The sequence below is a fragment of the Flavobacterium aquidurense genome, from assembly GCF_001404985.1.
GTDB lineage: Bacteria > Bacteroidota > Bacteroidia > Flavobacteriales > Flavobacteriaceae > Flavobacterium > Flavobacterium aquidurense_B.
Window position 1 is genome coordinate 346029 of the sequence record NZ_JRLF01000014.1, and the last position, 57671, is coordinate 403699.

The 57671-nt window shown below is 34.1% G+C and carries 47 protein-coding genes and 2 tRNA genes (2 of these 49 cut by a window edge); 25 read left to right on the forward strand and 24 right to left on the reverse strand.

What is annotated here, in order from left to right; all coding sequences use genetic code 11:
• The 9 genes from RC62_RS17035 to RC62_RS17075 form a co-directional block, all read right to left on the reverse strand.
• Positions 1-418, reverse strand: partial view of an HlyD family secretion protein gene (locus tag RC62_RS17035; RefSeq protein WP_055097358.1) — the 5' end (the start) only. 635 nt of this gene lie to the left of the window's left edge; the window shows 418 of its 1053 coding nt (coding positions 1-418); it begins with the start codon at positions 416-418; its stop codon lies off the left edge, out of view.
• An 89-nt stretch (positions 419-507) separates the two neighbouring features.
• Positions 508-1866 carry a TolC family protein gene (locus RC62_RS17040; protein ID WP_055097359.1) on the reverse strand — a complete coding sequence of 453 codons (1359 nt, stop codon included), beginning with the start codon at positions 1864-1866 and terminating at the stop codon, positions 508-510.
• 277 nt (positions 1867-2143) lie between these two features.
• On the reverse strand, positions 2144-2965 hold the full coding sequence (locus RC62_RS17045; protein ID WP_055097360.1) for an AraC family transcriptional regulator: 822 nt from the start codon (positions 2963-2965) through the stop codon (positions 2144-2146).
• 193 nt (positions 2966-3158) lie between these two features.
• Positions 3159-3232: transfer RNA gene (locus RC62_RS17050), tRNA-Asp, on the reverse strand.
• Between the two features lie 523 nt (positions 3233-3755).
• Positions 3756-3829 (reverse strand) — tRNA-Asp (locus RC62_RS17055).
• Between the two features lie 86 nt (positions 3830-3915).
• Positions 3916-4842 carry a DUF58 domain-containing protein gene (locus RC62_RS17060; protein ID WP_055097361.1) on the reverse strand — a complete coding sequence of 309 codons (927 nt, stop codon included), beginning with the start codon at positions 4840-4842 and terminating at the stop codon, positions 3916-3918.
• A complete protein-coding gene (locus tag RC62_RS17065) occupies positions 4839-7415 on the reverse strand; it encodes a M1 family metallopeptidase (protein WP_055097363.1) in 2577 nt (858 codons plus the stop codon). Before RC62_RS17065 ends, RC62_RS17060 begins: the two co-directional genes overlap by 4 nt.
• A 243-nt stretch (positions 7416-7658) precedes the next feature.
• A complete protein-coding gene (locus RC62_RS17070; RefSeq protein ID WP_055097364.1) occupies positions 7659-8258 on the reverse strand; it encodes a DUF4082 domain-containing protein in 600 nt (199 codons plus the stop codon).
• Between the two features lie 69 nt (positions 8259-8327).
• A complete protein-coding gene (locus RC62_RS17075; RefSeq protein ID WP_055097365.1) occupies positions 8328-8918 on the reverse strand; it encodes a hypothetical protein in 591 nt (196 codons plus the stop codon).
• A 204-nt stretch (positions 8919-9122) separates the two neighbouring features.
• Here RC62_RS17075 and RC62_RS17080 point away from each other — a divergent pair, with 204 nt between their 5' ends.
• Positions 9123-9830 carry a LytR/AlgR family response regulator transcription factor gene (locus RC62_RS17080; RefSeq protein WP_055097366.1) on the forward strand — a complete coding sequence of 236 codons (708 nt, stop codon included), beginning with the start codon at positions 9123-9125 and terminating at the stop codon, positions 9828-9830.
• The gene (locus RC62_RS17085) at positions 9827-11908 is read left to right on the forward strand and encodes an ATP-binding protein (RefSeq protein ID WP_055097367.1); all 2082 of its coding nucleotides are present in this window, start codon (positions 9827-9829) and stop codon (positions 11906-11908) included. The genes RC62_RS17080 and RC62_RS17085 overlap by 4 nt, the downstream gene beginning before the upstream one ends.
• 318 nt (positions 11909-12226) lie before the next feature.
• Here the strand turns inward: RC62_RS17085 and trxA are convergent, their stop codons facing one another.
• Positions 12227-12544: a thioredoxin gene (trxA, locus tag RC62_RS17090; protein ID WP_041516662.1), complete on the reverse strand. Its 318-nt coding sequence runs from the start codon at positions 12542-12544 to the stop codon at positions 12227-12229.
• 244 nt (positions 12545-12788) lie between these two features.
• On the opposite strand from trxA, the gene RC62_RS17095 reads away from it, so the two are divergent.
• Entirely contained in the window at positions 12789-15251 is a 2463-nt protein-coding gene (locus RC62_RS17095; RefSeq protein WP_055097369.1) for an AsmA-like C-terminal region-containing protein, read from the forward strand.
• A gap of 306 nt (positions 15252-15557) precedes the next feature.
• Positions 15558-16343, forward strand: coding sequence for an HNH endonuclease (locus RC62_RS17100; protein WP_055097371.1), 786 nt, complete (start codon positions 15558-15560; stop codon positions 16341-16343).
• A gap of 41 nt (positions 16344-16384) precedes the next feature.
• Here RC62_RS17100 and RC62_RS17105 read toward each other — a convergent pair whose 3' ends face one another.
• Positions 16385-16618, reverse strand: a complete 234-nt coding sequence (locus RC62_RS17105; RefSeq protein WP_055097373.1) for a hypothetical protein — start codon at positions 16616-16618, stop codon at positions 16385-16387.
• 498 nt (positions 16619-17116) lie between these two features.
• Here RC62_RS17105 and RC62_RS17115 point away from each other — a divergent pair, with 498 nt between their 5' ends.
• Positions 17117-17431: an HPF/RaiA family ribosome-associated protein gene (locus RC62_RS17115; RefSeq protein ID WP_055097376.1), complete on the forward strand. Its 315-nt coding sequence runs from the start codon at positions 17117-17119 to the stop codon at positions 17429-17431.
• 56 nt (positions 17432-17487) lie between these two features.
• On the opposite strand, the gene RC62_RS17120 is transcribed toward RC62_RS17115, so the two are convergent.
• Complete coding sequence (locus RC62_RS17120; protein ID WP_055097377.1) at positions 17488-18144, reverse strand: oxidoreductase; 657 nt, start codon at positions 18142-18144, stop codon at positions 17488-17490.
• Between the two features lie 669 nt (positions 18145-18813).
• Between RC62_RS17120 and wrbA the strand changes: the two genes are divergently transcribed.
• Complete coding sequence (gene wrbA, locus RC62_RS17125; protein ID WP_055097378.1) at positions 18814-19974, forward strand: NAD(P)H:quinone oxidoreductase; 1161 nt, start codon at positions 18814-18816, stop codon at positions 19972-19974.
• Positions 19975-20312: 338 nt separating this feature from the next.
• On the opposite strand, the gene RC62_RS17130 is transcribed toward wrbA, so the two are convergent.
• The gene (locus RC62_RS17130; protein WP_055097380.1) at positions 20313-20963 is read right to left on the reverse strand and encodes a hypothetical protein; all 651 of its coding nucleotides are present in this window, start codon (positions 20961-20963) and stop codon (positions 20313-20315) included.
• Positions 20964-21236: 273 nt separating this feature from the next.
• Here RC62_RS17130 and RC62_RS17135 point away from each other — a divergent pair, with 273 nt between their 5' ends.
• The 5 genes from RC62_RS17135 (at position 21237) to RC62_RS17155 (ending at position 25611) form a co-directional block, all read left to right on the forward strand.
• Positions 21237-21728 (forward strand): nuclear transport factor 2 family protein, encoded by a 492-nt coding sequence (locus tag RC62_RS17135; protein WP_055097381.1) that lies wholly within the window; start codon positions 21237-21239, stop codon positions 21726-21728.
• A 262-nt stretch (positions 21729-21990) separates the two neighbouring features.
• On the forward strand, positions 21991-23373 hold the full coding sequence (locus RC62_RS17140) for an ammonium transporter (RefSeq protein WP_055097383.1): 1383 nt from the start codon (positions 21991-21993) through the stop codon (positions 23371-23373).
• Between the two features lie 366 nt (positions 23374-23739).
• The gene (gene trmB, locus RC62_RS17145) at positions 23740-24417 is read left to right on the forward strand and encodes a tRNA (guanosine(46)-N7)-methyltransferase TrmB (protein ID WP_055097760.1); all 678 of its coding nucleotides are present in this window, start codon (positions 23740-23742) and stop codon (positions 24415-24417) included.
• A 42-nt stretch (positions 24418-24459) separates the two neighbouring features.
• The gene (locus RC62_RS17150; protein ID WP_055097384.1) at positions 24460-25095 is read left to right on the forward strand and encodes a LysE family transporter; all 636 of its coding nucleotides are present in this window, start codon (positions 24460-24462) and stop codon (positions 25093-25095) included.
• A 189-nt stretch (positions 25096-25284) separates the two neighbouring features.
• Positions 25285-25611, forward strand: coding sequence for an MGMT family protein (locus RC62_RS17155; RefSeq protein ID WP_055097386.1), 327 nt, complete (start codon positions 25285-25287; stop codon positions 25609-25611).
• A 253-nt stretch (positions 25612-25864) separates the two neighbouring features.
• Here the strand turns inward: RC62_RS17155 and RC62_RS17160 are convergent, their stop codons facing one another.
• Positions 25865-27190 (reverse strand): sensor histidine kinase, encoded by a 1326-nt coding sequence (locus tag RC62_RS17160; protein WP_055097387.1) that lies wholly within the window; start codon positions 27188-27190, stop codon positions 25865-25867.
• Between the two features lie 191 nt (positions 27191-27381).
• On the reverse strand, positions 27382-28740 hold the full coding sequence (locus tag RC62_RS17165) for a sigma-54-dependent transcriptional regulator (RefSeq protein WP_055097389.1): 1359 nt from the start codon (positions 28738-28740) through the stop codon (positions 27382-27384).
• A gap of 158 nt (positions 28741-28898) precedes the next feature.
• On the opposite strand from RC62_RS17165, the gene RC62_RS17170 reads away from it, so the two are divergent.
• The 3 genes from RC62_RS17170 to RC62_RS17180 all read left to right on the forward strand — a co-directional run bounded on the left by RC62_RS17170 (position 28899) and on the right by RC62_RS17180 (position 33540).
• Entirely contained in the window at positions 28899-30146 is a 1248-nt protein-coding gene (locus RC62_RS17170; RefSeq protein WP_082421311.1) for an efflux RND transporter periplasmic adaptor subunit, read from the forward strand.
• A gap of 113 nt (positions 30147-30259) precedes the next feature.
• Positions 30260-30967: an ABC transporter ATP-binding protein gene (locus tag RC62_RS17175; protein ID WP_055097392.1), complete on the forward strand. Its 708-nt coding sequence runs from the start codon at positions 30260-30262 to the stop codon at positions 30965-30967.
• A gap of 146 nt (positions 30968-31113) precedes the next feature.
• A complete protein-coding gene (locus RC62_RS17180; protein WP_055097394.1) occupies positions 31114-33540 on the forward strand; it encodes an ABC transporter permease in 2427 nt (808 codons plus the stop codon).
• A gap of 61 nt (positions 33541-33601) precedes the next feature.
• Here RC62_RS17180 and RC62_RS22905 read toward each other — a convergent pair whose 3' ends face one another.
• A complete protein-coding gene (locus RC62_RS22905) occupies positions 33602-33757 on the reverse strand; it encodes a hypothetical protein (RefSeq protein ID WP_157472555.1) in 156 nt (51 codons plus the stop codon).
• Positions 33758-33935: 178 nt separating this feature from the next.
• Between RC62_RS22905 and RC62_RS17185 the strand changes: the two genes are divergently transcribed.
• From RC62_RS17185 to RC62_RS17200, 4 genes are all read left to right on the forward strand, one after another.
• Entirely contained in the window at positions 33936-35066 is a 1131-nt protein-coding gene (locus RC62_RS17185; RefSeq protein ID WP_055097395.1) for an Mrp/NBP35 family ATP-binding protein, read from the forward strand.
• A 106-nt stretch (positions 35067-35172) separates the two neighbouring features.
• On the forward strand, positions 35173-35412 hold the full coding sequence (locus tag RC62_RS17190) for a NifU family protein (protein WP_055097397.1): 240 nt from the start codon (positions 35173-35175) through the stop codon (positions 35410-35412).
• A gap of 212 nt (positions 35413-35624) precedes the next feature.
• A complete protein-coding gene (locus RC62_RS17195) occupies positions 35625-36107 on the forward strand; it encodes a hypothetical protein (protein ID WP_055097398.1) in 483 nt (160 codons plus the stop codon).
• A gap of 59 nt (positions 36108-36166) precedes the next feature.
• On the forward strand, positions 36167-36484 hold the full coding sequence (locus RC62_RS17200) for a 2Fe-2S iron-sulfur cluster-binding protein (RefSeq protein WP_026982672.1): 318 nt from the start codon (positions 36167-36169) through the stop codon (positions 36482-36484).
• Positions 36485-36533: 49 nt separating this feature from the next.
• On the opposite strand, the gene RC62_RS17205 is transcribed toward RC62_RS17200, so the two are convergent.
• The 5 genes from RC62_RS17205 to RC62_RS17225 all read right to left on the reverse strand — a co-directional run bounded on the left by RC62_RS17205 (position 36534) and on the right by RC62_RS17225 (position 42005).
• Entirely contained in the window at positions 36534-37211 is a 678-nt protein-coding gene (locus tag RC62_RS17205) for a DUF6058 family natural product biosynthesis protein (protein WP_157472557.1), read from the reverse strand.
• An 86-nt stretch (positions 37212-37297) separates the two neighbouring features.
• Positions 37298-37813 (reverse strand): SMI1/KNR4 family protein, encoded by a 516-nt coding sequence (locus RC62_RS17210; protein WP_055097400.1) that lies wholly within the window; start codon positions 37811-37813, stop codon positions 37298-37300.
• Between the two features lie 116 nt (positions 37814-37929).
• Complete coding sequence (locus tag RC62_RS17215) at positions 37930-38919, reverse strand: aspartate-semialdehyde dehydrogenase (protein WP_055097402.1); 990 nt, start codon at positions 38917-38919, stop codon at positions 37930-37932.
• Positions 38920-39086: 167 nt separating this feature from the next.
• The gene (mscL, locus tag RC62_RS17220; RefSeq protein ID WP_055097403.1) at positions 39087-39467 is read right to left on the reverse strand and encodes a large conductance mechanosensitive channel protein MscL; all 381 of its coding nucleotides are present in this window, start codon (positions 39465-39467) and stop codon (positions 39087-39089) included.
• A 66-nt stretch (positions 39468-39533) separates the two neighbouring features.
• On the reverse strand, positions 39534-42005 hold the full coding sequence (locus RC62_RS17225; protein WP_055097404.1) for a bifunctional UDP-N-acetylmuramoyl-tripeptide:D-alanyl-D-alanine ligase/alanine racemase: 2472 nt from the start codon (positions 42003-42005) through the stop codon (positions 39534-39536).
• 195 nt (positions 42006-42200) lie between these two features.
• Between RC62_RS17225 and RC62_RS17230 the strand changes: the two genes are divergently transcribed.
• Positions 42201-42806, forward strand: a complete 606-nt coding sequence (locus RC62_RS17230; protein WP_055097762.1) for a hypothetical protein — start codon at positions 42201-42203, stop codon at positions 42804-42806.
• Here RC62_RS17230 and RC62_RS17235 read toward each other — a convergent pair.
• On the reverse strand, positions 42801-43535 hold the full coding sequence (locus tag RC62_RS17235) for a porin family protein (protein WP_316932862.1): 735 nt from the start codon (positions 43533-43535) through the stop codon (positions 42801-42803). The two genes, RC62_RS17230 and RC62_RS17235, sit on opposite strands and share 6 nt — an antisense overlap.
• Before the next feature lie 191 nt (positions 43536-43726).
• Between RC62_RS17235 and RC62_RS17240 the strand changes: the two genes are divergently transcribed.
• The 4 genes from RC62_RS17240 (at position 43727) to RC62_RS17255 (ending at position 50019) form a co-directional block, all read left to right on the forward strand.
• Entirely contained in the window at positions 43727-44080 is a 354-nt protein-coding gene (locus RC62_RS17240) for a hypothetical protein (RefSeq protein ID WP_055097406.1), read from the forward strand.
• 161 nt (positions 44081-44241) lie between these two features.
• Complete coding sequence (locus RC62_RS17245; RefSeq protein WP_055097407.1) at positions 44242-46449, forward strand: TonB-dependent receptor; 2208 nt, start codon at positions 44242-44244, stop codon at positions 46447-46449.
• Positions 46450-46587: 138 nt separating this feature from the next.
• Positions 46588-48696, forward strand: coding sequence for a prolyl oligopeptidase family serine peptidase (locus tag RC62_RS17250; protein ID WP_055097408.1), 2109 nt, complete (start codon positions 46588-46590; stop codon positions 48694-48696).
• A gap of 330 nt (positions 48697-49026) precedes the next feature.
• The gene (locus RC62_RS17255; RefSeq protein WP_055097410.1) at positions 49027-50019 is read left to right on the forward strand and encodes a Gfo/Idh/MocA family protein; all 993 of its coding nucleotides are present in this window, start codon (positions 49027-49029) and stop codon (positions 50017-50019) included.
• A 311-nt stretch (positions 50020-50330) separates the two neighbouring features.
• Here RC62_RS17255 and RC62_RS17260 read toward each other — a convergent pair whose 3' ends face one another.
• Both RC62_RS17260 and dnaE read right to left on the reverse strand, forming a co-directional pair.
• On the reverse strand, positions 50331-51302 hold the full coding sequence (locus RC62_RS17260; RefSeq protein ID WP_055097412.1) for an outer membrane beta-barrel protein: 972 nt from the start codon (positions 51300-51302) through the stop codon (positions 50331-50333).
• A gap of 178 nt (positions 51303-51480) precedes the next feature.
• On the reverse strand, positions 51481-56016 hold the full coding sequence (gene dnaE, locus RC62_RS17265; protein ID WP_055097765.1) for a DNA polymerase III subunit alpha: 4536 nt from the start codon (positions 56014-56016) through the stop codon (positions 51481-51483).
• 327 nt (positions 56017-56343) lie between these two features.
• Here dnaE and RC62_RS17270 point away from each other — a divergent pair, with 327 nt between their 5' ends.
• Both RC62_RS17270 and RC62_RS17275 read left to right on the forward strand, forming a co-directional pair.
• The gene (locus RC62_RS17270) at positions 56344-57147 is read left to right on the forward strand and encodes an SDR family oxidoreductase (RefSeq protein ID WP_055097413.1); all 804 of its coding nucleotides are present in this window, start codon (positions 56344-56346) and stop codon (positions 57145-57147) included.
• A 293-nt stretch (positions 57148-57440) separates the two neighbouring features.
• Positions 57441-57671, forward strand: partial view of a helix-turn-helix domain-containing protein gene (locus tag RC62_RS17275; RefSeq protein ID WP_055097415.1) — the start only. The gene runs 690 nt beyond the window's last position; 231 of the gene's 921 nt are visible here — the first part of the coding sequence; it begins with the start codon at positions 57441-57443; the stop codon falls past the right edge of the window.

The following is a 57671-nucleotide window of genomic DNA, read 5'->3' on the forward strand; positions in this document are numbered from 1 at the left end:
TTTTCCAAAGATTAGTTTTGGCTGCAGCCAATTGCGATTCTCCAATTGCAGTTGAACTTGCCGTTGTCGCCACATTTTTCTCGGCCACAACACTACTTTGTTTCGCGTTTTGAACATCGGCAAGAGCCACATTCAATTTCGATTTATATTCTCTGTTATCTATAATTACCAAAGTATCACCTTTATGCACAAACTGATTTTCATCAAAACGAACTTCCTGCACATAACCTGTAATTCTGGACATAATTGGCGTTACATATTGCTCAACCTGAGCGTCATTGGTTTCTTCGTGGTTTCTATTAAACACATAAAACCAAATCCCTAAAATGATTCCGCTTGCCACCAAAACGCAAGCTATAATTGTTATTAATATATGAAACGTTCTGTTTCTTCGAGTTTCATTTTTTATCTTGACCATAAACTATATATCTATTTTCTTTATTCTATTCTCTATTCTCTTCCTTCTAAAATCTTGCTTCTTGCGTCTAACTTCTTGCCTCTAAAAATCTAAATCTGCTCTGGCATTATTCCAGCCGTATGAAGCAATTCGTAGTGTTTTAAAATCGCATCTAATCGCGTAGAAATCTTATTGTATTTCGCTTGTAATAAAGCGTTATCTGCATCGACCATTTCGGTTATTAAAACCAATTGATTTAGGTATTTCAGCTTTACAATTCGGTAGTTTTCATTGGCCAAATCCAAAGCTTTATCAACAACCACAAACTTCTCTAGGATTTCCTGATATTGTGTATGTTCTTTAAACAGCTTATCCTGAATCTCATCTTTTGTAATTTCCGTTTGCATTTTTTGCCATTCGATTTTTGTATTCGCCTGATCTACTTTGGTTTTATTTTTATACAATGCCGAAAGATCAAAATGCGCTTCAATACCAACTTGACCTAAAGTGTACAAATACGGATTTGGCGGAAAGAATTTGTAATTTGGATAGTAAAAACCATAATTTCCAAAGAAGTTTACAGTTGGCAAATAATTTGCTTTAACCAACTTCATTTCCGTTTTTTTGATGTTTAATTCCTGACTTGCCATTCGCATTTCTTCGTTCTGAAAAGCTTTCTCCAAATAAAAATCATACGGATCTAAACCTTTCATTTCATCCATATTCGCCGTTGTATCAATTGCCACTTCTTCGCTTTCCGGAATCTGAATCAAAGTTTTTAAATCATGCAATGCAATCTTTATATTCTTAGAATTTGTCAACGCGCTTAATTCACGATCCGAAAGTTGTAATTCGGCTCTAATAACCTCGTTTTTGGTTACCGTTCCGTGTTTTTGCAAAGACTGTACTTCTTTCAATCGGCTTTTTTCTTCTTTGATGTTTTCTTCGAATATCTTTTGAAGTTCTATCATTTTATAAATCGCCAGATAATTGGCCACAACTTCAAGCTCGATATCATTTTGAGTCTTTTCGTTTTTTATTTTAGCAATTTCGTTTTCCTGATTGGCAATTTTTATGGCATTGTTAATCTTGTTTCCTGCGTAAATTGGCATTTTAAAAGTCGAATTAACCTGATAGATTTCAGGAATTGCTTTTGTTACTTCTTTACCGTTTAAAAAACCGCTTCCTTTGAATTCCGTAATATTGGTAATTCTCGAATATTCGCCATTTAATTCGATATCCGGCAAACGAAGTTCTTTTCTTTCTTTGATGTTTTGCTCTGAAAGCGTAGTCTCTAATTGAGATCTAAGGATTTTTTTATTGTTTTCTTTAGCTAGTTTCACTGCTTCATTCAAAGAAACGGAATGAATTTCCTGAGCTTGTAAACCATTAAATGTCAATACAATTAGAAATATCAACACGATTTTGAGAAAACAATCTTCTGTAGAATTTGTTGTTTTAAGGAACATGAATATTTTAAGATTTTAATACTGCAAAGTTCCTACATTTTTCTGATGACTGATAATTATAAAAAGTCAATAACATATTCATTTCGGACAAATGTTAAAATTTTATTTCCCGAAAACGTTATATTAAAATACTGAAGAACAATACGTTGTAAAAAGCTATATAAATTAGGGTTTCACGCAGATTTAAAAGGATTTTAGGAGATATGCGCAAATTTTATTTTAAAAAAAGATCTGCAAAATCTGCTTTAATCTTTTTTAAATCTGCGTGAAATAATCCTTATCTGTCTTTTAAAATATTCTCGCCATTCAGGTAATCAGAAGGTCTTTGTCCGAGGAATTTAAAGAAAGTATTACTGAATGTCGGTACACTACTATATCCTACTTCCAGAGCGACTTCTTTGACCGAAAGTTTTCTGTCAAGCAAAAGTTCGATCGCTTTCAAGATTCTTCGAATAGTATAATATTGAATGAATGACATATTAAGATCTTTCTGGAACAAGCGATACAAAGAACGCTCACTATACCCAAATTGATGTGCAACCTCAGCAAATAAAATTGTTTCGCCTAGATTATTCTCAATATGTCTTAAAATTTTACCTAATCGCGGATCTTTCGGTTGTGGTAATTCTAAAGGTAAATTGGTTAAACAAATTTGAGGTAATATCGCCTTGATCGCTTTGGCAATCGCAAAATTCGGACTTCCTTTTTTAAGATCGCCATTCCACCTATTCGTAAAAAGCATCATTTGTAATAATAAATTATTGACCGGATAAATACCTTCACTTTTATAAAAAACATCTTCGTCTTTTTCAACCGGAAAATATAAATTCCGCATGGTCACACTTTCAGATTTGGGCTCAATACTGTGCGCAACACCACTTGGGATCCAGATAAAATGTCTTGCCGGCAAAAAGTAGGTTTTTGTTTCTGTCGTTACAAAAACCACATCGCCTTCAGCATATAGTAATTGCGCTTTGTCGTGTTTATGGGTAGGCACAAACAATTCACCCATCAAATCGTGGTGACAATAAATGCTTTTTTTATCAGCATCTACTTTTTTGATGTAATACTTATCTAGTTTTTGACCGGAATGTTCCATTGAAGTTTAATACGACGGTTTTTGCGATATTAAATATAAGAAGAAATAGAATTGAAATTCCAATTCCCGCAACGTTTGTCATTTCGAGTAATACAAAACCCTTCTCGTAATATTTACCTATTAGGTTTCAGATAAACCTTAAATCATAAAAACAAAAAAGCCTTTCCGTTAAGAAAGGCTTCTTCCAATATTGCGGTCTGGACGGGACTCGAACCCGCGACCCCATGCGTGACAGGCATGTATTCTAACCAACTGAACTACCAAACCAACTGCGTTATTGTGAGTGCAAAAATACAACAGAACTTGGATTATACAAGGGTTTTTGCGAATAAAATTTGATAAATTTTTAATGTCCTGATTTTAAATAAATTCCAAACCTTTATACCGAAGCATTGAGACCAAATTCCAATTGAATGTATTTGGATTTGCCAAAACCCTGAATTTTTATACCGGTTTTTTCTTATGAAATTTTATCTTCCTTGTTAAACATAGCCAATAGTTTCAAGCGTTGACCATACTTGAAACAATGCGTACAAAACCAAAAAGTCCCCAAAGTTTAAAATTAAACTTTGGGGACTTTGCGTAAATCTTAGCGTTTTTTTTGCGGTTAAACAAAATCTCGATATGTCTTAAATCAAAAAAGCCATCCACAAAAGTGGAAAGCTTTTCATTGGTCTAACTACTAAACCAGCTACGAGTTACAAAGTCGTAGCAAAACAACACAACTAATCTTAGATACCGTATTTGGGCAAAAAAGCCTTTCCGTTAAGAAAGGCTTTTCCCAATATTGCGGTCTGGACGGGACTCGAACCCGCGACCCCATGCGTGACAGGCATGTATTCTAACCAACTGAACTACCAAACCTCTGCGTTATTGCGGTTGCAAAGATAGTACAGAATTTCATTTCTGCAAGCGTTTTGCGAAAAAAAATTAAATATATTTTTAAAATATTAGCCAAAGTTTTGTTTTTCAACTAAATATGTAGTCAATATTTTTTCAAAATTATCGCCAACATTCACCGGAACGTACTTAATTTGGTTCTTTGCGCAGGTCAAAGCCAGATTTTTAAAGTAGGCTTCTGCCCTTTTTTCATATTCTGCTTTTACATTATCGGCAAAAATCGATACTTCTTCTCCTGATTCTAAGTCAATAAACTTTCTTGGCGTATTGTCGAAGTCAAATTTAAGCTCGGTTTCATTGTCTACCACATGAAACAAAACTACTTTATGTTTATTGTGTTTAAGATGCTGCAAAGCATTAAAAAGCTTTTCATCATCTTCTGACTGAAACATATCTGTAAATAAGATAATCATAGAACGGCGATGCATTTTCTCTGCGATCTGATGCAAATACGTAATCGTGTCCGTTGTTTTTTTGACTTTTGGCTGTTCTAATAATTGTTCTAATTTATTGAGCAGCATTCTATGATGGCGATCACTTCCTTTTTCGGGAGCATAATATTCGTAAGTATCTGAGAAAACGCTTAAACCAACAGCATCGCGTTGTTTTTTTAGGATATTCATTAAAACTGCCGAAGCCAAAACCGCAAAACCAATCTTCTTTTCATAAAAAGGCTGACCTGATTTTAATTCCGGATAATGCATCGACGACGAATTATCGACAATAAGATGACAACGCAAATTGGTTTCTTCCTCAAAACGTTTGGTGTATAAACGATCTGTCTTCGCAAATAATTTCCAATCGATGTGTTTCGTACTTTCTCCAGCATTATAAACTTTATGCTCGGCAAATTCAGCCGAAAACCCATGAAACGGACTCTTGTGCATTCCGGATATAAAACCTTCTACAACCTGATTTGCCAGCATTTCCAGATGCTGAAAACTGGATACTTTCTCTATTTCCGATTCGATTTTCATTCACTTTCTTTTTTAATATTCTGTGCGCGGTATAAACCATCTGTCGCCTGCAATAATTTCCTTTTTAGAATTGGACTAAAATTAGGGTTTTCTTTTAAGAATCGCTGTACTTCATCAAAAGCATATTTCGATGAGTATTTTCCAATGGTATTATTCAACCAGTCTTTGGGGAAGAAAATATCTCCCGTTCGCTGAATTTCTTCAACCAAATCCAGCGAAAACCTAATATACTTTTGAGCACTTTCCTGACGTAACGGATGATGAATATTCGCCAAACCTACGGAAACCCAGGATTCTTTTTCTCTGTTTTCATCATCTTTCAATGATTTTACAAATGCATCACGCACTAATTCATCTTTTGATAAAGACGGAAGTAAAAACTCAAATCGCTTTTGTTTGTCCGGATTTGTGATCGTTGTTCTGGCTTTATTCAGGATTTCATCTGCTTTAGTATGTTTAAATATAGCCAAATTCATTGCCATATTCGTGTAATCGTCTTCGTTTAATTTTAAACCAGAAATTACTTTTTCTTTATTCCATAACGAATATAATTTGGCTTTCGCCGAATCTGAATATGCAATCGAACTGAATAAATTAAATAATGTCTTTTTTATATTACTAGGCAAATTAGCCTGCAAACGTTCGTATAGAATATTCTCTAATTGTTTCTGTGCTTTGTTTTGTTGTTTTTCTGTTAGAAATTTCCAAAAGACATTGCTGGTCTGATTGGTAATTATCTTTAAAACCAACTCGTTTTGTTCCTGCTGAATTCCTTTTACAAAACAATCAAAAGCTTTTGATGGAGCAGCATTTCCATTTAGCGTATTTTCATAAATATTGATATACGTTGACGCTCTCGCAACCTCATCGTTCAAAGTCAAAACAGATTTTATAGTATTCCCGTCAAGCGGAAAAACACCGTAACCAAAACCATTATAATTGTAAATAATGGCAATAGGTTTCGCAAGTCCAATGGCTTCTTTTACTACTAGATTTTTGTCTTTTATATTGACATTAATCACTTTCACCTGATCCGGATATACCAAACCAATATCAAAAATTTGAGGCCACACATTAGCTGATTTATCTTCGGCTTGTTGGCTTATTTCAAAATTCTTTATTTGTTTTTTAGCATCATATTCAATCTTATCTGTAAAAATGGCCCTTCCGGATTTGTTTACCCAAACCTCACTCCATTTTTGCATATCAAGTGGCGTTTCGGCATCGAGGATTTCTACCAGATTATTCCAGTCCGCATTATCGTTGGCGTATTTTTTAATGTATTTTTCTATTCCTTTTTGGAAAGCTTCTTTTCCCATCGAAGCTTCTAACTGGCGCATCATTATTGGTGCTTTATTGTAAATAATGGCTCCGTAAAGCGAACCTGCATCTTTTAAATTTGCTAAATGTTGTTTTATAGGATGTGTCCCTAACGAACGATCTTCTGCATAAGCGCTAGAATAATGCGCTGTTAAAAACTGTAGATTATGATTGACTTTCGGGAAAATAGGATTCATGATTTTGTCTGCCATAAAATTCGCAAACACTTCTTTCATCCAGACATCATCAAACCATTTCATTGTCACGAGATCGCCAAACCACATATGCGAAGTTTCGTGCGCAATCAGTTTTGCACGATCTAATTTTTCACTATCTGTTGAACTATTATCCAAAAACAAAGTCGATTCTCGATACTGAATCGCACCTACATGTTCCATTCCGCCATATTGAAAAACCGGAATCGAAGCAAAATCCAATTTCTGAAACGGAAACGGATAATTGGTATATTTTTCTAAAAAGTCTAAGGATTGTTGGTGTAAACTAAAAATTGTATCGGTACTTATGCGTAATTTTTCGGCATTGTTTTCACGATACAACATCGTCATTTCTCTATTACCTGGTTTCTGCGCTACTGTTTTAAATTTTCCGGCAACGAATGAAAACAAATACGTGCTCATTTTATCTGATTCACCAAAAGTATAACTTGTAAAATCGCCTTTTTCTACTTTCTCTTTTACATCGGCTCCAGCCAAAACTGTCCAGTCTTTTGGGACCGTTAAACTCAATTTATAAGTCGCTTTAATATCCGGCTGATCAAAACACGGGAACAAAGTACTCGCGCGATCGGGAACTAATAAGGTATAAAGAAAATCGTCGTTTCTGTTTAAGGATAAATTTCCTGCTATAAACGAAATCGCAACTGTATTTTTTCCTGAAATCAAATCTTTGGCAGCAATAACAATATGCCCTTTCTCATGCACAATAGCAATACTTTTATTATTAACCTGAATTGATTTTATATTTGAAGTTTTCTCTTTAAAATCTAAATACAAAGGTTCGCTCAAATCTGAAATTGTGAGATTTAAAGTCAGATTGGAAATGATTTCCTGCTGTTTTTGTTGCGGAATTTCAAAAGAAAGTCCATAAACAATATCTGAAATTTGTTTTTTTCGAAAGTGCGCCATTTGCTCTGAAACGCCGTTTTCTAAAATAAGATTCTCTTTTTGTTTCGATTGAGAAAAACCAATTGCAGTAAATACAAAGACACAGAGAAAGCTGTAGAAAATTTTCATTTTTAAAGGAATGTTAGATTTGTAAAAATAAAAAAAAGGATTGGCTTTATTGAAAGTTTGCCACGAATTTCACGAATTAGAACGAATCCCTTTATGTTTAAAATTGAATTTCATGAATTTATATTCCTTATTTAAACAAAAGACCTAACAGTTTTTAAAAACCCGTTAGGTCTGAACACAAAAAAAGTCTGACTATTGCCAGACCTTTTCGAAACATACTAATTCTCACTATCCAAAATAAAATTATTCAGTTCGTTGAAATTTAAAACTAATATCTCCTGCATAATACGTATTACGTGCATTGGTTGGAAAAATGGTTTCTGCAGCTGTACTTGAAATATATGCATATCCTGTAATGATGATATTTCCGGCTACTATTGGGTAAGTTGCTGCTGATCCGTCAGTTTTTGTTCTGTTAATCCAATCGTCGCTGTTTACGGTAAAAAAGTATTCTTTGTCTTTTGTAAGTGCAATTGAAGTAATTGTTTTTTCTACGGTAACATTTGCCGTTGCCACATTTACAGTTTCAGATTTTATGACTGTTTTTGTTGCTGCATCCCATAAAGTGATTCTTAGAGCAGCATTTACATCCGGAATTTTTACCACTAAAGCATTTATTTTTCCGGTTACGGTTGGTTTAAAGCTAAAACCGTATTCATAAATTCCTGAGTTTTTTACATCGACTGCTTTTTGGCTAAATCCGGAACCTGCCATATAAGCATCAAGAGGATTTTCTTCATTATATTTAACAGCATCTTTGTCGTCGTCATTGCTGCATGAAATGGCTAATAATGCAACTGATAAAATGGTGAAAATGGTGAAAATGGTTTTTAAAGTTTTCATAATATGTAATTTAACTAATTCTATATCTGGTTTCGTAAATTCAACTTGTATTATTTTTTTCTCAAAAAACTATTGCGCGATATTAAAATGGGCACAAACTTCTTCATAACTCATTTTAGCATAATCAGCTTTTGCGCCTTTTCCTGTCGCAGCTGCAACTCCTCCGGGAATCAAGATATAACGCCAGCTTAGTGATACCGGAAGATTGACCGTTCCTCCTGCATCATGTCTGAATCTGAACAGTTTGATTTTCTTTGCTGTAGAAATAGCCGTAATCGTATTAACAAATCCTCCGGCTGTTGATGTGTAAGGCAGCGTATAAGTACCTGTGCCAAAAGACACATAAACCAATATGGTCCCTTTCGCCAGGATATCTTCTGATAATTCAGGTGCATTAATAGTAGTCGACATTCCGGAAGTCCCGTCTATTGTTTCTGCCGCAGCCGCAGGTGCATTCAACCAGGCGCTGTAAATAACATTTGCTGTTCCTGTTGCTCCCGTTGCCCCTATTGCTCCGGCTGCTCCTGTTTTTCCGTCTATACCGTCTTTTCCATTAAGTCCGTCTTTTCCGTTTATTCCATCTGTTCCGTCATCGCTGCTGCATGAAATCGTAGAAATGGCAACTAATAAAATTGTAAAAATGATTTTTGAAAATTTCATAATAATTTTGGTTTTAAATTTGGCTAAATGATTCTTATTTAATTCAATAACATTATTTTTGCAAAAGTCAACTGATAGCGAAAGAACGTTTCATTTTATCTGGTGACTTAATTACGAGACAAATTTGCAGGATTAAAATCGGTTGAAAAACCACCAATAGACAGACGACATTTTAAATAGACAGACGACATAAATTCTAGTTAAATGACAAAAAAATACACGTGCATTATTATTGACGATGACGAAATAGACAGACTTACGGTATTATCGTTTGCCAAAAAATTTACGATTCTGGATATTCTGGGTGTTTTTGAATCGGCAGAAGATGCGCTTCCGTTTATCGAAAAACAAAAAGTCGACATTTTATTTCTGGATATTGATATGCCGGGTTTAAATGGAATCGAATTCAGAAAAAAAGCTTTAGAAATTCCGGTTTGTATTTTTATAACCGCACATCCTGAACATGCCGTAGAAAGTTTTGAAATCGAAACTCTGGACTTTATCGTAAAACCATTGAAACTGGATCGTTTTGCACAAACTGTAAGCCGAATCGAAGAGTTTATGGAGATTAAACTCAAAGTCTCTCTTTTTGAAGCCAGCATTGGCGGCGACACGATTTATATAAAAGAAGGTCACGAACAGACAAAAGTCAAACTGCACGAAATTTTATATCTCGAAGCGCTAAAAGATTACACGTTAATTATAACCGATAAAAAAAGACATTGTGTTTTATCGAGTATTGGCAATCTATTGAAAGAAGATCATTTCAGGTCCTTCATCAGGATTCATAGAAGTTACGCGGTTCAGAAACAGTTCATTCAGAAGATTAATTCAACAGAAATTATTCTGAATAACAATATTACAATTCCCGTAGGAAGAAGTTATAAAGAAAACCTAAACCTTTTTTCATGAGAAAAATGCGGTTTTTGTTTTTGTTATTCATCAATCTAACTGTTTTTGCGCAGCAGGAACCTATTTTATCACGATATAAAACCCAACCAGAAAAACTAAAAGCCTGGCTAAAATACGCCAACGAAATATTAGATGCCGAAGATTATCCCAAACTAATCGTTGCCGCACAAAAAGGAATCGAACTTTCTAAAGATCATCTGGCCTACAAATCAAGGTTTTATTTTTTAAAAGGAAACGCATACGAATTCAATAATAATCAGACCAAAGAGGCATCTATTAATTATGAGTTTGCCTTAAAATTTGCGCAAAAAGCCAGACATCTTAAAAACGAAACTTCGGCTTTGATGCGCCTTAGTTATGCCTATTATGCGCTGAACGAAACTTTAAAAAGAAAAAAATTAATAGCATATGTAAAACAGGTTCTTGACACTACAAAAAGTACCTACACTAAATCTGTTCTTTACGGAAGTCTTGGCGAATATTATCTCGATAATGCGCAATATGAAACCTTTATTAGTTATCAGCTAAAAGCTATTAACTATAAAAAACTGCTTAAAAAAACCGTAGCAAACGACGAAACCATTGGTGTATCTTATAGTCAGATTGCGGCGGCGTACACTAAAATGAAACAATACAATAAAGCCCTTGAATATCTTAATTATGCCCAACCTTATATCAAAACTTCGCCTTATATCAGTGCTTTTTCATGCAATTATTATTTACAATGCTTTGTTCCTTTAAAGAATCTTGACAGCATTCAAAAATATTACAATCTGGCTTATACCTTTCCGTCTAAAAAAGATTCTCTCTTTCTAAATTTAAGTTTCGCCAACAGAAGCGTATCTGAATATTATGCCAATGAAGGTCAGATAAACACCGCCTTTAGTTATGCTAAAAAAGCAGTTTTATTAGGACAAAAATCAAATGATCAGGATATAATTATGGAAGCCAATGCCGTAATGGGAAGGGTTTTATATGAAAAAGGAGATTACAAAAAAGCCATCGAAACCTTAAAGAAAGCTTCAATAAATGCCCTAAACTATGACAAAGAATCGTTTGTAAGCATCAATAAAGAACTATCTCAAAGTTATGCCGCATTAGGATTATGGAAAGAAGCTCTTTATTATAACGAAATCTATAGCAAATACAACGACGAAATGATGCAGGAATCGGCGAAACAAAATATTGCCAATGCCGAGGCACGTTACCAAAACAAAACGAAAGGACAGGAAATAAAGAATCTTTCGACTCAGAACACGCTTAAAAATATTCAGATTGACGAAGCCAAAAAGCAACGTATTTTTCTAATTTCGGGATTAATTCTCGTGGGCATTATTGGGTTATTATTGTTCAAACAAAACCAAAACCGAAAGAAAACCAATCAGAAATTACAGCTTTTGAATCAGGAACTCGACGAAGCCAATAAAATAAAAGCGCGATTCTTTAGTATTTTGAACCATGATTTACGAAGTCCCGTTTCGAATTTAATTCACTTTTTACATCTTCAAAAAGAAAACCCTGAATTGATTGATGAAGCCACCGCTTTACGAATGCAGACCAAAGTAATTACCGGAGCTGAGAATTTATTATCGTCTATGGAAGATATTTTGTTGTGGAGCAAAGGGCAAATGGAAAACTTTAAACCTCATTTTAAAGAAATTGAAATAGCTGTTTTATTTGATGAAACGAAGAAACATTTTTCAGGTATCGAAAATATTCAGATTTCATTCGTAGATACTGAAAACATTATCCTGAATACCGATGAAAATTATTTAAAAACGATCATTAGAAACCTTACCGGAAACGCCATAAAAGCACTCGACAAAACCCTAAACGGAAAAATAATCTGGGAAGCCTGGCACGAAAACAACCAAGTTTATCTCTCAATTACGGATAATGGTCCAGGCGGAACTCAGGAACAATTTAAAGCTTTATACGACGACTCCGAAGTTATTGGTATCAAATCAGGCCTAGGATTGCACTTGATTCGTGATTTGGCTACAGCCATAAATTGCAAAATCGAAGTCAACTCCCAGCAAGATTCAGGAACTACTTTTACGATAAAAGTTTGCCACTAATTGCACGAATTTCCGCGAATTATTTATTTTGATACTGCTTAAAAAGTTAGCCACAGATTAAAGGATTGAAATGATGATTCTTTGCTTTACTTTATATTATATACTCACGCAGATTTTGCAGATTAATTTAAAATCACTTTTATCTGCTTGATCTGCAAAATCTGCGTGAGAAAAATAATTAGTGAAAATTAGAGAGATTCGTGGCAAAAAAAATCATTTGAATCTGTGCAATCTGTGGCAAAAAAACCTTTAAAATCAAGCAAATAAAAAAGGCTTGACTTTCGCCAAACCTCTTTTATATAGATCATAATCTTACGATTACAACAAAGCGTCTAAACTATCTGCGTAGGTTTGTTTAGGAGCAACTCCTACTTGTTTTCCTACTACTTCACCGTTATGAAAAACCAAAACGGTAGGTATGTTACGCACACCATATTTTGCAGCGAATTCCTGATTAGCGTCTACATCGACTTTACCAACAACTACCTTACCAGCGTATTCTTCGCTGATTTGATCAATGATTGGACCAACCATTCTACAAGGACCGCACCATGCTGCCCAAAAATCTACCATTACTGGTTTATCTGATTTCAAAACTACTTCATCAAAAGTAGCATCTGTTATTGCTAATGCCATAATTTCTTGTCTTTTAAAATTATTGTTTGAATTTGTTCGTTCAAACTAGACTACAAATTTAAAAATTAAATACTAATCAAACACCATTCTTAAATTAGTTTTAGTTATAAATGCATTGTCATTTATTATATCATTCCCATGTTGCAAAATAGTAGGTTTAAACTTACTAATTATTGAGTGTCATCTTTTTAAAAATAACGTCGGTTTTTTACCTTATCTTTAATGATCCAGAAAATTCTTCGAGATGACAGCAACTTTACACGATATAAAAAACTTTTTTCAATCGGTACGTTTTAGAAAATATGCCAAGCGTTTTGGCATTTTCATATTAGGACTTATCGCATTACTATTAATTGCTTGTGGTGGATTGTCTATTTATTTTAACCAAAATAAAACCGAAATCATTGCCAAGATCAATACGAAAATTAATGAAAACATCAACGGAAAATTTCATGTTGGTGATTTTCATTATAAGTTTCTAACCGGTTTCCCAAACTTTACTTTAGCCTTAAAAGATGTCGAACTCAAAGACAATCAATGGGCAACGCACAAACATACTTTATTAAATGCCAAAGAAATTGAAGTGCGTTTAAACGTGTGGAACCTATTGCAAAACGAAATCAACATTCATAAAATCCTCATTAACGACGCCGACATTTATGTTTATAAAGCCGAAGACGGTTATTCGAACGCTGATATCTTTAAACCAAAAAAGAAAAAAACACCCGAAAATAAATCAGATAGAGAAACTACAATCGATCAGGTCGACCTTAACAATGTGCATTTTATTTTAGACAATCGACTTGGTCATAAATTATTTGATTTTGATGTTGCGAGTTTAAAAACCAAAGTAGATTATGATGGCGATAATTGGCAAACCGATGTTTTTCTGGATACAAAAATCAAGAGTTTAGCCTTTAATACCGTACACGGAAGTTTTGCCAAAGAAAAGGAACTTACCGGAATTTTTAATGTTTCGTATCAATCTCAAAAAGAACGAATTGACGTCGTAACCAAAAATCTAAAAATAGGAACAGACGGTTTTGACATTATTGCTTTTTTTAATTTAGCGAAAGGAAATGCCCTTTTCGGAATCAACATTGGGACAACTATTTTATGGCAAAATGCTTCGAATGTATTATCAGCAAATATTAGTTCTAAGTTAAATCGCTTTAATCTAAGTAAACCAATCGATGTAAATTGCGACATAAAAGGCGATTTTAATGCCGAAGGAGATCCCAGAATTGTGGTTCAGGCGATTATAAAAGACAACGAATTGAGTATTCCGGATGGATTAATCAAAAAATGTAATTTTAAGGGAATCTTTACCAATAATTTCAAACCAAAAGACGGTTACAACGACGCAAATTCAGCAATTATATTAACGAAATTTGTGGGAGAATACGAAAATATCCCACTTACAATTCCGCAATTGTCTATCAATAATCTGGAGAAACCCGTTGCTACCGGAAACGTAAGTTCTGATTTCGATGTAGAAAGGCTTAACGAAATCAGCAACGACAAATGGATTCAGTTTACATCAGGTCACGCAAAAGCCAACCTGAAATTTCAGTTTGATATTGTCGATTTATACATTACAAAACCACGTTTTATTGGTAAAGTAGATGTCGATGACGCCTCATTTCATTATATCCCAAAAAATGTTCGTGCCGTAAAAACCAACATTCATCTTGATTTTACAGAGAAAGCATTACTGATCAAACAAATTGCTTATAAACACAATAAGAACACCATTTTTATTGAAGGTAAAATCGATAATTTCCTAAACCTATATTACGATGCTCCTGAAAAAATGATCGTAAACTGGAAAATCTATTGTCCAAATATCGATCTCAAACAATTTCTGGGTGTTTTGGCCACTTCGCAAAAAACAAAGGCTACAGCCAAAACTACTAAAAGAACCACGATATCGAACCAGATACGAACAGCAATCGACAAATGTGCTGTAGTAATCGACATTAAAGCTGACAAAATCAATTACAACAAACTAACCGCAACCAATACTACTGCAACCGTCGAAATGATCGATTCAAGATTAGTCATTAAAAATGGTTCATTGCAAACTTCCGGCGGAAGCATCACGTTTAATAGTGAAGTAAAACCAAGCGGAAAAAACTTTGCATTTAGTTCAAACGCGCAGGTAAATAAGGTTGATATTGCGAGTTTCTTAAAGTCGTTCAACAACTTTGGTGTTACGTCATTTAATCCTAATAATATCAAAGGAAAACTCAGCAGTCAGGCCAATGTTACCGGATTCATCAACAGCAATGGCGCGTTGATCACCAATTCTATGCACGGCAATCTGAGCTTTAATGTCAATCAGGGCGCTTTGTTAGACTTTGAACCTATTGTAAAAATTGGCAAGTTTGCGTTTCCGTTTCGCGATGTCAAGAATATTACCTTCAGCGATTTATCCGGCAATCTCAAATTACGCGGAGAGCAAGTCGATGTGAATAATTTTACCATTAGTTCCAGCGTCTTAAACCTCGATGCCGAAGGCATTTATTCCTTTGGACGTGGCACCAATCTCGCTCTTACCATCCCACTCCGAAACTCCAAAAATGACATCAAACTCGCCACCAAAGCCGAACGCGACGCCGTTCGCGACCGCGGAATTGTCCTGCATTTAATTGCGCTCGATGATGAAGGAAAAATGAAAATAAAATGGGGGAAGAAGGAGAAGTAGTCATTGCGAGGAACGAAGCAATCACAAAAGTAACTCACCAAAAATTTGTCACTCTGAGCGAAGTCGAAGAGCTTTTGCGATTTTGAATTTGTAATTTAAAAATATTGTAATTTAATTTTTAAGGAGCTATTCCCTGCTATCCACTATATCTTTTGTGCCGTCCCGAGGCTTCGGGACCACCACAAAAGGATGTCGTTCCCATCAGGGCTAGGGCTTTTGTTTTCATAAGAGCATTTTTAAATTCATTAATTCTTTCCTCTTACTATTTTCTAAATATTTATATTTGAAGATACCAAAAACGAACAAATGCCACCACTAAGACTTTGGACAAAAGAAGAATTAATTCTTACCTTTAATTTATACTTGAAAATTCCCTTTGGAAAAACACACAGTACTAATAAAGATATTATTCACTTAGCAAATTTAATTGATAGAACTCCTGGTTCAATTGCATTACGCCTAGCAAACTTTGCAAGCGTTGATCCTGTATTAAAAGCAAGAGGAATAAAAGGAATGGATGGAGGTAAAAAGATTGTTCAACCTATTTGGAATGAATTTTACGAAAATCAAGAAGAATTAATTTTCTTAAGCGAAGAAATCCTTGCACAAAAAGAACATATTTCGATTGAAAAGAAATTTGAAGATATCCTTTTTGACACAAAAGACTTAAAAGGAGAAGATGTTAGAAGAGCAGTAAAGACAAGAGTAAATCAATCCGTTTTTAGACAAATGGTTTTATCAAATTACAATAATAAATGTGCGATTACAGGAATTGATATCCCTGAACTTTTATTAGCCAGTCATATAATACCTTGGTCTAAAAATGAAGAACATCGATTAAATCCTGAAAACGGAATTTGCTTTTCTGCACTTTATGATAAAGCTTTTGACAAGGGATTAATTGGAATTAATACAAACCATGAAATAATATTTTCTGATTCAATCAAGAGGAAAAAAGAAGCTGAATTTTATAATAAATACTTTTATTCACTTGAGAATCAAAAAATAATTGCTCCTCAAAAATATCTACCTAGAAAAGAATTTCTCGAATATCATTTAGACACAGTTTTCAACAAACAGATAATCTCATAAAATAAAAAAAGCCACTTCACAGTGGCTTTTATCATTATAAATTATTCAGCATCCAGATAAGGATTTAGAATTTCGGCTAATTCATTGAGCCAATAAAAACCATCTTCGACTGATTTTGTATCGATTTGCAGGGTTTCGCATTCTCGCATTAACGACATGGCCAGGAGATAATTTACTCTTCGAATTGCTTTTGCGAAACTTTTAGGATCAGTCGCTTGGTTGAAAAATTCGTTTAACCGTAATTCGGTTTCTTTTGAAAGGGTGTTTACACTCATAATCTTGCATTTTAGGAAATATAAAACCCGCGTAGCTTAGGTGTCCTACGCTGCAAGAGCGTTGCAGTTGTTTCCAATACCGCCACCATACCACACGGGCACAAAGTTTTTCTGAGTTCATAAGTCTTGCATTTTAGGACTGCGAAGATACCAAAAAATGCTGTGTTTATGCGAGTTTTCTTTATTGATTTAAAAAGTTACAAATTTTAGTTTGCTTGTTGTTGCGGGGCTTCTCCCGAAGGATCGGGACGCTCAGCCTGACAAAGCGACTTCGTTTAGCCTAACAAAAAATACAAATAAAAAAATCTGTTTTTATCCGCATTTTCACGAAGTGAATCCGTTAAATCCGCGTTCCATAATAACATTTTCAGAATCACCAAGTCTGACAAAAAAAGCCTTTAAATTTTTCAACATTTTTTCATAATGTTTTATTAACTCACTTGGGTTTTCATTCTAAAAAAGATAGCTTTGAGAAACAATCATTAAATATAAAGCCATATGAAAATTCAAATCAATACCGACAAGAACATCGAAGGACACGAAAGATTAGCTACTTATTTTTCTGAAGAATTAGAAAAAGGTTTAGCTCGTTTTGAAGAAAAAATAACCCGAGTTGAAGTACATTTTGGAGATGAAAACGGAGAGAAATTCAGCTTAAACGATAAAAAATGTGTAATCGAAGTTCGTATTGCCAACTTACAACCCTTAACCGTAACAGAACACGCTGATACGCTTGAAAAAGCTTTTAGCGGCGCTCTTGCAAAAGCAAAAAAATCACTTACTACGACTTTCGAAAAAATGAAAGCGCATTAATTTATATAGTTTCAAATATAAAAATGGCATTATCCGGATTAGAGATAATGCCATTTTTATTTTAGTAAAGCGGTCATTTCTTCCCACTGCAATATTTTGACTTTCTCATTTAGTGTGTTCGCGCTATTTACCATTGCTTTGGCGATATCGCTTGCCTCGATTCCTTTGTATTTGTTTATTCCTCCAATAAATAACGGATTGATTAATTTGAATATCCCAATAAATACTTTTTCCAGCGGTCGGCTTTCTTTTCGGTTTCCTAAAATCATCGATGGCCGGAAAATATAGGTATGATCAAGATTTAGATTGATAATATCCTGTTCAGTTTCTCCTTTCAGCTTGGTATAAAATATCGAGGACTTTGCATTTGCTCCAATTGCCGAAACTAGAAACACGGCTTTTGCTCCGTTTTCTTTGGCCAGTTTTGCTGCCAAAATGGGGTAATCATGATCGATTTGGTAATATAGTTTTTTATCCGGCGTTTTCTTTTGTGTGGTTCCTAGGGCTATAAAAACCTCATCTATTGGAATGTCTTTTACAACTTCGGGCAATAAATTAAAATCACCAATTAGCGTTTTTAGTTTTGGATGCTGAATGTTCAAATCTTTCCTGACCACAATTATTACTTGATCATAATTGGCGTTATTCAATAACGTTTCAAGAATATAAGATCCTACTAATCCGCTTGCTCCGTATACAACTACTTTTTTCATAATAAGACGATTTGTTTCCTAGAAGTTAGAAATTTTTCCACTCCCGATAGCTATCGTGATTCACAAATTATAATGATTACTTTTTTTTGTTTCACGCAGATTCTGCAGATTTTTATTTTCTAATCTTTTAATCTAAAGCTCCGGCGGAGCGATATATTTATAGTCAATTTTGTATTCGTTATTATTATAAGCTCCAGCGGAGCGACATGTTTATAGCCAATTTTGTATTCGTTATTATTATAAGCTCCAGCGGAGCGACATATTTATAGCCAATTTTGTAATTAGTTTTTAATATCAGCTCCAGCGGAGCGACACATTTATAGCCAATTTTTTATGCGCAATTATAATCCAGCTCCAGCGGACCGACATATATTTTTAGAACGATTCGATATGTCACCGCGATGGGGTTTTATTGGTATGTATTTTAAATTTTATATAAATATATCGCTCCGCTGGAGCTCTACATACATTGTTTTGATCTTTTCTATAAATATGTCGTCCCAATGGGACTTAAAATAAATTATACTCGAAACCTTAATTAAGATAATAATAACGCTTTTTGATATTGTAAGAAGTAATTTTGCAGTCCCAAAAAAGAAACTTGGTTTTTGAAATAAAAAAAGCTTCTTTTTTGAGATTATTCATTACAAATTATTTAAAATTACCTTCATGAAAAAGCAATTACTCGTATTATTAATAGCGCTATTTATAGGTTTTGGTGCCAATGCGCAAACAAAATCATCTGAAACAAATGTGTTGGTTTTGATTTATTCTCAAAACGGCGGAACTTATAAAATGGCAAAAGCTATTGCCGAAGGAATTCAGGAATATCCAAATACTAAAGCGACTTTAAAACGTGTTCCATCCATAAACTCAAAAGAAAAACTAAATGCTGAGGTAGAAAAATTACCTGTTGCAACGATCGAAGAATTGGCAAATTATGACGGAATCGCTTTTGGAAGTCCGGTTCATTTTGCGAATATTAGTGCTGATATGAATTACTTTTTCAGCCAGAGTATTCCGCTTTGGACTTCGCGAGCTTTAGAAGGAAAACCGGCAACGGTATTTATGTCCGCAGGATCTGGGGCAGGAAAAGAAGCGGCCATTTTATCTTTCTGGAATATTCTGGCGTCGCACGGAATGGTGATTGTACCTACCGGAATTATGGGAACAGCAACTTTAGACAAAACTGTTCCGCAAGGAAATACTCCGTTTGGTGCAACTGCATTGACAGGATCTACAGGAACTCGTCCGTCACAAAGTGAATTGAATCTGGCTAAAGAACAAGGTAAAGCCTTGGCAAGAGTTACCGCTGGATTAAAAAATACAGAGAATATAAAGTCTGTAAAAACAACTTCGGCTGAGACTAAAACCGATATCAACAAAACATTAAAAGACAATAATATTGTACTTCCTGAAGCACCTAAACCGGTTGGAAATTACGTTCCGTTTACGATTTCAGATCATAAAGTATATATTAATCAGGTGGCGTTGAAAGACGGGAAGATTTTAAATCCGGGAAAAGTTGGCGCAACAGTTACAGAAGATCAGGCAAAGGAAGCAACATACCAAACGATGCTAAATGTTATTGCAGTTTTGAAAGAAGCTTGCGGAGGCGATTTGAACAAAGTAAAACAATGTGTGCAATTGACAGGATATTTTAATACCACTCCAGAATATACGCAACATGCAGGGCTTATGAATTCGGCTTCGAATTTGACGGCTTTGGTTTTTGGCGAAAAAGGAAAACACGCCAGAGCAACAATTGGTGCGGTTTCGTTACCGATTAATTCGGCTGTAGAAATTCAGGCGATTTTTGAAATTGAATAAAGAAAAATTTTACCGCAAAGGTCACAAAGTTTTGTAAATTATGCTTTTGCTTTGAGATCGCAAAGGGATTGTGTTTAAAAATGTTAGACGCACTGCTTTGTGTCTCTACGCAAATTGGAACGCATATCATATTTATTAAAATGACATTTCGGCTTCGTTCAGAATGACAAGAGTACACTGAAAACTGAGACTGAAAACTGTTTCGCGTGAGGGATAGAGCTAAGCTACCGCAGTAGCAGCGAAAGCCCGACAGCAATAAAAAAGGGGCCGACTAAGCGATTTGCATAGTTGGCCCCTTTTTTATTGGTGGCACGCCCAGATTATTATTGACGTAAATATTATGATTTTGGCAACGGAGCTCCTACGGCAATATCGCAGCGATGTCCGGGTTTTCCGTGTGCTGGATTCATTCCGTCTGCTACTGCTTCTTCGGTACTTAATAAAGCGGGAACTGCATTTGCAGGTGGTGGCGTAACGGTATAAGTTTGAGATGTTGTACCACTTTGTGCTGTATTTGCAACAGGTTGTTTTGTCGCTGCAGAATTTAAAGGCGCTCCAACAGGAATATCACATCTGTGTCCGGGTTGTCCGTGTGAAGGATTCATGCCTTTGCCTACTTTTACAGGTACTGTAGTGGTTGTGGTGACTACATTTTGTTGGCCTGCATTTACTTGTACAGGTTGTGAAGGCTGAGCTGTTACAGTTTGTCCTTGTGTTGGAGCTGAATTCAACGGTGCGCCAACGGCAATATCACAACGATGCCCCGGTTGTCCATGTGCAGGATTTATTCCGTTAGTCTCTCCCATTACGGTATTAGGATTCGTCACCGGATTTTGAACGACTGATGGTGTTTTTGTCGTGTCTTTTGCCAAGCCAAGTTTTACTAATTCAGATGTTGGCGTGCTTTCTTGTGGTTCTAATTCTTTCTTACAAGAAGTAAAAACTAAAGAAGTAACAAGTATAGAGGTAAGGAGTATTTTTGAATTCATGATGTATCGATTTTAAAGCCCTCAAATATACTAAGAATTTCACCATATAAGTAATATAAGATACTTTAAGATTTGCGTTGTCAGTTAATTTCGCAAAGGTGCAGTCCCGAGGCTTTGGGAGCAAAGTTTTTTGTTTCACGCAGATTTTAAAAAGATTTAAGCAGATATACGCAGCGGATTTATAAATCTAATCTGCAATTTATCTGCAGAATCTGCTTGAAACATTCTATCGTTTAAAAATCATTCTTACCTTTAAACTCAAATAACATTCTCATGAAAAAATTAATTCTACTATTATTATTTGCTGCCACTTTTGCAAATGCACAAACGTCTGAGAAAGACAAAATCAATCAAACTATCGATTCATGGCATAAGGCTGCAGCCGATGTAAAATTTGACGCATACTTTAATCTGATTGCCGAAGACGGAATTTTTATTGGAACGGACGCTACTGAAAACTGGAACAAAAAAGAATTTAAAGTTTGGGCAAAACCATTTTTTGATAAAGGAACAACCTGGAATTTTACGGCGCTTGAACGTCATATCTTTTTTGATAAAACTGGAAAAATTGCATGGTTTGACGAATTGCTAAATACGCAGATGAAAATTTGTCGCGGTTCTGGTGTTTTGGTAAAAGTGGGGAAAGAATGGAAAATTCAGCACTATGTTTTATCAATGACAGTTCCTAATGAAGAAGTTGACGCTGCTACTAAGATAAAAGCACCAATTGAAGATGTGCTGATCGCAAAGCTTCAGAAAAAATAAACATTTTCGAACTTTCTTATTATAATCCTAACTTTTCTAGCGTTTTACAAGATCTTATATCAAATTAATTATAATACAATTGGCAATTTTATCCTTAAATTAGAAGTTGAAAATAACATACTCTCAAAAAAACAGATCGAATTTTACAAAATTGACTAAAATAAAAGATCAACCTCTATTTTATTAGCCCTGAAAATCAAAATCTTTATTTTTTTTTAACTTTGACCCCAAAAAAAATAGGGTTCAATAAAGTATTTGAAAAATGAAAATAGAAAAACGCTGGATCATTTCCTTTATTATTATAAGTATTGTTTGTATTACCGGTGCATTCTGGCCAACTGTTACTCAAAATAGTTACGTTTTATCTGAATTTGGCACAACAGAACATATCGTTCCTGCCGATGTCGCCTGGATGTTAACCTCTTGTTGTCTGGTTTTGATCATGACGCCTGGATTATCATTTTTTTACGGAGGAATGGTAGGCCGAAAAAATGTGATTTCGACCATGTTACAAAGTTTTATTTGTTTGGGCGTTGTAACGCTTTTATGGGTTGTTGTGGGTTTTAGTCTGGCCTTTGGAGATCCCGTAGGTTTTGGTTCCGGAGAGCATTTTTATAGCTTTTTTGGTAATCCTGCAACTTTTGCTTTTATGGATTATGTGGGTGTTTTGCCTCATAAACAATTGGCAAGTACGATTCCGTTTATGTTATTTGCGTTGTTCCAGATGAAATTTGCAATTATCGCTCCGGCAATTATTACGGGTTCATTTGCAGAACGCGTTCGCTTTATATCGTATTTACTATTCATTAGTTTGTTTACCATTTTTATTTATGCGCCTTTGTGCCATTCGGTTTGGTATCCTACGGGTGTTTTAGGAAGTTATTTTGGCGTAAAAGATTTCGCCGGAGGAACTGTCGTGCATATGAGTTCTGGTTTTGCTGCGCTTGCGGGAGTTCTGGTTTTAGGTAAAAGAAAAAATAGTGATCATATACCAACTAATATTCCGTTTGTATTATTAGGAACCGGAATGTTATGGTTTGGATGGTTCGGTTTCAACGCTGGTTCAGCTCTTGCTGCAAACGGAACTGCTGCAATGGCTTTTGCAACTACAACAACATCATCTGCAGCTGCAATGCTAACATGGGTTTTCTTTGACCGTATGAACGGCAGAAAAGTTTCGGCTCTTGGTGCTTGTATTGGAGCTGTTGTAGGTTTAGTTGCCATAACACCTGCCGCAGGATTTGTATCGGTTCCTGAAAGTATGTTTTTTGGATTTATAACTGCTTTGGTTTCAAACTCGGTTGTAAATTGTCGTTTCTCAAAAAGATTTGATGATACACTTGACGTTTTTGCCTGTCACGGTGTTGGCGGAATTATGGGAATGATCCTGACTGCGATTTTCGCTCATGGCGAAGATGCAAGTTTACTTCACGGTGGATGGAATGTTTTCGCTCACCATATGATGGCGCTGGTTTTGGTTTCGATCTTTACTTTCTTCGGCGCTTATTTCTTGTTTAAAGTGACGAACTTTATTATTCCGCTTCGTGTTTCTGAAGAAAACGAACATATCGGACTTGATTTATCCCAACACGATGAAACGCTTGATCCTAAATTAAAACCTATTACTGAGGCGCATTACGGGTAATTTTTTTGCCACAGATTGGAAAGATTTTTCTAATCTGTAATTAAAATAGTTTGCCACGAATTTCACTAATTTTCACTAATTTTTCCTTCTTTAATTCAGTTTAAAGCGGTAAAATTAATTCGTGTAGATTCGTGAAATTCGTGGCGAAAAAATTAACTGCTGTAGTTTTTTATCTGGTGTACTAATCTAATTTTCTACCGACATTTAACTCCTAACGGAGTATTTAAAAAAAATCTTTTTAATCTGTGTAATCTGTGGCAAAAAATTAGCGTTAATTCGTGTAATTCGTGGCTAAAAAACTTTAAACCAATTTGCGCTATTTTCATTCGTTTATATTCCTTAATTTTGCTGAAAATTTTTGTAAAAGTGGGAAGTAAAAATAAACTAAAAAGATTCAGAGAAAACGAAACGTTTCAAAACGTTTTTCAACCAACCAGAGAAGAAGTTGTAGGCGATTTAATGCCTTTGAAAGGAAAATGGAACTCTGATTTCTTTAAAAATGATAATCCATTAGTTTTAGAATTAGGATGTGGAAAAGGAGAATATTCTGTTGGTTTAGCAGAAAGATATCCAAACAAAAATTTTATCGGAATAGATATTAAAGGAGCCCGTTTCTGGAGAGGTGCCAAAACCGCTGTTGAAAACGGACTTCATAACGTTGCTTTTATTCGTACTCAAATCGAATTGATCAATCATATTTTTAATGAAAATGAAGTGGATGAAATCTGGATTACTTTTCCGGATCCGCAAATCAAATACAAAAGAACAAAACACAGAATGACAAATTCTGAGTTTTTGAAACTGTATAAAAAGATCCTTAAAAAAGATGGTGTCGTAAATCTTAAAACCGATAGTGAATTCATGCACGGTTACACGCTTGGATTACTTCACGGTGAAGGACATGAGGTTTTATATGCAAATCATAATGTATATAAAAACGAAGGAAGCCCTGAGGAAGTTACTGCTTTTCAGACTTTTTACGAGAAACAATATTTAGAAATTAACAAGGCAATTACGTATATTCGCTTTAAAATTAAAGACTAATTTAATTTTAAAAACATTTTTTCAAACCCATTAAATAACTGAATGGCATTACTTACCCCATTACTTTCAGGTTTTATTGCCGCTTTCATTGGGATTATTCCACCCGGATTAATCAATATGACAGCTGCGAAAGTAAATTTGAAAGAAGGAAAAAGGAACGCTTTATGGTTTGTTGCCGGCGCTGTTTTAGTAATCTTTTTTCAGGTTTCCCTTGCGGTTTTATTCGCACAGGTAATCGACAATCGTCCTGATGTTGTTACGTTATTGCGTGAGGTTGGATTTGCTATATTTTCGATATTAACGATTTACTTTTTGTTTATTGCAAAAGAACCCAAAGCCAAGAAATCGAAGATTAAAAAGAGCAGTAAAAAAAGCCGTTTCTTTTTAGGAATGTTACTTTCCGGCCTGAACTTCTTCCCTATTCCGTATTATGTGGTGGTGAGTGTTACGCTGGCTTCTTATCATCTTTTTGCATTTGAAAACAACATTATTTTTACTTTTGTATTTGGTTCTGTGTTAGGTTCATTTGCCGCTTTGTACAGTTATATTGGTTTCTTTGGAAGAATTGAAAAGAAAACCGATTATATCATGCGAAACATGAATACTATTATTGGTAGTATCACGGGAATAATTGCCATTGCTACACTTTTTAATATCCTGAATTACTATTTCGGGTAACTTATAAATCTAAGGATTACAAATGATTTTTTTAAATTTGTTTCACGCAGATTTTGCAGATAAAATTAAATAAAAAAGATCCTTTTAGATTTGCATAAATCTGTAAAATCTGGTTGAAAATTTAATTTTACAGGCAAAGTTAAAAATCATTTTAATCTGTGAAATCTGTGGCGAAAAAAATCCAAATCTATGGCTGAAGATAATTTTTTTGAAAGGGTTTATGCGATCGCCAGACAAATTCCGTACGGAAAAGTAACTTCTTATGGCGCAATTGCGAAAGCTTTAGGAACTGCACGTTCTGCCCGAATGGTAGGTTGGGCAATGAATGCATGCCATAATATGGAAGATGTTCCGGCACATAGAGTTGTAAACCGAAAAGGATTACTAACCGGAAAACATCATTTTGACGGAACGAATTTAATGCAGCAATTGCTGGAAAGCGAAGGTATTGAAGTCGTAAACAATCAAATTATAGACTTCGAAAAACATTTTTGGACGCCTGAAATTGAATTTTAAAGGTTTTTACCATATAAGTGATATAAGTTCATTTAAAAATTCAAAGTTATTTTATTCTCATTTTTTGTCATCCCGAGGAACGAGGGATTTCCGTTGGTAGCTCGACAAAAATTGAAAACCTTGCTTGCGGAATTTCTTGCGGAGATCCCTCGTTCCTCGGGATGACAAAAATGCGCGTAATAACTTTGACAAAGATTCAGAAACTATTTTAAGTCCCAACTAAAATGAACTTATATCACTTATATGGTTCAAATCAAATCAAACAAATTACAAAACTTGTTTTATCTTCATCGGTTTGATAACTTAGGTAGCCGCCGTGCGCTTCGATGATGTTTTTAGAAAGCGTTAATCCAATTCCGGCACCATCTTTTCTGGTGGTAAAAAATGGCAGGAATACTTTATCCCTAATCTCGGTATCGATTCCTTTTCCGTTGTCTGAAATGATAATAAAAAAGCGATTATTTTCGGTGTAACTCGACAAGAACATTTTCTTTTCTGTCTTTTCTTTTAAGGCGTAAATACTATTTGTAATTAAATTAATAATCACTTGTTCCATTTGGCTTTTATCAATTAAAATCGACCTTGAACTATTAATTTCGTTAACCAATTCTATATTCTCTGCTTTCAAAATTGGACTCATAATTCGCATGCAATCTTCAAAAAGCATATTAATTGGCGTCATTTGTTTCGTTGGAGTTGGCAGCATGGCAAGTTTTCGATAATTTTCCACAAATACCTGCAAGTGATCACTTCGATTGATAATGGTCGAAATACTGCTTTTTATATCTTCAAAATCATCTTCTTCCAGTTGTTCCTGATCAACAATATGAAGCAGGTTTTGCGAAAGTGCCCGAATTGGCGTTAGAGAATTCATTAATTCATGCGAAATAATCTTCATTAAGTTAATCCAGGCTTCTTTTTCCTTTTTCTCAATTACACGTTGAATACTATCCAGTAAAATAATATAATATTCTTTGTCGAAAGTCTTCGTACTGGAGGTTTGAAGTACAAAAGTCTGCAAATCCTTATCTTCAATTTTAATCGAAATTGCCGATTTTATTTCAGCAAAACCTACATTCTCAATCTCACTGCAAAGCGATGGCAGATAATTTTTAAGATATGTCCAATGGCTCACTTTTGGCACTTTAAATAAATGAGAGAAACAATCATTCATTAAAAAAATATTCCAATCGTCATTGTCTTTTTCAAGAATTAAAGTCGCAGTATCAATATTATTTAAAATCGACTGATAAATTTGTTCCTTAGAGATTTGTTCTTGTTGCTGAACTTTCAGTTTATTATATAAAAGATGCAAATTCTTGAAATTTTCCTTTTTATATTCTTCTGGAAAATTGGTAGAAAAATCATTTTGTAATATCGAAAGCAATGTTTTATCATAAAACAAAGAATGATTTTTGATATAAAAATACATTTCAAACAACAATAGAAATATAAAAAAACCAACTAAAATTGCATTGTAATAAAGCGTTTTATAAATCAAAAAAATGCAAAAGAAAAAGGGAATCATAATAAACAAAACCCTTATGAATAACGCATTATATAACTTCCAGTTTTTCATTATTTTATTTTTTATTGCTACAGATTAAAGGATTAAAATGATTCTTAAATTTGTTTCACGCAGATTTTAAAAAGATCGAAGCAGATAAATTAGATCAAAATAAAAATAATCTGCCTAAATCTGCAGCATCTGCGTGAAACAAAAGAAATATTATTTTAACTTCTTAATTTGGAGCAAAAATATTTTTTAGATTATGAATTTTTTAAATCGTATTTCTCAATTCTTCTATACAACGCAGCTCTTGACAATCCTAGCTCTTCTGCCGTTTTACTGATGTTTCCGTTGTATTTGAAAAGTGTTTTTTCGATTGCACTTTTTTCCATTTCTGATAGCGGGTTTTCATCGTTTTCCTGAATTTCTTCGAAATCTAAAATATCCAGATTTGTGACCGAAATAGTATTATTATCAGCCAAAATCAAAGCGCGTTCTATTTTGTTTTCCAATTCGCGAATGTTTCCTTTCCAGGGATATTTTTCTAAATATGGCGCAACATTATCATCAAAATGCCATCCCGAAGCTTCGTGACCATGATTGTATTTTTGGGCAATCTTATCCAGGATAAAATGCGCCATTGGTACAATATCATCTTTTCGTTCGCGTAATGATGGCAAATAAATTTCCATTGTATTGATGCGGTACAGCAAATCTTCGCGAAACGTTTTATTTTTTACCTCAGCTTTTAAATCACTGTTTGTTGCTGCAATAATACGCACGTTCAAAGGTCTGGGTTTACTTTCTCCTAAGCGCGTAACGGTTTTAGTTTGTAGAACATGTAATAATTTAGACTGTAAATGCAACGGAATATTCCCAATCTCGTCTAAAAAAACAGTTCCGTTTTGCGCGGTTTCAAATCTTCCGGGCGTATCTGTTTTTGCATCAGTAAAAGCACCTTTTGCATAACCAAAAAGTTCACTTTCGAATAAATTATCACTCAAAGAACCTAGATCAACATGCACAAAAGGCTGTTCTTTTCGCTCTGAGTTTAAATGAATAAATTCTGCAAATACATATTTTCCTGTTCCGTTTTCGCCCAAAATCAATACATTAGCATCTGTTTTGGCAACTCTTTCTGCAATAGAATAGGCTTGTTTTATTTTAGGCGAATTGCCGGTAAAATAGCTTTTTTCCGTTTTTTGTTCTACAACCTTTTTGCTGTTCTTTCTGCTTTCGGCCACAGCCTTATCAATAGTTTCTATTAACTTTTCGTTGTGCCAGGGTTTCAAAACATAATCAAAAGCACCAATTTTTATTCCTTCAACGGCGGTATCAATTTTTCCAAAAGCTGTCATTAAAATCACAACCGTTTGTGGCGAAAGTGTTTTGATTTCTTTAAGCCAATGAATGCCTTCCCGCCCATCTTCAAAACCAATTCTATAATTCATGTCTAGCAAAACCACATTTATTTCATTTTCACTTAAAATAGAAATGATTTTTTTAGGGCTATTTGCCGTAAAAATGTTTTCGAAATGTTTTTTCAGGATCATTTTTGCCGAAAAAAGAATTTCTTCCTGATCGTCAACGATTAATATTTGGGCTTGCTTTTTTCGCATGGTTTATTTTATTGTGCGATAATGAACGATCAACTGTTCATTATCGAACACTCCTTTTTTGAGTGGTTTTTAAAGCTTCTTTAAAATCAATACTTTACAAATAATAATTTTTATGGCATAGTATTTACCTATTGGTAATCAGTAAATTATTAAAAAAAATGGACAAAGTAATTCCTCGTAAAAATAGAAAATTTAGATATCTCACAATAGCAATTGGAGTTTTTTTAGTTTTGGCAACAATCATATTTTTTTCGTTTAACACTAAAAGAAGCTTAAATGTAAAAGCAGAAGATTTAAGTATTCAGAAAGTTGAAAAAGCCTTTTTTGAAGATTTTGTTGTTTTTCAGGCAAAAGTAGAACCTTTGAATGTGATGCTTGTAAATGTTACTGAAGGAGGATCTGTAAAAGAGATTTTTGTCGAAAATGGAGCCATGGTTACTAAAGGTCAATCGCTGGCACGTTTATACAACCCAAATACTGAACTTAATTACCTGACTCAGGAAACGGCGATTATCGAACAAATTAACAATTTGAATACAGGAAAACTGAACATTAGAAATCAGGAACTAAATCTAAACAAAGATTTGGTTTTGATCGAGCATGATTATAATGATGCCAAAAGATTATACGACATGAATGCCCGATTATATGAAAAAGAGGTGATTTCTAAAAATGACTGGAATACGTTTAAAGAAAGTCTTCGTTTTCAGGAAGAACGAAAAAGAACGATTCAGCAAAGTATTCAAAAAGAAAAACAAACGAATCAGATTCAGATTTCGCAAATCAACCACTCGATTCAAACCATGGAAAAAAGTCTGGATATTTTGAGAAACAATAAAAAGAACTTTTTAATTATTGCTCCTGAATCCGGTCGATTGACTTCGTTCCAGCCTGTTTTAGGAAAAACGTTTCAGGCTGGTGAAAGCATCGGGAAAATAGATTCTAAACAAGGCTATAAATTAACTGCTGAAGTCGATGAATTTTATCTCGAAAAAGTGCGTGAAGGTTTAAAAGGACAGGTAGAATTTAAAGGGAAAAATCTGGAAGTTCTGGTTACCAAAGTAATTCCGGAAGTAAAAGGCGGCCATTTTATAGTAGAACTGGCTTTTACCTCTAAAGAAAATATCGTTTTGCAAGACGGACTTAGTTTTGGTGTGAAACTAATTTTATCAGAGAAAAACAAAACTCTTGTCATTCAAAAAGGAAGTTTTAATCAGGAAACCGCAGGAAAATGGATCTTTGTGGTAAAAGGAAATAAAGCCGAAAGAAGAAATATAAAATTAGGAAGAGAAAATCCTTCGTATTATGAAGTTCTTGGAGGATTAAAAGAAGGCGAATCAGTAGTTATATCCTCTTATTCTGATTATAAAGATATTGAGGAGTTATCGATTAGTAGTTCGCAGTAAACAGTTCTCAGGCTCAGTTTACATTTTACAACTAACATTTTACAATTCATAATTAACAGCGTTTCAATCATCAATCAAAAAATAGAATTAACAACAACTATAATTTTAAAACTATGATAACAATTCAAAATTTAACCAAAGTTTTTAGAACAGAAGAAGTAGAAACTTCAGCTTTAAGCGGAATCTCTGTAGAAATTAAAAAAGGAGATTTCCTGACTATTATGGGACCTTCTGGCTGTGGTAAATCGACTTTATTAAATATCATTGGGCTTCTTGACAGCGCGAGCGGCGGAAGCTACAAACTATTAGATCAGGAAATGGTTGGCTTAAAAGAAAAAGGGAGAGCAGCTGTTCGTAAAGAAAACATTGGTTTTATTTTTCAGAATTTCAATTTGATTGATGAGCTTTCGGTTTATGATAATATAGAATTGCCTTTGCTTTATAATAATGTAAAAGCATCTGAAAGAAAACAAAAAATTGAGGCAATTGCCGAGAAACTAAATATCTCACACCGATTAAAACATTATCCGCAACAGCTTTCAGGCGGACAACAACAAAGGGTTGCCGTTGCAAGAGCTTTGGTAAACGATCCAAAAATTATCCTTGCTGATGAGCCTACGGGAAATTTAGATAGTAAAAATGGGAATGAGGTTATGGAACTTTTAACTGATCTACATGCTAAAGGCGCTACTATACTGATGGTTACACACTCTGATTATGATGCTTCGTTCTCGCAAAGAACAATACACATGAAAGATGGTGTTATATTTTCTGAAAAATTAAATCAGAGAAATGTTGATGTTTTTATGGACGCTAAATAATACGAAAATGATAAAGTTTATTGTAACAGCATTCATCGTCCTGATGGGATTTGTATGCAAAATATTAGCTATGATTTAAAAATAAATGGTTCTTAAAAAAACTATTGATTATCCAAAACGACTATAATAACTATAAAAAATAAAGCATGATTTTTAACTGGTTTAAAATATTTATATATCATTTAAAGCAAAACAAATTGTTTTCGTTTTTGAATGTCATGGGATTAAGCATTGGAATTGCCGGTGTCATTTTCGCAATTTTATATTGGAATAATGAAAACTCGTATGATCAATGGAATCCTGAAAAAGAAAACGTATATGAAGTTCTGAATAAATTTGGAAATGCCGATTTATGGAACTCAAGTCCGGTACCTTTTGGTTTAACCTGTAAAGCAACCATTCCTGAGATTGAATCTATAACTTTTTGTACTGGCTGGTATAATGAAGATGTAATAAAATATCAAAATCAAAAATGGATTGGCAAAAAAATTATCCTCGCAGATTATGACTTCTTTGATTCTTTTCCGTTTCCAATTCTAAAAGGAGCTAAAAAAGACATCTTAAAAGAAAAAAACAGTGTTGCTATTTCTGATGAAACTGCAAAATTAATTTTTAAAAATGAAGATCCTATTGGCAAAATTATTACAAAGGACAATAAACCTTATGTTGTAAAATCAGTTTATAAAATCATGAGACCTTCATCTGTAGAACCAAATTATGTTTTTGGAGGTTTGATCAGAGAGGACGACATTAAAAATTGGGGCAACTTCAGTTACACCTTGATAATTAAAACCAAAAAAGGAGCCAATATCGAGACGGTTTTAAAGAAGATGCAACACGTAAATTTTGTTAATAGAATTGTAAAAGAAGCTAAAAAAGAAGGCGTAACACCAGAACAATTTATCAAAGAAAATGGCAACATTATAGTTGTTCTCGACCAATTGGCCACAGCACGTTTACATGGTACAAAATCGCCTAACGGAGATAATTTTCCTGAAGGAAGAGGCAATTTACAACTGCTTTATATTATGGTAGGCTTGTCTATTTTGATTCTTACATTGTCTTTAGTAAATTATATTAATCTCGCAACTGCCTCGGCAATAAAACGTGCCAAAGAAGTGGGAGTTCGCAAAATTGTTGGCGCCAGCAAAAAGCAAATCATTGCTCAATTTATATTTGAAACTGCCATTATTGTGGTTTTGGCGATTATTTGTGCGCTGGCAATTGTAGAGCTGTCACTGCCTTATTACAATAATTTTTTGAATAAGTCACTCACAATGAATGGTAGCGAATTTTACCTGCAGCTTATTTTTATATTTGGATTAGTAATCATTCTTGCAGGTATTTTTCCAGCCATTTATATTTCAAATTTTGAAACACTAAAAGTTTTGAAAGGCAATTTCTCCAGAAGTAAAAGCGGAATTTGGGTTCGAAATTCAATGTTGATTTTTCAGTTTGGTATTGCCGCTTTTTTTATCATTGGTGCCTTAATTGTAAACTCGCAGGTTTCTTATATGATGAATAAGGAACTTGGTTTTAGCGGGTCTCAGGTAATTCGTGTTCCGTTTAGATATACTGACCAAGCTAAAAAAGGACAAAAATACACGACGACAAAACAGGAAATTCTTAAATTTTCAGGTGTAGAGAATGTATCTACATTTACAGGTTCTTTTGGATACGGCAGCAGTTCAAGTTCTGGTTTTTCATATAATGGCATTTTTGTGCAGCCCAGAAACATCGAAATGGATTACGGCTTTCTGGATATGATGAAAATTAAGATTGTTGAAGGACGGGATTTATCACCAAAATTTGCCTCAGACACTATAAGTAACTGGCTAATTAACGAAACTCTCGCTAAAGATTTAGGACTTAAAAACCCTATAAATACCATATTAACCTCTGGCTGGGGAAGCGATAAAGGAGTTATGAAGTTTAAGGTGGTTGGAGTTGTAAAAGACTTTCACATAACAGGACTCCAAAGTAAAGTTCCTCCAATGATTTTTGTAACTATGAAAACTTTAAAATGGAATAATTTTGAAAACGTTTACATAAAAGTTTCGCCTAATAACCTGACCGAAACTTTAGCAAAATTAAAATCTTATTGGGAGAAAAATGTCAATCCAGATTATCCTTTTGATTATGAATTTATCAATAAAGGATTTGCCAAAACTTATGAAGAACAAATCAAACAGAAAGATTTATTTTTTATTTTAAATCTTGTGGTTATTATTATTGCTGTTTTCGGATTATTTGCTTTGGCTTCATTTTCGATGGAAAGAAGATTGAAAGAAATCGCCATTAGAAAAACATTAGGCGCAGAAACAGATGTTTTACTAAAAGAATTATCTAAACAATACGTAGGTTTTTGTTTAATTGGTTTTATAATTGGCATTATTCCGGCTTATATTTTATTAGAAAAATGGCTGGATAATTTTGCTTTCAGAATTGGAATTTCATTTATTCCGTTTAGTATCGCACTGATTTCTTTGTTGTTTTTGACATTACTAATTGTTCTGACAAAAGCGTATCAGGTCACCAAAATCGATGTGCTGAAATATTTAAAATACGAATAAACTTGTAGACCATTTTTTAAGAAACCCGACAGATTTATCCATTTGTCGGCTTTCTTTTTATTTACTTCACAACAAAAGCATCTGAATACAATAATTTATACAATTGCACATCTCTGTCATAAACATCAGGATAAAAACCTATTTCTCTATTATCGCTTATTTTAAGCGGTAAAAATGTTTTAAATAGAGAATTATAAAATAAAAATTTCAATATCATTTTAGATTTAGAATGCGAAGACAAACAATGTCAATCGTTTTGAGTAATCTCAATATCAATAAATACGATTTAAAAGGGTTTGAATCCGAACATAATCTGTTATCTTTGTAGTCTGAAATCAGTTTAAATAAACACAATGCTTAAATCGATTTCTTTCAATAGAAAACAGTAGATTAAAATGAAATTAGACAGAAAAGAAATTCTTAAAGCTCTAGAGACAATCACTATAGCGGGAGAAGGAAAAAATATGGTTGAGAGTGGTGCTGTTGCCAATGTAATTACTTTTGGTGATGAAGTTGTAGTCGATTTGCTTTTGCACACTCCGGCAATGCACATTAAAAAAAGAGCCGAAGATGATATCAGAAAAACGATTCATGAACTGGTATCTCCTGAAGCAAAAGTTAAGGTAAATATTAAAGTCGAAGCAAAGGAAAACCCGAACGAAATAAAAGGAAAGGCTATCCCGGGAATCAAAAATATTATTGCCGTTGCCTCTGGTAAAGGTGGAGTTGGAAAATCAACTGTTACTGCAAATCTTGCCGTGACACTTGCAAAAATGGGTTTTAATGTTGGAGTTCTTGATGCAGATATCTACGGCCCTTCGATGCCAATTATGTTTGATGTTGAAAACGAAAAACCAATTTCGATTACTGTTGACGGAAAATCAAAAATGAAGCCGGTTGAAAGTTATGATATCAAAATACTTTCTATAGGTTTCTTTACAGCTCCAAGTCAAGCTGTTATCTGGAGGGGTCCAATGGCTGCAAAAGCATTAAACCAAATGATTTTTGATGCAGATTGGGGAGAATTAGATTTTATGTTAATCGATTTACCTCCGGGAACTGGAGATATTCACCTTTCGATCATGCAATCTTTACCAATTACCGGAGCTGTTGTAGTAAGTACTCCTCAGGCTGTGGCTCTTGCCGATGCCAAAAAAGGAGTTGCTATGTTTATGCAGGATAATATTAATGTTCCAGTTTTGGGAATTATTGAAAATATGGCATACTTTACACCGGAAGAATTACCTGATAATAAATATTATATCTTTGGACAAGAAGGTGCAAAAAACCTTGCTGAAGATTTAGATGTTCCGTTTTTAGGAGAAGTTCCAATTGTACAATCTATTCGTGAAGCGGGAGATTTTGGTCGCCCTGCAGCTTTGCAGACAGCATCAGTAATAGAAACCATTTTTGAGGAAATAACGAGAAATGTTGTGCAGGAAACAGTAAACAGAAATGAAAATTTACCTGCAACAGAAGCCATTAAAATTACAACTATGGCAGGTTGTTCAGCAGTAAAAAAATAATTAGATAATGAGATAATGAGACAATTAGATAATGCTCTTGAGAGAATTTAAAATTTTCTTTAAGCATGATCTAATTCTCTAATTCTCTAATTGACACATTAATATTATGACAACAGAAGAATTAACAAACAACGTATTATTGGCTCTGGATGAAATCAGACCTTTTTTAAATTCTGACGGAGGAGACATTACACTAATTTCTATAGACGATGACAAACATGTCAAAGTACGTCTTGAAGGAGCTTGTATTAGCTGTAGCGTAAATCAAATGACCTTAAAAGCAGGCGTTGAAACAACAATAAAAAAATACGCTCCACAAATTGAAACGGTGGTAAATATAATGTAACAAAAGGAGATTTTTTCTCCTTTTTACATTTAATCAATTAACAAGAATAATAGTTCTTTGGTGGATTATTTTTTGAATCTGTAAAAAATCAACTCAAAAAATACTACTTATTGCGGATTTCATAAAAAACAACGCAAAGTTTTAAGAGTTTCAGGCAAGGTATTGTTACATATTTAACTTAAATTTGTCACAAAACTCCTAAATATCAAATTATGAAGAATTATTACGCTCTGTTTTTATTATTATTTTTTGTTTCTGCAAATTATGCACAACAAACTACCCAAACTCTAATTGTTGATAAAGCATGGCTCAATGAAGCCGAAGAGTGGTCAGATTTTCAATACGCAGGTCAGATTGTATTTTCAACAAATGCAAATGAACAAGAAGGAAGTCTAAGAATTGGTAATTATGATTTCTTATACGATTTCTGCGATGGAAAAGCTAAATTTGCAAACAAAGCAACTTATAGTGCAGCCCAATTCACAAATCCAAGAAAAGTATCTGTAACAACAGATAAACAAGGAGTAACGAATTCAACTTACGAAGGCACTTTGATCTTTCAATCAGACAAAGATTATTATTCTGTAATTGCTTTAGTTACCATACTGGAGAAAAACGGAAATACACTTGGTTTAAAAATGCGCCTTAAAGAAGGCAACAAAAAAGAATACGCATTTAGTATTAAAAATAGCTAACATAAGTAAGGATTTTTTCACGTTATAAAATCCTAACCAGTAAAATTCCAAAAATTAAAATGGATGTATTAATAAAGATTAAAGATCGAGAAGGAGTTATACACGAGTTACAAGCTCCAACTGATATGGCAATGAATATAATGGAGCTATGCAAAGCATACGAACTTCCTGTTGAAGGAACCTGTGGCGGAATGGCCATGTGTGCCTCTTGCCAGTGTTATGTTCTTAATGATGTTGCATTACCGGAAATGGGAGATGAAGAAGAAGCCATGCTGTCGGAAGCATTTTATGTTAAATCAAATAGCCGTTTAGGCTGCCAGATTCCAATTACTACCGAGTTAGAAGGATTAGAATTAGAATTAGCACCTGAATATTAAATAATAAAAAAAGCGAGAATTAAATTCTCGCTTTTTTTATGGCCTCTTTTTAATAATACTTCTTTATTAAATCTTCTAAATCAAACTCTTTTAACTGCTTATCAAGATATTTTCCTCTGCTGCTTAATTCTCTTTGATAGGGTGCAAAATTGCTGGTAGATTTATTAAACTCATCGTTTAGTTCCTTCAATTTATTTTTATCATTATCATTCAGTGAAAATTTATTTTCGATGAAATTAAGAATTCTTTTTATTGCAATTTCTTTTTCTATAATATCATTTTCATTATTGTTTAAAGTGCATATTCCGTACACTCCTTTACAAAAATGAGTCCACTCTTCTTCCAGCGCACTATCTATTTTTTGAGTATCTACTATATTATTTTCATCAAACACATTTCCATAAGCAAATGTCTTTTGAGTATGATTTTTTAAATTAGTTAGTAAATTTTGTTTGAATTGATTTTTAAAGTCTTCCGGACTTTTATACTCAGAATGCTCTCTTATAAGTTCTAAAATAACCGGATGAAAATATTTCCTTGTAAAAACAATCTTATGACTATCATTTAGTGAAGAAGTAATAGTCGTTTCTGAATTTACAATATAAGAAGGCTCAGGAACGAGTTTACTTTCAATCAATTCATTTAGCTTCTCTAAAGAAATATCAGCTATTTTAATTATATCCTGAATCTCTATATAATTATCCTCAATATATTTTAAGTTTTCCATTTTATTTTTTTGATTTAACAACCCTACTTTAAGACCCAAATCTGAAAAAGCTTTTAGTTATTTTTGCAATTAGGAATTATTTAATTTTAATCGCCTAAATCACCCGGATCAAAAGGTTCAAACTCTCTTTCAGAAAATGCTTCGGTCAGTATTCCTGATGAGCACAACCAGGTTATAGTTTCTTCAAGGTTCTTTCCTGTTTTATAAATCATTTCGTTATGTCTTGGCAGTACAAAATATTCGTTTTTAAAAAGAATAATTTCATCTCCGTCATAGGTATCTCCAATTCTGACAGCGCCAAAATCCCGGGATAAAACTTCCTCTTTAGATAAAACATCTTTACCTTCATCCCAAAACCAATATTCGGTTATGCGGTTTTTCCATTCATCCAGAGTTAGTATAATAGTTTCAGGAAGATAGATCCGTACGTAAGTTCCTCCCAGAATTCCGCTTCCGTATTTTAAAACGTATTCTTTATAATCTTCATCAAAAGTAATATTCAAGGTTTTCTCGCAAGCCAGAATATCTTCATTTTCAGCCAGAAATAAGTCTGTTTTATTGGTCTTATAATTTGGGATTATTTTATAATTATCAAAGTTCATAAATCTAATTTTAAACGCTAAGTTACCAATTATAAAAACATTTCTGCATAAAAAAACCGTAATCACATTGCTGCAATTACGGTTTTTTCTCTATAACAATTTTCTTTAATCTCTGATTAAACCAAACCTGCCTGAATTAAATATTCAGCGATTTGAATGGTGTTTGTTGCAGCTCCTTTTCTTAAGTTATCAGCAACGATCCACATGTTTAAGGTGTTTGGCTGGCTTTCGTCACGACGAATCCTACCTACAAAAACATCATTTTTACCTTCTGCATATAATGGCATTGGGTAGGTAAAAGTATCCAGGTTATCTTGTACCACTACTCCATCTGTATGATGTAAAATTTCGCGTACTTCGTTTACATCAAAATCATTTGTAAACTCAACATTTACTGCTTCACTATGTCCGCCAACAACAGGAACACGAACTGCGGTTGCTGTAACTCTGATCGTGTTATCACCAAGAATTTTTTGAGTCTCACGAACTAATTTCATTTCTTCTTTAGTGTATCCGTTTTCTTCAAAACTATCGCAATGTGGAATCGCATTTCTGTGAATTGGATATTTATAAGCCATTTCTCCCTGAATTCCGGCATATTCATTCTCTAATTGTCTCACCGCTTTTACACCAGTTCCTGTAATTGACTGGTATGTAGAAACAATGATTCTTTTGATGTTGTATTTTCTGTGCAACGGAGCCAAAGTCAATACCATTTGAATAGTTGAGCAATTTGGGTTTGCAATAATTTTATCTTCTTTTGTTAAAGTATCAGCGTTGATTTCAGGAACGATTAATTTTTTTGTCGGATCCATTCTCCATGCCGAAGAGTTATCAATAACAGTTGTTCCGGCTGCAGCAAACTTTGGCGCCCACTCTAATGAAGTATCGCCTCCAGCAGAAAAAACAGCGATATCAGCTTTTAAATCAACAGCGGTTTGTAATCCTACAACTTTATATTTTTGACCTTTATATTCAATTTCTTTTCCTATTGATTTTTCAGAAGCAACAGGAATTAACTCTGTAACAGGAAAATTTCTTTCTGCTAAAACTTTAAGCATTATCTCGCCAACCATACCAGTGGCACCTACAACGGCTATTCTCATTTTTATATTTTTAGTATGAATTATTCTTATCTACTATGCAAAAGTAGCTATAATAAAAAACAAAACAAGGCGCTTCACAAAAAATAACAAAATGTTACAAATTAAACAAAAACAAAAAAACCGCCTCAATCAAGAAGCGGTTAAGTTAGACTTAGTGTAGCGGTATATTATTTATTTTTTAACAGATCTCTAATCTGAATAAGCAATTCTTCTTGTGTTGGTCCTGCTGGTGCAGCTGGTGGCGGAACTTCTTTCTTTTTTGCATGATTTATTCCTTTAATAATTAAGAATAAAACAAAAGCAACAATTAGAAAGTTAATTACTGCCGAAAGAAACAAACCGTACTTGACTCCCCCAAAGGCCGTAAGCTCTTCTATAGTAGACAAATGTGCGGCGTCTAATGCGGGCTTTAATATTAATGGCGTAATTACATTTTCAATTAATGAGCTCACAATTTTACCAAAAGCAGCTCCAATTATAACCCCGACAGCCAAATCGACTACGTTGCCTTTCATTGCAAATTCCTTAAATTCTGAAAATATCCCCATAATTGTTTATTTTAGTTTATAATAATTGATATCGAAAATACGGAATTTTCTGCAAAGTTTCAAAATCTATCTGAAAAATACCCGTTTTACACGTTGCGAAATACTGGTCATGATCTCATACGGAATTGTTTTTAATGCAGTTGCCATTTCTATAACAGTTGGGCTTTCGCCAAAAATAATAACCGAATCTCCTTCTTTGCAATCGATGTGACTTACATCGACCATCAACATATCCATACAAACACTTCCTAAAATGTAGGCTTTCTGATTTTTAATAGTAACAAACCCAACCTGATTCCCCCATAATCTCGAAATTCCGTCAGCATAACCTATTGGTATTGTAGCAATTTTAGTTTCCCTATCTGCCATAAAGCGACGTCCGTAACCTACACTATCTCCGGCAGGAATAGTACGAACCTGAGAAATAATCGATTTCAGGGTTCCCACATTTTCCAGATATTTTTGCTCAGCCGGATCATTTGAAACTCCGTATAAACCAATTCCTAAACGCACCATATTATATTGTGCATCCGGGAAATTGCTGATTCCGGAAGTATTTAAGATATGACGAATTGGATTTATATTTAATTCTGATATTAATTTAGACGACAGTTTATCAAATAAATTAATCTGAGAAATCACAAAATCATAATGCTGCAACTCATCACTTGTTGCTAAATGCGACAGTACACTTTTTATTTTTACAGTTGAATTCCCTTTTAAGGTCTGAATCAATTCGTCGAGCGTATTTTCTTCAAAACCTAAACGATGCATTCCTGTATCTAATTTTATATGAATCGGGAAATCTTTTAAATTCTTTTCGCGTGCAATTTTCAGGAAAGCTTTTAATCCTTTTACACTATAAATTTCAGGTTCTAAGTTGTATTGAATAATCGAAGGAAAACTGGTCGATTCAGGATTTAAAACCATAATGGGTAATTTTATTCCACCATTTTTAAGCGAGATTCCTTCATCGGCAAAAGCCACACCTAAATAATCTACTTTATGATGCTCCAATAATTTTGCAATTTCCAAACCTCCATTTCCATAACCAAAAGCTTTCACCATAACCATCAGCTTAACGTTATTGGTTAATTTTGACTTGTAATAATTCAGGTTATGGCTAATCGAATTCAGGTTGATTTCAAGAATAGTTTCATGCGTCTTTTCTTCGAGTAAAGAAACAATTTCTTCAAACTGAAATGACCTTGCCCCTTTTATTAAAATAGTTTCATTTTCAAAATTCAAACTTTCGATTTGAGCAATAAATTCGGCCGTATTTTGAAACGAAATACAATTCGAAAATTTAGCTGCAAACGAAGAAATCGTTGTTCCAATTACTATTACACGATTTATTTTATTATCAGATATTAATTGTGCCACTTTAGAATATAATTCTTCGTTCGAGAATCCGCTTTGAAAGATATCCGAAAGGATAATTGTTTTTGAAGCATTCTTTTTTTGCTGGCTTTCCAGAAAATCCAAAGCAATTTTGAGCGACTGAAAATCTGAACTGTAACTATCATCAATAATACTGCAATTATTGATTCCGTTTTTCACCTCTAAACGCATTTGTACCGGATACAGATTTTGAACACGGTTTTGAATGGTTTCTGAATCATATTTAAAATAAAGCAAAACCAACAAACATGAAATTGTATTTTCTATCGATGCCGAATCACTAAACGGAATTTCTAAATTAAAAACCTCGTCTTTATATTGGTATTTAATACTTGTTGAATCACTTTTATTTTCTTTTTTCAGAATAAAAACATCCGCAGAACTATCTGAAAAACTCCACGAAAAAACCCTTCTTTCGTTTAATGGATATTGAATACAAAATGAATTAAGACACTGTTCTACAAGTGGATTCTTTTGATAAATTATGACCGCTGATTCTTTAAACAATAATAATTTTTCATTTATTTTTTGCTGCAGGTTTTCAAAACCTTCATCATGCGCAGAACCTATATTAGTTAAAACTCCAATTGTAGGCTTCACAATTTTTTCGAGTTTTATCATTTCATTAACCGTCGAAATTCCGGCTTCGAAAATCCCTAAATTATGTTTCTCGTTAATTGCAATTACAGATAACGGAACGCCAACCTGTGAGTTATAACTTTTTGGGCTTCGGATGATATTATAATCCGGGCTAAGCAAAAAATTAAGCCATTCTTTTACAATCGTTTTACCATTACTTCCTGTCAATCCGATAATAGGAAAATGGAAAAGATTACGATAATAAGCCGCAAATTCCTGCAAAGCTTTGAGTGTGTTTTCAACTAGCAAAAAATTGGCTTTTCCCACACAATTTTCAGGAATATATTGCACGACAAAATTCTGAACCCCTTTCTCAATTAATTCTAATATGTACAAATGAGCATCATTATTAACGCCTGACAAGGCAATAAACAAAGTTTCAGAACCGTTTTGTAACGAACGGCTGTCGATTGAAATATGATCAACAAAAATATCAGCGTCTGAGCCTGTCCATTTGGCATTAAGAACCGGGATAAGGCTTTTTAAGTTTATGCTCATTTAGAAATTCTTTTTGTCAAATTTAAAAAAAGGTTTGCCACCAATTTCACAAATTCTCACTAATTCTTTGTGGTTATTTTTTTGTGACAGATTAATAAAAGTTTGCTACAAATTAAAATTCGTGCTAATTCCTGCAATTCGTGGCAAAAAAACATTATTTGTTTATATTTGCTTAACACCACTAAATACAACGTTTTGAAAAAAATACTTCCTATATTTTCCTATATATTACATCCGATTTTTATCTCGATGTATGCCACTTTGTTTTACCTTTTTTGCAAAAATGACATTTTTACAAACGAAGAGAAATATTATGTTTTATTTCAGATCCTGATCATTACAATATTAGTTCCCGTATTGTTTTTCTTGTTGCTTCGTTCAACAGGACATGTAAATTCAGTAATGGTTCATGAGACTTCACAACGTAAAATTCCGCTTATTCTACAGTGTTTCCTTTATATTTTATTAGTTAAAAGAAGTATTGTAATTACCCGTTATCCAGAACTCCACTTCTTTTTTCTTGGTGCCTTGTTCAGTACAATATTAGCTTTGGTATGTTCTTTATTCAAGATAAAGGCAAGTTTGCATATGATGGCAATTAGTGGATTTACGATTTTTGCAATAGGTTTAAATATTCATCTCCAGCTGCAAAACCCATATTGGGTGGCTTTTTTAATTTTAATGACGGGTGTTGTTGCTTCTTCCCGATTGGAAATGGAGGCACATTCGCCAAATGAATTATTAATTGGGACGTTTATAGGGATATTTCCGCAGTTGTTGTTTTTGTATTTATGGTTATAAAATGTAGAAAATCAAACCAATATTCATTGCTTTTACTGCTACATTCTCGCCTAAAACTGTCTTAACTGACTTATCAAACAAACCATTCAAACCATAATAACAATACACGTTCCAGGTATTGTAACCTGCTGAAAGATATATACCGTATTGAAATTGATTGATATCTTTATTATTGGAGATTTTAAAAGTATTATCTCCATCTTTTAAAATCGACTTATCAGAGAAAACATAACTTAATTTTACACCACTGTAAATCCTCCAGAATTTATAACTTTCATAAGTCGAATTTCTCCATCTAAACTCAATAGGCACATCTACTGAATACTGCTTATATCGATTCGAAGCAAATTCGCTGTAATTATTTACACCATAAACTTGTTTACCGTTCTGATCTTTTGAAATGGTTAGATTTTGGTAAAAATTTTGGTAGCTAAATCCTAAACCGGCTGCAATTGCAATAGTCCTGTCTTTATTAATTGGCATATCGCGCAAAAAACCACCCGAAATTCCGGCTGAAAACTTATCCTGTTTAAGTCCTGATGGCCCCTGAACCAAAAGATTATAAGTAATAGAAAAGTAAAATTGATCTTCACGATACAACGAATCGATTTTAACAATAGGTTTTAGCTCAGGCTTAACTTCTTGCGCAAAAGAATTGAAAAACGACACTAAAAATAAACAACTTAAAAGTAATCGCATATCGTATTTTGGTTTTAAAGAGTTTTTCAAGTAAACGGTTTTTAGTGTAGATTTATTTTACTTACAAATATAATATAATGCTAGTTCCGGAGACAATCAGATCGTAATTATTCTGTTTTTGATGGTGAATAAAAGCAATCGTTGCACTTTTTTCAACAAATAAGCATGAGAATATAAAAAATAAATCAATTTTACTTTGATCTTTTATACCTTTGTCAGGAATGAAAAGAAAGCAGCTCATATTAAGTGTTTCTCTGGCTCTGACAGTATTGTTCTCAATATTGTTTCAGTCGATACACAGTTATGAGCATATTGTAAAACAACTTTCAGAAAAACAATGCCACCACAATTATAATGATCCTAATGGTGAGATAACGCATCAGCACCATGATTATGATATTTGTTTTGTTTGTCATTTTGTTTTTGGAAGTTATATTGTGCCGGAACAATTTGCTTTTCAATTTCACAATTTCAATACTCAAATCCCTTATTTTTTCTCTCTTTCAGAGAAAATATTTTCACTTTCAGAAAATCCGTATTTACTGCGCGGTCCTCCCGAAGCTCTAGTTTCTTAATTTCGATTATACTCGAAAGACAATCAAAATCTTTTAATCTGATTCAAAAAAAATTAGTTGATTTCCCCATCCTGAAATGCTCCGGATCGGCAGATTTTACTATTTCTTTTAGTTTTTGCTTTAAAAGACAAAAATCAAATTAACTATAGCATCATTTTCAAATGAAAAAAATAATATTAGCCCTTATTTTAGGGTTTTCGAGCATTCTTTCTGCTCAAAATTCGGTTTCAGGAACGGTAACAAATCTCGAAAACCAACCACTCGCAAACGTGTCCGTTTATGCACCTGAATTACATAAAGGTACTACGACGGATGAAAACGGAAAATATGATTTTAAAAATCTTCCAAACGGGAGTTTTCGACTTACATTTACTTTTGTTGGATTCACTACTCAAAGTAAATCAATCTCTAAATTACTAAAAGAAAACACTATTGATATAACACTTACTGAATCTGTTTTTGAAATGGATGAAGTGGTGGTTTCAACGCCTTTTAACAAATTGCAATCGCAAAACGTAATGAAGGTAGAGCACGAAAGCATTAAAACTTTGCAGCAAAAAGGAACTTCAACTTTAATTGAAGGTTTAGCAACGATTCCGGGAGTTTCGCAAATCTCGACAGGAACGTCTATAGGAAAACCTGTAATTCGTGGATTGAGCGGAAATCGCGTTTTGGTTTATTCTCAGGGTGTTCGTATCGAAAATCAACAATTTGGCGACGAGCACGGTTTAGGCTTAAACGATGCCGGAATCGAAAGTGTTGAAGTCATCAAAGGGCCAGCTTCCTTATTATATGGTTCTGATGCTTTGGGCGGAGTTTTATATTTTAATCCTGAAAAATTTGCTGATGCAAACACATTCAAGGCTAATTTCAGCCAAAAATATTTCACAAATACACAGGGAAGCAATTCTTCTATTGGATTAAAAACTTCGACTGATAACTGGAAATTTTTAGCACGCGGAAGTTTCAACACACATTCTGATTATAAAATTGCCGATGGTGATCGCGTAACAAACACACGCTATAATGAAACCGATTTTAAAACTGGAATTGGCTACAGTAACTCAAGTGTTTCAAGTGTTTTAAGATACAATTACAATAAACTGGACCTGGGAATGCCTGAAGACGGAATTGCAGAACAATCTTCAAGTAAAAATACAATGTTCCCTAGACAAGGGATTTTTAATCACTTATTGAGTTTAAACAATGTTATCTTTTTTCAGAATTCGAAATTAGACGTTGATTTAGGGTATATCGCCAATGATAGAAGTGAGTTTGAAGACAGCAATGAAGCATCTCTTCATATGAAACTGAATACTTTTAACTACAATGCTAAGTATCATTTTCCGAAATTTGGAAAAATTGAAACTATTTTAGGTGTACAGGGAATGCATCAGACCAACAAAAATTCTGGTGAAGAATATTTAATTCCGGATGCCACTACAAATGATATTGGTGTTTTTGGAACAGCAAATTACGAATGGGACAACAGTGTTATTCAAGCCGGATTGCGTTTTGACAATAGAAACATCAACTCAATCGCTCACGGTACAGAAGGTGAAGAAGGCTACTTTTTACCTTTAGACAGATCTTTTGACAGTTTTAATGCTTCTTTGGGATATAAAACACAACTGGCTGAACCTCTAACACTTCGATTGAATGTGGCAACAGGATTTAGAGCGCCAAATTTAGCCGAATTAACTTCAAACGGAGTTCATGAAGGAACGAATCGATACGAAATTGGAAATGCTGATTTAAAAACAGAACAAAACGTTCAGACTGATTTGAATTTAGAATACAAAAACACCCATTTTGAGTTCTTTATTAATGGTTTTTATAATCATGTAAACAATTACATTTATACTTCGCCAACTGGAGAAACACGTGATGATAATGATGTTTTTGCTTATGTACAGGACAATGCAAAATTATATGGTGGTGAAGTTGGTCTTCACTTTCATCCTCATCCGCTTGATTGGCTGCATTTTGAAACCAGTTTTGAAACCGTAACAGGTAAAAAAGACAATAAGGATTACTTGCCTTTGATTCCTGCCAATAACTGGAACAATACTTTAAGAACTGAATTTAAAATCAAAAACTGGTTCGAAGAAGGATATGCTTCATTAAATGTTTCTTCGACTTTTAACCAGAACAATGTAAGTGGTTTTGAAACGGCTTCAAACGGATATACTCTGGTAAATCTGGGCTTTGGAGGAACAGTAAAATTAGGCAAACACGCTTTTGATGTAAACCTGAACGGAAATAATTTATTTGATAAAAAATATATCGCTCACCTTTCAAGATTAAAAACTGACGGAATTCCTAATATTGGACGAAATATTGTTTTGGGGGTTAACTTTAATCTGTAACATTTTAAAACCATATACGACTTATAAAAAAGATAGTTAAAACTAATTGAACTTATAGGTCTTATATGGTTTAACTTTTTATCATTATCATTTCAAAACAAAAAGGCTATTTTTGCTATAACCGTTTAAATTTATACAATGAAAAAAACATTTCTTATAATGGCAATTACAACCGCAGGAATTTCATTTGGGCAAAATAAGATTCAATATCCCGAAACTAAAAAAGGCGAGACAGTTGATGTCTATTTTGATACTAAAGTAAGTGATCCTTATCGCTGGCTTGAAGATGACAAATCAGCTGAAACCGGTGCCTGGGTAAAAGCTGAAAACGAAGTTACTTACGGTTATTTAGATAAAATCCCTTTTCGTGATGAACTAAAAAAACGAATGGAAAAACTTTGGAACTACGAAAAAATCAGTGCTCCGTTTGTAGAAGGAAAATTCACTTATTATTCAAAAAATAACGGATTACAGAACCAATCTGTCATTTATAGAAAAGGGCAAGATGGTAAGGAAGAAGTTTTTTTAGATCCAAATACTTTTTCTAAAGACGGAACAACTTCTCTTGGAGGTTTAGATTTTTCTAAAGACGGAAATAAAGCAGCTTACGCCATTTCTGAAGGAGGAAGTGATTGGAGGAAAGTAATTATCATAGATGCTTTGTCTAAAAAAGTTTTGGAAGACACATTAGTTGATGTAAAATTTAGCGGGATTTCATGGCGTGGAAACGAAGGGTTTTATTATTCTAGTTATGACAAACCAAAAGGAAGTGAACTATCTGCAAAGACAGATCAGCATAAATTGTATTTCCATAAATTAGGAACTTCGCAAAAAGAAGATAAAGTTATTTTTGGTGCAGATCAAAAACGTAGATATGTGGGAGGTTATGTTACTGAAGATGATAAATATCTGGTAATTTCTGCTGCAAATTCTACTTATGGAAATGAATTGTACATTAAAGATCTAACGAAAGCAAATAGTCCTATCGTGACAATTGTAGATAACTTTAACAGCGACAATCAGATTATTGAAAACGAAGGAACTAAATTGTTTATCGAAACAGATCTTAATGCACCAAACAAACGTGTTGTTACGGTTGATGTAAGCAATCCTAAACCTGAAAACTGGAAAGATTTTATTAAAGAAACCCAGAATATCTTATCCCCAACGACTGGTGGAGGATACTTTTTTGCCAATTATACTAAAGATGCCGTTTCATTTGTACAACAATATGACTATAGCGGAAAACTGGTGCGCGAAATCAAACTTCCTGCAGTAGGAACCGCAAGCGGATTTGGAGCTAAGAAAAATGAAAAAACATTATATTACAGTTTTACCAATTATACAACTCCGGGAACAATCTATTCATTTGAACCAAAAGCAGGTAAATCTCAGGTATACCAAAAACCTGTAGTTGATTTTAAAAGTGACGATTACGAATCTAAACAAGTATTCTATACTTCAAAAGACGGAACAAAAATACCAATGATCATCACATATAAAAAAGGAACAAAATTAGACGGTAAAAATCCAACAATACTTTATGGTTATGGCGGGTTCAATATTAGTTTAACACCAAGTTTTAGTATTGCAAATGCCGTTTGGTTAGAAAACGGAGGAGTTTATGCTGTTGCTAATTTAAGAGGTGGTGGTGAATATGGTAAAAAATGGCACGATGCAGGAACTAAATTACAGAAACAAAATGTATTTGATGATTTCATTGCTGCCGGCGAGTATTTAATCGCTCAAAAATATACTTCATCAGCTTTCCTAGCGATTCGCGGTGGTTCTAACGGTGGTTTATTAGTTGGAGCAACAATGACACAGCGTCCGGATTTAATGAAAGTTGCATTACCAGCAGTTGGCGTAATGGATATGTTGCGTTACCATACTTTTACCGCTGGTGCAGGTTGGGCTTACGATTACGGAACAGCTCAGGATAATAAAGAAACGTTTGAATACCTTAAAGGATATTCGCCTGTACAAAATGTAAAAAAAGGAATTCAATATCCTGCAACTATGGTTACAACAGGGGATCATGATGACCGTGTTGTTCCTGCACATAGTTTTAAATTTGCTGCTGAATTGCAGGAAAAACAAACAGGTCCTAATCCGGTTTTAATTCGTATTGATGTAAAAGCAGGTCACGGAGCAGGAAAATCTGTTGCAGCAAGCATTCAGGAAAATGTAGACATTCAGGCGTTCACGCTTTATAATATGGGCTTTAAAGCTTTGCCTAAAAAGTAAAATTTAGTCTTTTAGTCTTAATTAGCCACGAATTCACGAATTATTTTTGTGAATTTGTGGCTTTTTTTATTTCACGCAGATTCTGCAGATTTAGTCAGATCTAAGCCGATTTAGTTGATAAAAAATCTGCGCACATCTGCTTATTTTTTTTTAAAATCTGCGTAAAAAATAATTCGTGAATTCGTGGCTTTTTTTGTTTTCTCACAGATCTTGCAGATTTAGCAGATACTGTGAGCAAAAAATTTGTCTTAAAAAAATTCGTGAATTCGTGGCTATCTTTTTTTAACTAATCCTTTTATGCTAAATTTGAATAACTAAAAAACCAGAAAAATGAAAATTGTAAAATGGGGAATTATAGGTTGCGGGAATGTAACCGAAGTTAAAAGCGGTCCGGGATTTCAGAAAACGCCTAACTCAGCATTGGTTGCTGTAATGCGCAGGGATGCGGCTCTTGCAGAAGATTATGCAAAGCGTCATAATGTTCCGAAATGGTATTCGAATGCTGTTGATTTAATCAATGATCCTGAAGTTGATGCCGTTTATATCGCTACTCCTCCATCCTCTCATAAAGAATATACAATTTTGTGTGCCAAAGCCGGAAAACCGGTTTACGTAGAAAAACCAATGGCACTAAATTTTGAAGAATGCAATGAAATGATCCGTGTTTGCAAAGAACATAATGTACCGCTGTTTGTTGCTTATTACAGAAGAAGTTTACCAAGATTCCTAAAAATAAAAGAATTAATTGATCAGAATAAAATTGGAACTGTTAGACATGTAAACTGTGTTTTATACCACCCTTTTGAAGAAAGATATGACGATGAGATCAATTTGCCCTGGACAGTTTTACCTCATATTTCAGGAGGTGGAATATTTGTTGACTTAGCTTGTCATACTTTAGACTTTCTTGATTTTGTATTAGGCCCAATTCAGTCTGTTCGCGGACATGCAAGTTCACAACTAAAAGCCTATCCGGCAGAGGATTCAGTTTCTATGTCATTTTTATTCGAAAACGGAATTCATGGAACCGGTCTGTGGAATTTTGCCAGTTTTGAGCGTTATGACAACACGGATATTGTAGGTGACAAAGGAAAAATTTCTTTCTCTACTTTTGGAAATGATCCTATACATCTTCAATATACAAATGGAGAAAAAGAAAGTATTACAATCGAAAATCCACTTCATATTCAACAGCCTTTTATCGAAACTGTTGTGACAGAAATTTTAGGCAGTGAAGGTTTTTCTCCTTCAAAAGGAACTTCAGCAGCAAGAACGACCTGGGTAATTGATGAAGTTTTGAAGGAATTTAGAAATTCTAAATAATTATTGCAATTGTGAGTTTACCTACAATATTAATAAACCCCACAGGTTTTAAAAACCTGTGGGGTTTATTGCAAACTAAACGAAAAATTTCTGATGAGAATGATTCTCATAGCCCCGATAGAAGTGGAAATCCTTTTGTGGCGGGGTTTGCCACAAAAGATTGAAACGTCCCGAAGCTTCGGGAGCGGGATTAGCTCCTGAAAAATATTTTAGAAATTAGGGTGACAAACAAGACGTAAAACCTACAATAACAAAAAGAGGATATTCAAATGAATATCCTCTTTTTGTTATAAAGTATAATTTTTCTTAAATTATAGGCTGTATTTAAGACCTAAAGTCAAACCTAAACCTGAAATACCAACATAAGTACTAACATCGTCAGTAGCTCTTGTACTATCAAAACCAGCTGCATTAGTTACTTTACTATTTGAAGTAGAACTGATTGTCTCAACATATTTAGTATGACTTGCAGAATATGATGCATCAGGACGGAAAGTAGTTGGAGTATTTAATTTGTCTACACCATTTTCAGTGTATACTTCAGTTTCTTTAGTTTTTCCGTGTACAGTAAAGTTACGGTATTCTAATTCTGCAAAAGCAGAAATATGTTTTCCTAATTTATATGAAGTACCTATAGAGGCCATAAATCCAAGTGAAGGATTTGGCTTAACAACATCTTTTGAATAAGCATTAGTAGTTGCTACTTGGTTAGCCCCAACAAAAGTACTGTAAGTTCTATCAGTTTTAATATCTAACGTTCCGTGAATTGGAACAATGATTCCAACTTTAGTATATGGTTCAAAACCATGAGCTTCACCTAAAAACATCACAAGTGCCGGTGCCAAATCAAAAGCTTTAATTTCTCCTTCTGCAGTAAAACTTAAATAAGTAGCCGCTGGACTAGTCGCAGGGTTGTATGAAATAAGTCTATCTGTAGTTTGTGCCATTGTTTTAGTATTACTTACGTAGTAATTTGCTGCCATCTCAACTCCCAAACGTGTTGAAAAACGGTAACCAGCAGTAATTCCACTTCTAAAACCTTGTCCAAAAGAACCAGTAACACCTTCTCTTGAAACTAATTTATTATTTGCTAAAGTACCTGCATAGACATCTCTATTTGGCAATTGACCTCCAACAACTGGAAATTCTGTAGAAGCAGTTTGGTTGAAATAAGATCCACCAATTTTAAAATACCAACTTTCTGGTTTATCCGCTTTTTCTGTTTGCGCCATTGTGGCCATAGAGCAAACTAATAATCCTAGTAAGAAAAGGTTCTTTTTCATAATTCTGATTTTAATTAATTTATACAAACTTAGATTATTTTAACATATTCTTATAGTTTGCATTGTTAGACTTGGTACGAAATCGTTGTAATTTTAAGCAATATTACTAAAAAAGTATTATGCATGCATATTTTTAACGTAAAAAAAATGCATTCTTCTAAATTTTAACTGTTAAAATTTAGTTCAGCTTAAAATTTACCTGCATTTTTTCTAATTCTATCAATAACTCAGTTGAAATCTTAACTTTTAGCCTACGACTAGGCATTGTTAGTTTAGTAACTACTTTTATTTCTTCGACCTCATTTACTTCCTGAATTTTATTTTCTTGTGGCGTATCAGTATCTTCATTCTCGTCTACAAAAACAGCATCATCTGCTTCTTCAAAATCAGCGGGAGTTTCTACCTCAACCAAACGTTTGATTTTCTCTAGTTCCATTATTTCAAAAGTCACGGCATTATCACCTTTATTGGCATTAAACAACTGACTCAGATTATGAATAAATTCTGCTTGTAAATCTTTTATATTCAACAACAAAATCAGCTTTTTAGCAAAAGCTTCTAAAATATCCTGCAACTGCCTAATCTCAACAAATTGCATTCTTGGATCTGACTTTTTACCGGTGTCATGATTTACCCAGCCATCTTTTATTACTATTTTCAGGAAAGCAAAGTTATTCTGAATCAGGAAATGGCGGAATTTTAAATATTCTTCACCAAAAATTTTAAATTCATAACTTTCATCATATCCTTCTAAATTAAATACTGCCCAGCCTTTTCCGTTTTTAGCCACACGGTGCTGTACATTATTAATGATTCCGGCAAAATTTAGATTTTTACCCACATATTCATTCATACTTTTAAGGGCTTCTAATCTGGCATTACAAAAGTATTTCATCTCAAATCTGAAATCATCAAGAGGATGTCCGGAAATATAAATTCCAACAACTTCTTTTTCTTTCGCCAATTTTTCCATGGTACTCCAATCTTCGCAAGGAGGCACAACAGGCTCTGCAATCTGAACTTCACTTGCTTCTCCAAACAAACTTACCTGAGATGAGTTTTCATTTTCCTGAAACTTCGATCCGTAACGAATCGCTTTTTCATAAAAAGTAATTCCGTCACCATCATCATGAAAATATTGCGCTCTTGTAGTTCCCTCAAATGAATCAAAACCACCAGCCAAAGCCAGATTTTCGATTGCTTTTTTATTGGCTGCACGCAAATCGATACGTTTAGCCAAATCAAAAATCGATTTGTACTTACCATCTTTTCTGCTTTCTACAATGGTTGCTACAGCTCCGGAACCTACTCCTTTAATCGCTCCCATACCAAAACGGACAGCGTATTCATCATTTACGGTAAATTTGTAAAACGATTCGTTTACATCTGGTCCTAAAACCTGTAATCCCATTCGTTTACATTCTTCCATAAAAAATGATACTTGTTTAATATCATTCATATTATTCGAAAGTACCGCCGCCATATATTCTGCCGGATAATGTGCTTTTAAATAAGCGGTTTGATACGCAATCCAGGCATAACAAGTTGAGTGCGATTTGTTAAAGGCGTAACTCGCAAATGCTTCCCAGTCTTTCCAGATTTTCTCCAGAACTTTTGCATCGTGACCTTTTTTTGCCGCTTGTTCTACGAACTTAGGTTTCATTTTATCCAGTACATCCTTTTGTTTCTTACCCATCGCTTTACGCAAAACGTCGGCCTCACCTTTTGTAAAGTCAGCCAGCGATTGCGACAAAAGCATTACCTGCTCTTGGTAAACGGTAATCCCGTAGGTTTCTCCTAAATATTCTTCACAAGCATCTAAATCGTATTTGATTTCTTCTTCACCATTTTTTCTTCTTACGAAAGATGGGATATACTCCAAAGGTCCCGGACGATATAAGGCATTCATGGCAATTAAATCTCCAAAAACCGTTGGCTTCAGATCCTTCATGTATTTCTGCATTCCGGGTGACTCGTATTGAAAGATTCCAACCGTTTCTCCTCTCTGGAAAAGTGCATAAGTCTCAACATCATCAATTGGGAACGTATCCGGATCGAGATCAATTCCGTTTCTATATTTTACCAGTTTAACGGTGTCTTTTATTAAGGTAAGGGTCTTTAGACCCAAGAAGTCCATCTTCAGCAATCCTGCACTTTCTGCAACCGAGTTATCAAACTGTGTTACATATAAATCAGAATCTTTTGCGGTGGTAACGGGAACATAATTTGTAATATCCGATGGTGTAATAATTACTCCACAGGCATGAATTCCGGTATTTCGCATGGATCCTTCCAGGATTTTTGCCTGCTGAATGGTTTCTCCCGCCAAATCATCTTCGTTGGCAATGGCGATTAATTCTTTTACATTATCAAATTCATCAGAACGAAGGGCTTTTTTAACCTCGTCTTCGTTTTCAGAAATAAAACGCGCAAGATTCCATTTAGATGGCATCATTGCCGGAATCAGTTTTGCAATTCTATCGGCTTCAAACAAAGGTAAATCCAGTACACGAGCTGTATCACGAATTGCTGATTTGGTTGCCATTTTACCATAAGTGATAATCTGCGCAACCTGTTTTTGACCGTATTTTTTGATTACATAATCCATAACACGACCACGACCCTCATCATCAAAGTCAATATCAATATCGGGCATGGATACACGATCCGGATTCAGGAAACGCTCAAAAAGCAAATCGTACTTAATAGGGTCAATATTGGTTATCCCTAAACAATAAGCTACGGCAGAGCCCGCTGCAGATCCACGTCCCGGTCCTACCGAAACATCCATATTTCTTGCTTCGGCGATGAAATCCTGAACAATCAAAAAGTAACCCGGATATCCTGAGTTGGAAATGGTTAGTAACTCAAAATCCAAACGTTCCTGAATCGATTCTGTAATTTCTCCATATCGTTTTTTCGCTCCTACCATTGTCAGGTGTCGCAGGTATTTATTTTCACCCCGAACTCCGCCATCAGCTTCATCTTCTGGAACTACAAACTCTTCTGGAATATCAAATTTAGGAAGTAATACATCTCGATAAAGTGAATAAATCTCAACCTTATCTACAATTTCCTGAATATTGATAATGGCTTCAGGCAAATCAGCGAAGAGTTTTTTCATCTCTTCTGATGATTTATAGTAGTATTCCTGATTAGGCAATCCGTAACGATATCCGCGACCACGACCAATTGGCGTAGCTTGTTTTTCACCATCTTTTACACACAACAAAATATCGTGCGCATTGGCATCTTCTTTATTTAAATAATAGGTATTGTTTGTCGCAATTAATTTGACGTTGTGTTTTTGAGAAAACTCAATCAGGGTTTTGTTTACACGATTTTCGTCTTCCTGATTGTGGCGCATTACTTCTAAATAAAAGTCATCCCCAAATTGCTCTTTCCACCAAATCAAAGCTTCTTCGGCCTGATTTTCACCAACGTTTAGAATTTTACTCTGGATTTCTCCATATAAATTCCCGGACAAAACCATGATATCTTCTTTGTATTTTTCAACAATTGCACGATCAATTCTGGGAACGTAATAAAATCCGTCTGTAAAGGCAATCGACGACATTTTTGCCAGATTGTGATAGCCGTTTTTATTTTTGGCCAATAACACAACCTGATTACCGTTGTCTTTTTTACTTTTATCCAGGTGATTGTCACAAACATTAAATTCACATCCTACAATTGGCTTGATTTCAGTTTCTGTTGGTTCTTCACCAGCTTCAACCAAAGCTTTATTTTTTCCGGATGCTGCTTTATTATGGTTCATAACGGCGCTCACAAAATGGAAAGCCCCCATCATATTACCAGTATCAGTCATCGCAACGGCCGGCATTCCGTTTTTGGCTGTAGCAGCAACAATATTACCAATACCTATTGTTGACTGTAAAACCGAAAACTGGGTATGATTGTGTAAATGCGCATATTTTGCCGATTTAAAATCTTCTCTGTCAGAATGTGAAACCGTAGTTTCTTTACCAACCGATTCTAAAGCTTTTAGCTGCTCTCTAATTTTATCAGAAGCTGCTTTTAAATTAATATGTTTTAAACCAATTAAAGGAAATTCCTGTGGATTTCTATTCTGGAATTCCTTAAAATAATCCTTTGGAACATCCAGTTCTTCTTTGGTAAAAACTTCTCTTCTGATTAACTCTAAAAAACAACGCGTAGTTGCCTCAACGTCGGCAGTTGCGTTGTGCGCTTCTGCAAAAGGTTTATTAAAAAGATATTCGTGTAACTCTGTTAGTGTTGGTAATTTGAATCTCCCTCCACGACCACCCGGAAGTTTTAATAATGACGCCGTAACCTCAGTACAAGTATCTAAAACCGGCATTGTACTCATAGGAGAATCTACGCTCATTCTATGAAATTCAGCTCCCATAATATTAACGTCGAAACCTAAATTCTGACCTACAATAAATTTAGTTTTACTTAAAGCGATATTAAATTTCTCTAAAACTTCGGCCAAAGTGATTCCATCGGCTTCAGCCAATTCAGTAGAAATTCCGTGAATACGTTCTGCATCATACGGAATATTAAATCCGTCAGGCTTAACCAAGTAATCCTGATGTTCGATCAATTGCCCCATTTCGTCGTGAAGCTGCCAGGCGATCTGAATACAGCGAGGCCAGTTATCAGAATCAGTAATTGGAGCATCCCAACGTTTTGGTAATCCAGTTGTTTCAGTATCGAATATTAAATACATAAGCTTAAAAGACAAAATTAAAATTCCAAATTCCAATTTTTCCAAATATAAATCTCTGATTATATGGATTATAAAAATTGCTTTATGGAAAATGGAGGAAGTTCAAATTTACGCTTTTTTTTGGCTTAAGGAAATAAAGAATTGAACAAAAAGCATTAATCAAAATCATTATTAGAAACTGTTAAAAAGCAATAAAAATGATAAAATTTAGATTATTTGAGGTTAAAAACTTCGATTATTCATTTTGGATACTCATTGCACCAAAATGAACACTTTTAAACTGCACTCTATCCTGAACTTTGCCTTATCAATTTAAAACAAATTATTATGAAAACTATTTTTATCACAGGCGCATCATCAGGATTAGGAAAAGCTACAGCAAAATTATTTCAACAAAAAGGATGGAATGTTATCGCAACAATGAGAAATCCTGAAAAAGAAACTGAACTTTCTAACTTAAACAATGTAACGCTTTTACCATTAGACGTTACGAATTACGACCAAATACAAAGCACCGTTAAAAAAGCATTGGAATTAAGCGATATTGATATCGTTTTTAACAATGCAGGTTATGGTTTAATTGGTCCTTTGGAAAGCTTTAATGACGATCAAATCACAAAACAATTAAACACAAATTTATTAGGCGTAATTCGTGTTACCAATGCTTTTATTCCGTATTTCAGAGAAAGAAAAAGTGGATTATTTATCTCCACAACTTCTATTGGCGGATTGATTTCTTTTCCTTTAGGATCTGTATATCATGCAACAAAATGGGGACTGGAAGGCTGGAGCGAAAGTATGGCTTATGAATTAAATCCATTTGGAATCAATATTAAAACGGTTTCTCCGGGCGGTATTAAAACAGAATTCCTTCACGGTTCGCTTGACACCGGCGTTAAACCTGAATATCAGGCAATGGCAAACAAAATGTTTGAAAATGTAGATGTAATGTTTGAAATGGCATCAACACCGGAACAAATTGCTGATGTTGTTTACGAAGCTGCTACTGACGGAAAAACCCAACTGAGATATGTAGCCGGAGAAGATGCAAAAGCACTTTACAAACAAAGACAGGAACAAGGTGACGAAGTTTTTCGCGCTGCATTTGGCAAACAATTTTTGGGAGCATAATAATTCCCGTTAGGGCTTCCCAAAAAACATTCAACATTCTTTTTAATTTTATTAAGCCCCAGCGGGGCAGAATATGTATAGAAATTCAATCATGCGGATGTAAAAGAACTCCAGCGGAGCGAAATAAAGCAGTATTAAAAATATTTCGATCCGCTGGAGCTTTGCTATCAATAATTAATATGATTTCTATCAATATTTCGCTTCTCCGAAGCTATTCTTTCAAAATTAAAAAGAGACTGTTCAATACTTTTCGGAAAGCCTGATTAATTTTCAAATTTTTATAACTTTATGTCATGGAAAAGAAAAACAACAATCCGTCAAAAATTTCCTCAATATCACAATTTCATAGTTTGTTTCAGCTACCAAAGCCGCTTCATCCTATGATTACCTTGGTTGATAATACCAAACTCATTATAAATGCTGATTTAACTAATAACCATTTTCTGCTCGATTTTTATAAAATATCCTATAAATATTCTACTAACGGAAAAATGGGTTACGGTCAGGGTTATTATGATTTTAAT

What these genes read in the sequence shown, in the direction of transcription:
- RC62_RS17040 (WP_055097359.1), bottom strand. Translation starts at nt 1,866, where the DNA reads ATGTTCCTTAAAACAACAAATTCTACAGAAGATTGTTTTCTCAAAATC.
- RC62_RS17045 (WP_055097360.1), bottom strand. Translation starts at nt 2,965, where the DNA reads ATGGAACATTCCGGTCAAAAACTAGATAAGTATTACATCAAAAAAGTA.
- RC62_RS17060 (WP_055097361.1), bottom strand. Translation starts at nt 4,842, where the DNA reads ATGAAAATCGAATCGGAAATAGAGAAAGTATCCAGTTTTCAGCATCTG.
- RC62_RS17065 (WP_055097363.1), bottom strand. Translation starts at nt 7,415, where the DNA reads ATGAAAATTTTCTACAGCTTTCTCTGTGTCTTTGTATTTACTGCAATT.
- RC62_RS17070 (WP_055097364.1), bottom strand. Translation starts at nt 8,258, where the DNA reads ATGAAAACTTTAAAAACCATTTTCACCATTTTCACCATTTTATCAGTT.
- RC62_RS17075 (WP_055097365.1), bottom strand. Translation starts at nt 8,918, where the DNA reads ATGAAATTTTCAAAAATCATTTTTACAATTTTATTAGTTGCCATTTCT.
- RC62_RS17080 (WP_055097366.1), top strand. Translation starts at nt 9,123, where the DNA reads ATGACAAAAAAATACACGTGCATTATTATTGACGATGACGAAATAGAC.
- RC62_RS17085 (WP_055097367.1), top strand. Translation starts at nt 9,827, where the DNA reads ATGAGAAAAATGCGGTTTTTGTTTTTGTTATTCATCAATCTAACTGTT.
- trxA (WP_041516662.1), bottom strand. Translation starts at nt 12,544, where the DNA reads ATGGCATTAGCAATAACAGATGCTACTTTTGATGAAGTAGTTTTGAAA.
- RC62_RS17095 (WP_055097369.1), top strand. Translation starts at nt 12,789, where the DNA reads ATGACAGCAACTTTACACGATATAAAAAACTTTTTTCAATCGGTACGT.
- RC62_RS17100 (WP_055097371.1), top strand. Translation starts at nt 15,558, where the DNA reads ATGCCACCACTAAGACTTTGGACAAAAGAAGAATTAATTCTTACCTTT.
- RC62_RS17105 (WP_055097373.1), bottom strand. Translation starts at nt 16,618, where the DNA reads ATGAGTGTAAACACCCTTTCAAAAGAAACCGAATTACGGTTAAACGAA.
- RC62_RS17115 (WP_055097376.1), top strand. Translation starts at nt 17,117, where the DNA reads ATGAAAATTCAAATCAATACCGACAAGAACATCGAAGGACACGAAAGA.
- RC62_RS17120 (WP_055097377.1), bottom strand. Translation starts at nt 18,144, where the DNA reads ATGAAAAAAGTAGTTGTATACGGAGCAAGCGGATTAGTAGGATCTTAT.
- wrbA (WP_055097378.1), top strand. Translation starts at nt 18,814, where the DNA reads ATGAAAAAGCAATTACTCGTATTATTAATAGCGCTATTTATAGGTTTT.
- RC62_RS17130 (WP_055097380.1), bottom strand. Translation starts at nt 20,963, where the DNA reads ATGAATTCAAAAATACTCCTTACCTCTATACTTGTTACTTCTTTAGTT.
- RC62_RS17135 (WP_055097381.1), top strand. Translation starts at nt 21,237, where the DNA reads ATGAAAAAATTAATTCTACTATTATTATTTGCTGCCACTTTTGCAAAT.
- RC62_RS17140 (WP_055097383.1), top strand. Translation starts at nt 21,991, where the DNA reads ATGAAAATAGAAAAACGCTGGATCATTTCCTTTATTATTATAAGTATT.
- RC62_RS17150 (WP_055097384.1), top strand. Translation starts at nt 24,460, where the DNA reads ATGGCATTACTTACCCCATTACTTTCAGGTTTTATTGCCGCTTTCATT.
- RC62_RS17155 (WP_055097386.1), top strand. Translation starts at nt 25,285, where the DNA reads ATGGCTGAAGATAATTTTTTTGAAAGGGTTTATGCGATCGCCAGACAA.
- RC62_RS17160 (WP_055097387.1), bottom strand. Translation starts at nt 27,190, where the DNA reads ATGAAAAACTGGAAGTTATATAATGCGTTATTCATAAGGGTTTTGTTT.
- RC62_RS17165 (WP_055097389.1), bottom strand. Translation starts at nt 28,740, where the DNA reads ATGCGAAAAAAGCAAGCCCAAATATTAATCGTTGACGATCAGGAAGAA.
- RC62_RS17170 (WP_082421311.1), top strand. Translation starts at nt 28,899, where the DNA reads ATGGACAAAGTAATTCCTCGTAAAAATAGAAAATTTAGATATCTCACA.
- RC62_RS17175 (WP_055097392.1), top strand. Translation starts at nt 30,260, where the DNA reads ATGATAACAATTCAAAATTTAACCAAAGTTTTTAGAACAGAAGAAGTA.
- RC62_RS17180 (WP_055097394.1), top strand. Translation starts at nt 31,114, where the DNA reads ATGATTTTTAACTGGTTTAAAATATTTATATATCATTTAAAGCAAAAC.
- RC62_RS22905 (WP_157472555.1), bottom strand. Translation starts at nt 33,757, where the DNA reads ATGATATTGAAATTTTTATTTTATAATTCTCTATTTAAAACATTTTTA.
- RC62_RS17185 (WP_055097395.1), top strand. Translation starts at nt 33,936, where the DNA reads ATGAAATTAGACAGAAAAGAAATTCTTAAAGCTCTAGAGACAATCACT.
- RC62_RS17190 (WP_055097397.1), top strand. Translation starts at nt 35,173, where the DNA reads ATGACAACAGAAGAATTAACAAACAACGTATTATTGGCTCTGGATGAA.
- RC62_RS17195 (WP_055097398.1), top strand. Translation starts at nt 35,625, where the DNA reads ATGAAGAATTATTACGCTCTGTTTTTATTATTATTTTTTGTTTCTGCA.
- RC62_RS17200 (WP_026982672.1), top strand. Translation starts at nt 36,167, where the DNA reads ATGGATGTATTAATAAAGATTAAAGATCGAGAAGGAGTTATACACGAG.
- RC62_RS17205 (WP_157472557.1), bottom strand. Translation starts at nt 37,211, where the DNA reads ATGGAAAACTTAAAATATATTGAGGATAATTATATAGAGATTCAGGAT.
- RC62_RS17210 (WP_055097400.1), bottom strand. Translation starts at nt 37,813, where the DNA reads ATGAACTTTGATAATTATAAAATAATCCCAAATTATAAGACCAATAAA.
- RC62_RS17215 (WP_055097402.1), bottom strand. Translation starts at nt 38,919, where the DNA reads ATGAGAATAGCCGTTGTAGGTGCCACTGGTATGGTTGGCGAGATAATG.
- mscL (WP_055097403.1), bottom strand. Translation starts at nt 39,467, where the DNA reads ATGGGGATATTTTCAGAATTTAAGGAATTTGCAATGAAAGGCAACGTA.
- RC62_RS17225 (WP_055097404.1), bottom strand. Translation starts at nt 42,005, where the DNA reads ATGAGCATAAACTTAAAAAGCCTTATCCCGGTTCTTAATGCCAAATGG.
- RC62_RS17240 (WP_055097406.1), top strand. Translation starts at nt 43,727, where the DNA reads ATGAAAAGAAAGCAGCTCATATTAAGTGTTTCTCTGGCTCTGACAGTA.
- RC62_RS17245 (WP_055097407.1), top strand. Translation starts at nt 44,242, where the DNA reads ATGAAAAAAATAATATTAGCCCTTATTTTAGGGTTTTCGAGCATTCTT.
- RC62_RS17250 (WP_055097408.1), top strand. Translation starts at nt 46,588, where the DNA reads ATGAAAAAAACATTTCTTATAATGGCAATTACAACCGCAGGAATTTCA.
- RC62_RS17255 (WP_055097410.1), top strand. Translation starts at nt 49,027, where the DNA reads ATGAAAATTGTAAAATGGGGAATTATAGGTTGCGGGAATGTAACCGAA.
- RC62_RS17260 (WP_055097412.1), bottom strand. Translation starts at nt 51,302, where the DNA reads ATGAAAAAGAACCTTTTCTTACTAGGATTATTAGTTTGCTCTATGGCC.
- dnaE (WP_055097765.1), bottom strand. Translation starts at nt 56,016, where the DNA reads ATGTATTTAATATTCGATACTGAAACAACTGGATTACCAAAACGTTGG.
- RC62_RS17270 (WP_055097413.1), top strand. Translation starts at nt 56,344, where the DNA reads ATGAAAACTATTTTTATCACAGGCGCATCATCAGGATTAGGAAAAGCT.